Below are 40,512 nucleotides of genomic sequence, written 5' to 3'. Positions count from 1 at the left end.
CCTTCGTTTCGAGGAGGGTTTCCACATTCTGGAGGATGTGCGGGCCGCACTACCCCTCCGGGTCAACCCCCGGGCCGAGGCGGCGTTCCGGCCCGCCGCGCCCAGGACCGCCGATACCCCGCTCGCGCAACGGGCGGACGCCGTCTTCCGCGCCTATGCCGCCGACGTCACCGGCGATCCGCGCCGGATCCGCATCGCGTTCGTCGAGATCATCGGGGTCAGCCCGCGGCTCGAGGAACAGCGCCTCGCCCGCCGCGCCCAGTGGGTCGAGCTGATCTGCGCGGAGGCGCGGGCCGCCGCCGCACGGGGAGAGGCCGCGTCCCGCGACCACCGCCTCGCCGCGACCGGCTTCATCGGCAGCGTCAACGGCCTGCTCCACGACTGGAGCGCGGGCTGGGTGGAGGCCACCCTGGATGAGGTCGTGGAGGAACTGGTCCGGCAGCTCCTGGGCATCCTGCACCCGCCCGGATGGGCTCCGCCGCCAGGCTGACCGCCCGTCAGCCTGCCGGCTCGGCGGACCCTGCGGCATCGCCCAGGTCAGGGCCGCCTACGTCCCGCCCGGCGTGGTGGCACCCGCCCGGGCGGCACCCGCTCCTCCGCACACGCAGAGAGCCGCGTGACGGCGGCCCCGGGCACGCTCACCGGAGCGATGACGGGCCGCCCGGCGGACAGGGCCACGAGTCCGACGGCCGGGGCGGCTGCGGGCAGGGCACGGCCCAGCAGCCGCTGCCGCAGCAGCGGCCACCGCGGTCTCGTACCGCACGGACCGGCCGCGCCTCCGCCTACGACACAGCCGCCGGCAGGACGTCCCCGCTCGACCCGGACCGCCGACCGGTCGGGCGGGTGAGGTCCTGCGACGGGCCGGTCACCTCCGCGTGCGCGGCTCTACTCGTCCCAGGCCTGGATCAGCGTCTGATCGGTGATCTTGCCGTCCCGCAGGGTGAGCATCGATTCCGAGAGCACCCGCACCCCGTCCGGATACCGGCAGCTCTCGCTGTAGGCGGCCCGATCGCCCTGCACGACGCACGTCTCGAGCTTGTGCGTCATGTCGCGGCTGTAGACGTCGTCGAACATGGCGGCGATCTCGTCCCGGCCATGCAGGACCTTGGGGTGGCTGGGCTGGGTGTTGCGGTCGACGATGCGCAGTTCCGCGTCGTCCGCGTAGAGCGACACCAGCGTCGCCGACGTGTCCGCCTCGATGCCCCTGCGCAGGGTGTCCGTGCCGAAGCCGGACTGTGCCGCGGTTGTCATGATGACTGCCTCCTCCGAGGCCGCGGCCCGGACCTCCGGCAGACCGAGACGGCCTCTCCTACGAGCGTCCTCCCGTCCGGAGGACGGAGCAAGCCAGGACCCGTACGCGCCGGCCGCGCCTCACTCACCGGTCGCCAGGAACTGTGTCGCCGCCAGCTCCGCGTACAGCGGATCGGTGGTCACCAGCTCCCGGTGCGTGCCGACGGCGCGCACCCGCCCCGCGTCCATCACCACGATCCGGTCCGCCGTCGTCACCGTGGACAGCCGGTGTGCGACCACCAGAACCGTCGTCGTACGCGCCACGTCGGCGACGGTGTCCCGCAGCGCCGCCTCGTTCACCGCGTCGAGCTGCGAGGTGGCCTCGTCGAGCAGCAGCAGCCGGGGCCGGCGCAGCAGGGCGCGCGCGATGGCGACCCGCTGACGCTCGCCGCCCGACAGCTTGGTGCCGCGATGTCCGACGAGGGTGTCGAGGCCGTCCGGCAGTGTGGACACCAGACTGTCCAGCCGGGTCGTCTTCAGCACCCGCGTCACTGTGTCGTCGTCCGCCTCGGGACTGCCCAGCAGCAGGTTGTCCCGCAGTGAGCCGGACAGCACCGGCGCGTCCTGCTCGACGTAGCCGATCGCGGCCCGTAGCCGCGGCAGCTCCCAGTCGGCCAGATCCCGGCCGTCGAGGGTGATCACACCGGAGCCGGGGTCGTAGAACCGCTCGATGAGGGAGAAGACGGTGGTCTTGCCCGCACCGGACGGGCCGACGAACGCCGTCATGCCCTGCGCGGGCACGGTGAACGTGACCCCGTGATGGACGTACGGCAGATCGTCGGCGTACCGGAAGCGGACGTCCTCGAAGGTGAGCGAGGCCGGCGCCGTGCCCGGACCGGGCAACTCCGCGGGCCCGGTCACCGGTTCGGCGGGCAGTCGCAGCGCCTCCTGGATCCGGGCGAGGGCGGCGCTGCCCGTCTGGTACTGCGTGACGGCGCCGACGACCTCCTGGATCGGCGACATCAGATAGAACACGAACAGCAGGAACGCCACCAGCGTCCCGATGTCGATGGCGCCCGTCGCCACCCGCGCGCCGCCCACCGCGAGCACCGTGATGAACGCGATCTGCATCGCCAGTCCGGCCGTGTTCCCCGCCGCGGCCGACCACTTGGCGGCGCGCACACTCTGCCGCCACGACTCCCGCGCGGCCTCGTGCAGCGCGCGCTCCTCGCGGGGCTCGGCACCCGACGCCTTCACCGTGCGCAGCGCGCCCAGCACCCGCTCCAGCGAGGCACCCATCACCCCGACCGCGTCCTGCGCCCGCCGGGAGGCCCGGTTGATCCGCGGCACGATCACGCCGAGCACCGTGCCCGCGGCCGCGATGACGCCGAGCGTCACACCCAGCAGCACCGGGTCCACGAAGCCCATCAGCACCACGGTCGCGATCAGCGTGAGCCCGCCGGTGCCGAGACCGACCAGTGAATCGGTGGTCACTTCACGCAGCAGCGTGGTGTCGGAGGTGATGCGGGCCATCAGATCGCCCGGCTCACTGCGGTCCACGGCCGCGATGCGCAGCCGCAGCAGATACGACGACAGCGCGCGCCGCGCCCCGAGCACCACCGACTCCGCGGTGCGCCGCAGTACGTACGAACCCAGCCCGCCCAGCACCGCGTTGGCGACGACCAGGGCCGACATCAGCAGCAGCGGGCCGGTGATGGCCCGGTCGGCCGAGAGGTCGTCGATCAGCTCCCGGGCCACCAGCGGCAGCATCAGCCCCGTCGCGCCGGTCATCAACGAGAGCAGGGCACCGCCCAGCAGCGCCCACCGGTGCGGGCGTACATATCCCAGCAGCACCCGCAAGGCGGGCGGACCGGATTCCTCAGCTGCGATGCTCACATGGCCCCCTCGGTCACGGACGGAGGTTCAGGCTACGTCGAGCGCGCGGACCCGCCGCACGGCGGGCGGCGGCACCGATCATTCCCGCGTAGGGTCGGGGGGACGGACACCGGCCGACGAAGGAGTCAGCACCATGGCCCAGGAAGTACGCGGCGTGATCGCACCCGGCAAGGACGAGCCGGTGCGGATCGAGACGGTCGTCGTACCCGACCCGGGACCCGGCGAGGCGGTCGTGCGGGTCCAGGCCTGCGGGGTGTGCCACACCGATCTGCACTACAAGCAGGGCGGGATCAGCGACGACTTCCCGTTCCTGCTCGGCCACGAGGCCGCCGGCGTCGTGGAGTCGGTCGGCGACGGAGTCAGCGACGTCGCACCCGGCGACTTCGTGATCCTCAACTGGCGTGCGGTGTGCGGGAAGTGCCGCGCCTGTCTGCGGGGCCGCCCCTGGTACTGCTTCGACACCCACAACGCGAAGCAGAGGATGACCCTCGCCTCCACCGGTCAGGAGCTCTCCCCGGCCCTGGGCATCGGCGCCTTCGCCGAGAAGACCCTCGTTGCCGCCGGGCAGTGCACCAAGGTCGACCCCGCCGTCTCCGCGCAGGTCGCCGGGCTGCTCGGCTGTGGCGTGATGGCCGGTATCGGCGCGGCGATCAACACCGGCCAGGTCGGCCGGGGCGACTCGGTCGCCGTCATCGGCTGCGGCGGCGTCGGCGACGCCGCCGTCGCCGGGTCCCGGCTCGCCGGAGCGGCGAAGATCATCGCGGTCGACATCGACGAACGCAAGCTCGACACCGCCCGTTCCATGGGCGCCACCCACACCGTCAACTCCCGCGAGACCGACCCCGTCGAGGCGATCCGCGAACTCACCGGTGGCTTCGGCGCCGACGTCGTCATCGAGGCCGTCGGCCGCCCCGAGACCTATCAGCAGGCCTTCTACGCCCGTGACCTGGCCGGCACGGTCGTCCTGGTCGGCGTACCCACCCCGGAGATGAAACTGGAACTGCCGCTGCTCGACGTCTTCGGCCGCGGCGGCTCCCTCAAGTCCTCCTGGTACGGCGACTGCCTGCCCTCCCGCGACTTCCCGATGCTGATCGACCTGCATCTCCAAGGACGCCTGGACCTGGCCGCCTTCGTCACCGAGACCATCCAACTGGACGAGGTGGAGAAGGCGTTCGAGCGGATGCACCGCGGCGACGTGCTGCGTTCGGTGGTGGTGCTGTGATGGCCGCCCGCATCGAACGACTCGTCACCTCCGGACAGTTCAGCCTCGACGGCGGCACCTGGGACGTCGACAACAACGTGTGGATCGTCGGTGACGACCACGAGGCGATCGTCATCGACGCCGCCCACGACGCCGACGCCATCGCCGAAGCGGTGGGTGACCGCCGCCTGACGGCGATCGTGTGCACCCACGCCCACAACGACCACATCGACGCCGCCCCCGCCCTCGCCGAGCGCACCGGCGCCACCATCTGGCTGCACCCGGACGACCTGGGGCTGTGGAAGCAGACCCACCCCGACCGAGACCCCGACGCCTGGCTGGCCGACAGCCAGGTGATCGAGGCCGCCGGCGCCGACCTCACCGTGCTGCACACCCCGGGGCACGCGCCCGGCGCGGTCTGCCTCCACGACCCGGGCCTCGGAGCCGTGTTCACCGGCGACACCCTCTTCCAGGGCGGTCCCGGTGCCACCGGCCGCTCCTTCTCCCACTTCCCGACGATCATCGACTCGATCCGGGACCGGCTGCTCACCCTCCCGCCCGCGACCAAGGTCCTCACCGGCCACGGCGACCCGACCACCATCGGTGCGGAGGCCCCGCACCTGGAGGAATGGATCGTACGGGGGCACTGAGCGGCCCGCCCGGGTGACCGGCGCGAAAAGGCGACAGAGGATGTCCGGCTTACCCGGCACCCTCGAACCGGCAAGCAGTGCTGGTGACAGGAGGACGGACATGTCGGAGCAGTTGAAGGGCAAGGTCGCGCTGGTGGCCGGGGCGACCCGGGGAGCGGGACGGGGCATCGCCGTGGAGCTGGGCGCGGCGGGCGCCACCGTGTACGTCACGGGCCGCAGCACCCGCGCCCACCGCTCCGAGTACGACCGCCCCGAGACCATCGAGGACACCGCCGACCTGGTCACCGGGGCGGGCGGCAAGGGGATCGCGGTGCCCACCGACCATCTCGATCCGGCACAGGTCCGTGCGCTCGTCGACCGGATCGGGGACGAACAGGGCCGGCTGGACGTCCTCGTCAACGACATCTGGGGCGGCGAGACGCTCTTCGAATGGGACGCGCCCGTCTGGGAGCACGACCTGGACAAGGGCCTGCGCCTGCTCCGCCTCGCCGTCGACACCCATGCGATCACCAGCCATCACGCCCTGCCGCTGCTGCTGCGCAACCCGGGAGGGCTGGTCGTCGAGGTCACCGACGGCACCGCCGAGTACAACCACGACACCTACCGCGTCTCCTTCTTCTACGACCTCGCCAAGTCCTCCGTCCTGCGCATGGCCTTCGCCCTCGGCCACGAACTCGGGCCGCGCGGCGCCACGGCCGTGGCCCTCACCCCCGGCTGGCTGCGCTCGGAGATCATGCTCGAGCACTTCGGGGTGGGGGAGGACAACTGGCGGGACGCCCTCGAAAGCGTGCCCCACTTCGCCATCTCGGAGACCCCGCGCTATGTCGGCCGGGCCGTCACCGCCCTCGCGGCCGACCCGGACGTGGCCCGCTTCAACGGCACCTCCCTCTCCAGCGGCGGCCTCGCCCGGGAGTACGGCTTCTCCGACCTGGACGGCAGCCGCCCGGATGCCTGGCGCTATCTCGTCGAGGTCCAGGACGCGGGCAGGCCGGCCGACGTGACCGGCTACCGCTGATCCCCTCCGGCATCTGCCGCGGTGATCGCCCCGGCGGCTACCGTCACCCCATGACGACGGACACACGGCGTTTCGAGGGATACGGGGTTCTCATCACCGGGGCGGCACGCGGAATCGGCGCGGCCACCGCCCTGCGGTTCGCCGAGGAGGGGGCGCGGGTCCTGGTGGCCGACGCGGACCCGGACGCGGCGGAGGAGACGGCGTCGGCACTGCGGGAACGAAGGCTCGTGGCCGAGGCCTTCGCCTGCGACGTGACCGACCGCGCCATGGTCGAGGCGGCCGTGGCACACGCCGTGAGCACCTTCGGATCGCTCGACGTACTGGTCAACAACGCCGCCCACTGCACACCGGACGCACCCCGTTTCGAGGACGAGCCGGACGAGGAGTGGGCGACGGACCTCGACGTCACCCTCACCGGCGCCTACCGCTGCTGCCGCGCCGCGCTCCCGCACCTCGCCGCCTCCGGCCGGGGCGCCATCGTGAGCGTGGGTTCCGTCAACGGCCTCCAGGACTTCGGCAACCACGCCTACAGCGCGGCCAAGGCGGGTCTCATCTCCCTGACCCGCACCCTCACCGGGCACGCCGCGCCGCGCGGCGTCCGGGTCAACCTCGTCGCACCCGGAACCGTCCGCACCCGCGCCTGGGCCGGCAGGGACGACGACCTCGAGGCGCTCCGGCGTGTGTACCCGCTGGGCCGCGTCGGCGAACCCGAGGACATCGCGGCCGCCGTCACCTTCCTCGCCTCCCGCGACGCGTCCTGGATCACCGGGACCACCCTCGTGGTCGACGGCGGGATCACCGCGGTGAACCAGGGCTTCGACCGGGCGGTGCCCCGGCTGGGAGACCTCCGGTAGGACCGACTGGTGAGGCACCCCGATCCACCCGGTACGGGGGCCTCATCCTCACATCCCGCGTGCGACCGCCGACGCCAGCGCCCCGGCCACCCGCTCCACGTCCTCCTCGGACGTCCGCCAGTTGCTGAACGCCGCCCGCAGCCCCCACACCCCGTCGTACACCGTCGGCGTCACAAACGTCTCACCGGTCGCCGCCACCGCCCGGTCGAAGGCGGCGACCCGCTCCTCGCCCGGATCGTCGGACAGCGTGAAGCAGACGACGTTGAGACGGACCGGGGCCAGCAGTCTCAAGCCGGGGATCCGGGCGACGCGTTCACCGAGCAGCCGGGCCAGCGCCACGTTCCGCTCGACGATCTCGCGGTGCCCGTCCCGCCCGTACGCCATCAGCGAGAACCACGCCGGCAGAGCACGCAGCCGCCGCGAGGTCTCCGGAGTGAGGTGCAGGAAGTCGGGCTCACCGGCGGGCGGACCGAGGTACGCCGCGGCATTGTGGAACACGGCGACCTGGAGATCCCTGCGCCGGGTGAACTGCACGGCCGCGTCATAGGGCACGTTCAGCCACTTGTGCAGGTCGACGCAGACCGAGTCCGCCGCGTCGAGCCCGTCCACCAGATGCGCGTAGGCGGGGGAGAGGGCGGCGAAGCCGCCGAACGCCGCGTCCACGTGCAGCCAGAAGTCGTGCCGCTCCCGCAGCGACGCGACGGCCCGCAGATCGTCGAAGTCCACGGTGTTCACCGTCCCCGCGTTCGCCACCACGACCGCGGGCCGCCCGCCCAGCTCCGTCAGTGCCCCGTCCAGCGCCTCCACGTCGACGGCCTCCCGGTTCCCCGGCAGCACGGGCACCCGCCGCAGCCGCCCCCTGCCGAGCCCCAGGATCGACAGCGCCTTGCCGATGGTGGAGTGCGCACAGCCCGACAGGACGTCCACCGGACCCAGCGCGGCCACCCCGTCCCGCGCCACATCCACCCCCAGACGCTCGCCCAGCCACTCCCGGGCCACGGCCAGCCCCACCGTGTTGGACATCGTGGCGCCGGTCACGAACGCCCCGCCGAACTCCTCGCCCAGCCCGAACAGTTCCCGCAGCCAGCCCACCGTCTCCCGCTCCAGGGCCGCCGCCCAGGAACCGACGGCCGCGCAGCCGTTCTGGTCGTACGCGGAGGTGAGCCAGTCCCCGGCCACCGCGGCGGGTGTCGCACCGCCCGTGACGAAGCCGAGGTAGCGCGGTCCCGCCGAGCCGGAGAAGCCGGGCGACCACCGCTCGGTGAACCGGGCCAGTGCCTCCTCGCCACCGACGCCGTCGACCGGGAGCGGGTCCGGAGCCGGTGCCGGGCCGAGGCGTGCCACGGGCCGCTCGGACAGCCCCTCCGCCTCCCGCACGGCGGTATCACGCACACTCTGCAGAAGCTCGGGAAGCCGGGCCAGATCACCGGCGAGTACGCGGTCCATGGCACCGAGCCTAGGCCGCACCCGGGCCGCACCCACCCGGCCACCGCGCGGCACGTGGAACGGCCGTCGCGCTCCGCGGCCGAACGCCACCGCTCGGTCGCGGGGGCCGGTGCGAGACCATGGAGCTGCCCTCTCGCGTCGTGAGAGCCACCCGGGGGACCAGCCGCGGGTCGCGTCCTCAGGACTGAGGCGTGCTCGGCGCCTCTTCGCAGGTGATCTCGTTCCGCGGGGCGTAGCGCGTGCGGAACGGTTCCCGCCTCACTTCCCGGCCGTCGTCATGGAAGACCCGCTCGACGGTGACGTCGAAACCTTCGAGCGGGGTCTGCGGAACGCACTGCTCAGCGGTGCTCACCTTCTTCGCCGGCTGCCGCACATCGGTGCGCGGCCCCTTGACCGACGTGATCGCGTCGTACTTCTTCGTGCCGAGGAAGGTGACGGTCACCGAGGTGTCGGTCGATTCGGCCTGGATGTAGACGGCCTTGCCGGAGTCGTTGGTGAACCTCAGGTCGAGGCTGCCCCAGGCGACCGTGGCCTCGCGGCCCTCGGGATAGCGCTCGATGTAGAAGGAGTGGGCGCCGTACTCGACGGGCTTGACGCCTGCGAAGAACATCGCGTTGAAGACGGTCGTGGCCACGGCGGAGACACCGCCGCCGGGCGCCTTGGTGTACTGGTCGTCGTAGATCATGACACCGTCGACGAAACCGTTGGCCTCGGTGCGCTCGCCGACGGTCCGGTTGAAACTCCAGGTCTCGCCCGGCATGACGACCGAGCCGTTGATGAGTTCCACGGCCCGGCCGACGTTCGTCGTGCGGTAGGCGGCGGGTTCGAAGTCGACGGTGAAGGAGGACAACTTCTCGGTCAGCCCCAGGCGCGCCGCGTTCTCGCGGGTCACCTCCGGCTGCGTCTGCTGCGTGGTCACCTCGCCGGTGCGGGCGGCGCCCGACTTGGTGAGCAGCGGCAGGACGGCCTTGCCCAGGGCTTTGTCGGTGACCTCCACGCGGGGCCTGGCGTCGGCGGTGACCACGGCCTTGTCGCCGTCGAGCCCCAGCCGGGCGTTCCTGGGCGTGTCAGGCAGCCCGTTGAGGGCGCCGGCCACTTCGGGCGCGGCACGAAGGCTTTTGCTGTCGAGTTCGGGTGTGAGCCTGCCGGTGTCGTCCGGTCGCAGGGTCAGGTGCTCGCCCAGCACGGCCGGCGTGATCGTGAACCGCTTGCCGCCCGCGGTGAGGGTGACCGGCGCCGACATCGCCGGCCGAGCGAACGTACGCACCGCCCGCCGTACCTCTTCCGCCGAGACCTTCGGCCTGCTCTCGTGAGCGGGGAGCACGGTGAGCGAGTCGTCCGCGCCGCGCAGGAAGGGTGCGCGCAGGGAGCCGATCGCGGCGTCCACGTCCAACGTGTACCCGGTACGCGGGGCGATCTGCTCGACGCGGCCGCCGTCGAAGGAGACGGCGCCGTCGCGGACCTTCGTATTGAGGGTCTTCGTCAGCTTCCCGAGGGCGGCACGGGCCTTGTCCTCGTCGACCCGCACGACCGGTTCGATGTCACCGCCCGAGCGGAACAGCCCTCCGATCACGCCGATCGGATCGGCGCCGGTGGACGCGGCCCGGTCGAGGGTTTCCCGGAGGTCGAAGGAGAGCCCCGCCTGCCGGGGATCGACCGCACCCCTGCGGTCGCCGACCTTCACCGCCAGCTTCCGCGGGCCGTCCGCCACCAGGTGCCGCTCCAGCTTCCGCGTGGCCTCCTCGCGGGTCAGACCCCCGATGTCCACGCCGCGCACCGTGGTGCCCGTCTCGATCTCGCCGCCGGTGAGCAGCAGCCCGGCGAGGTACAGACCGCCGATGCCGACGGTCAGCGCACCGCCCGCCAGGGCGACGGGCGGGAGAGAAGCCATCCGGGGGATGAGGGGTATTCGAGGGCGCATCGGTCTCCTGGACGATCGGTGTGACATGCACCCGATGTTCGCGACGTTGTGTGGGGGAGCAGTCAGCCAAGCTACACGCCACCAGGAGTCAAAAGGTATATCTCAGGTCACACCGGACGTTGTGGATCACCAGTGGCGTGATCGACGAGCGGAACGACACCCGGTACCCCCGGACCTCCTCGGCGAACGGGCGACCACGTTGGGCCGGCCCGGCCTGACGCCGGTTGTTCGGGGGACGAGACGGGCGGCGAGGACGGCGTCGTCCTCGAAGACGCCGCGGCGCCGGTCGTCGAGGGGTACGGCTGGGCGGCACCGGATCTCAGCCTCGGGAAGTCGCCGTCCTCACCCAGCGGAAATTCCGCTCGTCGGCATGAGGGTCATCGAAGCGGCAGCGTGCGCGTCTCTCCCGGTGCCAGTGAGACGGTCCGGCCGGCGAGCACCACGAGGACCGGTGCTTCCTCCGAATCGGGCAGGCTGATCCGCAACTGCCCGCTCTGCATCTGTACCCCGATGCCCCAGTGCCCGCGATGGTGCAGCGAGAATCCGTACTCGGACAGCGCCGGGAGCGGCACCGGATCCAGCCACAGGGCGTCCTCGCGGGTCTCCAGCCCCGTCAGACCCCGCTGGACCAGGTCGAGGGTCCCCGCCATGGCGCCGAGGTGGATGCCCTCGCCGGTCGTGCCGCCCTGGACATCGGCGACGTCCGACTCGAGGGCCTCGTGGAAGTACTGCCACGCCTCGGCCCGCCGGACCCGGGCGAGCACCCAGGCGTGCACCAGTTCGCTGAGGGTGGAGCCGTGGCTGGTACGCCGCAGGTAGTAGTCGACGGTCCGGCGCCAGATCCCGTCGTCCATCGGGTATCCCAGGCGCCTGAACAACGACTGGAGCTCCGCAGGCGAGAACAGATAGCCCAGCATGAGCGCGTCGGCCTGCTTGGACGCCATGTACCGGTTGACGCTGTCGCCCTCGGCCTCCAGGATCCGGTCCAGGCGCCGGATGCTGTCGTACCGCGTACGGTAGGCGTCCCAGTCCAGCTCGGTCAGGTCGCCGTAGCCCTCGAACTGGCTGATGACCCCCTGGTGATACGGCACGTAGAGTCGCCGGGAGACCACCTCCCACCTGGGGATCTCGTCGCCGTCCAGGCCCACACGCCGGAACAGGTCCTCCCTGCGCCACGTGGGCAGCCGCCGCACCAGGTCCAGGGTGCGGGCGAGGACCCAGGCGGCGGTGACATTCGTGTACGTGTTGTCGTCCAGTCCTGGCCGGCCGGCGTCCGGGTAGGCGTCGTGGTACTCGTCGGGGCCCACCACGCCGCGGATCCGGTAGCGGCCCGAGCCGGGTTCGAGGACCGCGCGGTCCGCCCAGAAGCGGGCGATCTGCAGCAGCATCTCCGCGCCCTTGGTGTACAGGAACTCGGTGTCGCCGGTGGCCTGGCAGTACCGCCACACGTTGTACGCGATCGCCGAACCGACGTGGTGCTGGAGCCGCGAGTGGTCACGCAGCCATCGCCCCGAGCGCGGGTTCAGATGCCACTCCTGGGTTTCCTCACGGCCGTCACTGCCGCTCTGCCACGGATACATCGCCCCCGCCCGGCCGACGGCGGCGGCCGCCCGGCACGCCTGCGGCAGGCGTCGGTACCGGTAGGTCAGCAGTGCGCGGGAGACTTCCGGACAGTGCAGGTTCAGATAGGGCAGGACGAACAACTCGTCCCAGAAGACGTGGCCGCGGTAGGCCTCGCCGTGCAGCCCCCGGGCCGGCACGCCCACGTCCAGGTCGGTGGTGTGCGGTGACAGCGTCTGCAGTACATGGAACAGATGCAGGCGCATGACACGGCCGGCCACGCCCGGTACGTGCAGCTCCGCGCGCCGCCACAGCTCCTCCCATGCGGCGGTGTGGGAGCCCAGGAGGGTAGGGAAGTCCGGGGCCGCGGTCACCCGGTCGACGGCCGCCTCGAGCGGGTTGGCGATCGCGGTGTCACGTGAGGTGTGCAGCGCCACGGTCTTCTCGATGCCGATGGCCCGGCCGGGAACGACGGGGAGCACCAGGCGGTGCACGGCACGCTGCCGGGCAGGCCGCAGTTCCGTCGAGCCGGGTGGCTGCCCGGTGACGACGGTCCGGGCCGCCATGGCGATCGCGATGTCCGAGGTGCTGGTACGGCAGTGCAGCCACACCGTGCCGGGCTCCTCCGTCCCCGTGTGAACGCGCGTCAGGTGACGGCGCTCGAGGGACCGGTAACGGTGTACGTTGCCGTTGATCACGCCGCCGTCGAGGGCGGACTCGATCTCGACCTCGCCCGACCAGTCCTCGGCCGTGAACACGGTGCGCAGCGCGGCCAGATGGGGGTCCCCCATATGAACGATGCGGATCTGCTCGACACGCAGCACACCCGCGTCGTCCCGGTAGTGGAACGTACGGGTCAGCGTGGCGCGGCGCAGGTCGAGGAGGTGGCGGTGGTGGTGGAGGACGCGGGTGTCCGGGGAGAACCACGGTCCCCACGCCCCGCCGTCGGGGCGGCAGCGGAACCGCAGGGGCAGCCAGTTCGGGAGGTTGACCAGGTCCTCGTTCACCACCTGCCGTCCCACGACCCGCGACACCAGACGGTTGTAGCAGCCGGCCGCATAGGTTCCCGGGTAGTGCACCAGCCCCGCCCGGCTCTCCGGGACCGCACCGCGGGTGGCGAAGTAGCCGTTGCCGAGCGTGCACAGCGATTCGCGCAACCGCTCGGCGGCGGGGTCGTACCCCTCGAACTCCCATGTCCATTCCGACATCAGCGGCTCTTGCCCCTCTCCCCGCGCGCCGGGCACCGGCGTGCGGCCGGCCCGAGCGACGGTGTTCAGGCCCGCCGGGGAACGACGGCGACCGGGCACGCGGAGTGATGCAGTAGGGCGTGCGCGACACGGCCGATCTGCAGACCGAAGTGTCCGTGGCGGCGCAGAGCGCCGACGACGACCAGGTCGGCCTCGGCCGTCGCGTCCAGCAGGACCCGGTGGGCGGGACCTTCGACCGGCCTGCGGTGCACCTCGACGTCGGGGTGCTCCCGCATGACCCCGTCCAGCGCTTCGGTGAGGCCGGTCGCGGCGTGCTCATCGAGGGCGCCGGCGGCGCGGTCGGCGATGAGGGGGTGGTCCACGTGCTCGTGGGCCGGGCGGCGCCAGGCCCGCACGGCGTCGAGGGCCGAACCGCGCGTCTCGGCCTCGCGGAAGGCGAACCGCACGGCACCCAGGCTCGTGGCCGGGTCGCCCACCCCGACCACGAGCCGTCCGAAGAGGCCCTGTCGGTTCTGTTCGGAGCCACGGACCACGATGACCGGGCACACAGCACGGGACGCCACGGTGAGGCCGACCGATCCGAGCAGGAGCCCGGTCATTCCGCCACGGCCGCGCGAGCCCACGACCAGGGCGTACGCCTCACGCCCCGCGGCCAGCAGTGCGGAGCCGGCATCGTCGGGCACCACATCGCCCGTCACCTTCACCTCCGGATGGCGCAGCCGGGCACGTTCGATGCCGGACGCGACGATGTGCTCCGCCATGACCCTTTCAGCGGGGCGATCGGTGCCGAGGGAAGGGCGAGCCGCCTCGTAACGCTCCCATAGGGAGGCGTGGACCAGACGCACCGGAGCCCCGTGGCGTGCCGCTTCGTCCGTCGCCCAGTCCAGGGCCTGAAGGCTGGAATCCGATCCGTCGACGCCCACGACCAGCGGAAGTTCCATGGTCCCCTCATCTCTCTTCACAGTCACTGACAGACCATCTGTCCATACCGTCGCACTGCCCGGGACCCGCCGCGACACACGGGGTCCCTTCCCGGGCGGAGCCGGCCGTTCGTGTTCGGAGGCCACGCGTCGGCCCATGTCGCCGGGGTCGAACGCCGGTGAGTCGGGGCCACGCCGTGCATGACGCCCTTCTCCGCCATCCGGCCGGGGAGCGAACAGCCGGTCACATCGGCCATCCGACGGCCGGACCGGTGTCCGCCCGGGGCGCGCCCATGCCTTCGACGTCGTGTTCGGCGATGTCCAGTAGTTGCCGGGCCAGATCCTGCAGGGCCCTGCCCGCGGCCAGTTCGTCACCGATCTCCGGCACATCCGTGTCCGCGGGATTGCGGTGGGCGGTCCCGTGACCGGTGAGCACCGTGGTCCCGGTGTCGATCACCGTGCGGGCCTTCGTGGTTCCCTCCTCCTCGAAGAGGTAGAGGCGAGTCTTCCATTCCAGGGTGTGCGACATTGTTTTTCTCCTCAGCTAGGGACGGGTCCGGGCGCCCTCGTCAGCCGTGCCCGCGCCGCGGAGCTCCGCTACCGGGCGTCCGGCACGAGGACGATCATCGACACCCGGCGTACCCGGGACTCGATCCGGTCCGACGCACGGGTCAGCGGTTCGGGCCCTTGGACGCGTGCTCCCCCGCGCGGTGGCAGCGGGCCGGATGCGAGGTGGGTGCCGGGTACCCATCGTCGGGGCCTCCAGCGGATGGCTGGCTGCTTCTCTTCTCACCGTCGAACGGAGAAGGGCCCCCGGTCACTGGGCCGAAGGTCCCCGACCACCGGGGGGAGCAGCGCAGTCATCCCTCGTCCCTGGCCGGATGCCCGCCTTCGGGCTCCGCCCCGCACTGGTCCGGGATGCGCGGCGAAAGAGTTTGCGGTAACTCTCGAATGAGCGGCGGGCACCGTGCGATGTGCCCATGTTTCCGGATCGGCGAACCCGGTCACCGCCATGTCCAGCCTCTTACGAGACGGAGCCAGGCGCATGGAGCCAGTGATCACCGTTGGCCTCGACGGCCCACCCGAGAGCCCTGCCGCTGCCCGTCGGGCCGCGCACGAGGGCGGGAAGACCACTCGGCGACATCGGCCTGTCCACCGCGATACGGGCCGGGCTGCCGCCGGTGGTACCGGTCCCCGCCGAACCCCGCGCGGCAGCACGGCCGGCGAGACCGTGGGGGGACGGGCGGCGTCGTGGTCGTGAAGCCGCACGGCCCCGGTGATGACGATCTGCGCGACGCGTCCGTACCTCGGTCGGGTTCCGGTTCCTGCCCCGACGGCGTGACGTTTCCGCGCGCGGAGCTGCACGAGACGCACACCGCGATCGTGCTCCTCTTCGGCGACCACGCGTACAAAATCAAGAAACCGGTCGATCTGAAGTTTCTGGACTACACCACCCAGGCGGCACGCCGCGCCGCCTGCGAACAGGAGGTGGCCCTCAACCGCCGCTTCGCGGCGGACGTCTACCTGGGCCTGGGGGAGATCCGCCTGCCGCACACGGACGCGGCCGAACCGCTCGTCGTGATGCGCCGCATGCCGGCGGACCGCCGACTGTCACGGCTGCTGCGAGAGGGAGCCGCCGTGGACGAGGTCCTGCGGTCCGTGGCCAGGCAGCTCGCCGCTCGCCACGCGGACGCGCGCCGCAGCCCGGACGTGGACGTGGACGGAACCCGCGACGCGCTGTCATCGAGGTGGGAAGCGAGTTTCGCGCAGGTCCGCGCGCTGGCCGGCGAGATCCCCCTGCCCGACGGCATCGACGAGGTCGAGCGGCTGGTGCGCCGTTACCTCGCCGGCCGCGAGCAGCTGTTCGAAACCCGGATCCGCGAGGGACGGATCGTCGACGGCCACGGTGACCTGCTGGCCGAGGACGTCTTCTGTCTCGACGACGGCCCCCGCATCCTGGACTGCCTCGAGTTCGACGACCGCCTTCGCCACGTCGACGGCCTCGACGACGCCGCTTTCCTCGCCATGGACCTGGAACTGCTCGGCGCCCCGGAATCCGCCGCCCACTTCCTCGCCCGGTACAGCGAGTACTCCGGTGATCCCGCGCCTCCCTCCCTGTGGCACCACTACGTGGCCTATCGGGCGTTCGTCCGCGCCAAGGTCTCCCTGATCCAGTCCCGCCAGGGTGCGGCCGACGCGGAGGCGGCGTCCCGGCGGCTCGTCGCGGCGACACTGCGACACCTCCGCACCTCCGCCGTCGGTCTGACGCTGGTGGGCGGGCTGCCGGGCAGCGGGAAGTCCACGCTCGCCGGAGCGCTGGCCGACCGCCTGGGCGTGACCCTGCTCAGCAGTGATCGCCTCCGCAAGGAACTGGCAGGCATTCCGGCGGAGCAGCCCGCGGCGGCCCGCTACGGCGAAGGCCTGTACACGCCGGAGTGGAGCGCCCGGACGTACGCCGCCCTGCTCGACCGTGCGTCCGCGTTGTTGTCCTCCGGCGAATCCGTCGTCCTGGACGCCACCTGGTCCGACGCGGGACAACGCGAAGCGGCCGAGCGCACGGCCGAACGCACCGGCGCCGATCTGGTGGCCCTGCACTGCCGGGTCCCCGGCGAGGTGTCGCAGGCCCGCCTCGCCGCTCGAGCCCCGGAGGCATCGGTGTCCGATGCCGGCATCGCCGTCGCCACCGCCATGGCTGCCGAGGCATCACCGTGGCCCGAGGCCGTGACGGTCGACACCGGCGGCCCTCTGGAAGCCGCGGTCGTCCGGGCACTGTCAGCCCTGCGTCCGTGGGGCACCAGTCAGGCTCCGGTCTTCCGCCGCCCCTACATGCGGCCGGACTGACGGGCGCGGACCGGTGCGGGCTCCGTCGTGTTGCCGGGGAGTCCGGTGAGGGCGACGGTGGACAGGACGACGAGCGAGGGAGCGGCCATGCGCGGACTCGCCTACCACGGCCCCGCACGGGCATCGTGGGACACGGTCCCGGATCCCGTGATCGAGGAGGACACCGACGCGATCGTGCGCGTCGATGCGACCACCGTCTGCGGAAGTGATCTGCACATCCGGCGGGGCGACCTTCCCGAGGTGAAGCCGGGGACGGTGCTGGGCCACGAGGCCGTCGGCGAAGTGGTGGAGGTCGGCAGGGGGGTGCACATCCGGCGTCCCGGACACCAGGTGATCGTGTCGTCCGTGTCGGCCTGCGGAGACTGCCCACCCTGCCGCGACGCCATGTACGGACAGTGCCGGGGCGGCGGCGGATGGATCCTGGGCCGGGAGATCCACGGGACGCAGGCCGAGTTCGTCCGCGTCCCCTTCGCCGACTCCTCCACGCACCGCCGTCCTCCGTACCTGCCGCTCGACGAGGCGGTTCTGCTCGCCGAGCTTCTCCCCACGGCCTACGAGGTCGGCGTGCGCAACGGGCATGTGAGCCCGGGGGACACCGTTGTCGTGGTGGGCGCCGGGCCCGTGGGCCTGGCCGCCGTCCTCATCGCCCGTCTCTACCTGCCCCGGCGGATCATCGCGGTGGATCTGTCCACGTCACGGCTGGCATCCGCGACCCGCATGGGCGCCGATGCCGCGGAACTCCCCGGACGGATGGTCGCCGACGTGTCCGAGGGGCCCGGCGCCGACGTCGTCATCGAGGCCGCGGGCGATCCGGACAGCTTCGTCCTGGCGACCCGCGTGGTGCGCGCGGGAGGACACATCGCCAACATCGGCATGCACGGCAGACCCGCCGCCCTGCATCTCGAGACACTGTGGTGCAAGAACCTGATGATCAGCACCGGTCAGGTCGACACCTCGTCCACGCCGTGGCTGCTCGACCTGCTGGCCTACGGGCGCCTCACGGTGTCCCCGCTCGTCACCCACAGGTTCCGCCTGGAGCGCATGGAGGACGCCTACGAGGTCTTCGCGCAGGGACCGGACACCGGTGCCCTGAAAGTCGTACTGCACCGCGAGTTGCCGGAACCGGCCGCCCGGTAGCCGGTCCTCGGTCCACGCCGGCGCGACGATCCGCCCACGACCCGCCCTCATGCCACATCGGCGATGGTCCAGCCCTCGCGCGGCACGGGCCGGACGTCGGCCCGGTGGCACGGCGGCCGGCCGGTGGCTCCGCCGACGCTCGGGCTCCGGAGCTCTTGGACTCCCACGGCACACACGGGCTGAACCGGACTCCGTACAGGGCCGATCGGCCCTGTGCTCACCTCACCGCGCCTGGCTACCGTGGTCCCGCATCGGCTTCCGTCACTGTCCTTCCCCCGTGGGGCAGCGCCGGGAGCCGATCGCGTCCCGCCCCTCGCCCAAGTCGGTTCCCCCTGCCCGTACCCGCGGCGACACCTCCGAGTCCGGTACGGCGAGCTCCGGCCGCCGACGGACGTGGCGCCGGCCGGCCGGTCCACCGGGTCGGTGGTGAGGAGGATGTCTGCGGCCTCGGAGGACGCGGTGGAACCCCCGCGCCCCCATCGCCGTGCCGACGTCAGCGGCAGCGTCGCTCACGCCGTCGCCGACCACGACGGCATGGCCGCGTTCCTCGCGGACCCCGGGCCCCTTTGAACCGACGACCAGCGGACCAGCCACCATGGCTCCCGCGTCCGGAGCGCTCCCAACTCCCCCTCGGGCTCACCCCGGCGGCGGCCGGGTGCCATGGGAGCCGCGACCGCTGCCGACGGCGCACGCTCACGCGCTTCGGGACCAGCAGGACGCCGGCCTGCAGGACGCGGCACCGCCGGCTTCGCCAGGGCCTTCCGTGCCGCATGGCTCCTCCTGGTCGCCGAGCGCCGTCCCGAGCCGTCCGGGCCGCCGAGGACGCCGGACGAGGACGCCGGACGAGGACCTCCGCGCGCCGCCGCCACCGGTTCCTCCGCCGGTGCCGGAGCCGTCCGCGTGCTGCCCGGCGGAGTGCACCGCACCTCACCTCCTCGTCCTCACACCGTGAAAGGGGGTGACAGCCTTATCGGCGAGGTGACTTGACCCGGCCGGACACCGTAACGGAGTCCAACGGGTCTTCCCGCCACGGACATTGACGACCCGTCCGAACGGCAGGGGCGTCGGGACGTTCGGGCCTGAGCTCGGGCCTGCCGGCCCCTGCGGCGGACGCCGTGGAGGCGGGACATTGAAAGCGCAACGAGACAGAATCTCGGGCGCAACTTCCTCGGAGGGGATGAGCATCATGGCAGTCCACGACCACTCGCACCGCTCGCTCGGATTCCGCTTTCCGTCGCTGCACAGGACGGGGACGGCTCCGGCGGCGGCCGGCACGGCGGCGGCATCCGCGACCAGCCCGTATGTGTTCGCCGGGCTGCGGCTGCTGACCGGTTTCGTCTTCCTGTGGGCGTTCCTGGACAAGGCCTTCGGCTTTGGCTACGCCACCCAGTCCGGTAAGGGCTGGATCGACGGCGGGTCGCCCACCAAGGGCTTCCTGGGCTCGGTGACGGTCGGACCGATGGAATCCACCTTCCACGCCTGGGCCGGAGCAGCCTGGGCGGACTGGCTGTTCATGCTGGGCCTGCTGGGCATCGGTGTCGCGTTGATCGCCGGTATCGGCCTGCGTCTGGCCGCGGTGGCGGGCACGGTGATGATGGCGCTGATGTGGGTCGCGGAATGGCCGCCGGCGCAGCATCTGTCGGACGGGTCGGCGAGCATGTCGACCAACCCGTTCGCCGACTACCACCTGGTGTACGCCGTGGTCCTGATCGCCCTCGCGACCGCGGGTGCCGGCGCCACCTGGGGACTGGGCAAGGTCTGGGCCCGCCTGCCCTTCGTCGGCCGCAACCGCTGGCTCCTCTGACGCACCCGCCCCGGCCCGGGGTACCGCGGCGGCAACGCGGCGGTACCCCGGGCGCTCGCGCGTCGCCCCCGGGCGGGCCGCGAGCGGGACTCGAGGCCGATCGGCCCCCGGAATGGTCCGGACAGCCCGTGGTACCCCGCAGGGAACCGCTGGACGCTGGGAGAGCCGTGGAGGTGGGAGGAGACCCGCGATGACGGACGAGGCGATCAGCAGGCCCTCCGTACACGCTCTGCTCGCGGACGGCGCGACGGTGTGCATCCGCTCCGGGCGGCCCGGTGACGACAGACCGGCTCGAGGCGCCCTGCGAGGAGATGTCGGAGCACCCGCGCCTGAGGCTCTTCGCGGTGAGCCGGCGCCCCGGCGACAATCCGGTCCGGGCGCGAACCCGGAGGACGGGACGGCGGCACGATGTCCTCCCACGCCCCACCGCAGATTGTGGCACGGGCACTGGCCCACCCCGCCCGTCGGGCGGCCGGCTCGGCGGGCCGCCCGCACGGTTCCGGCTCTCGGCGCCCGCCCGCGAGATCACCGCGACGTTTCTGGCGGGACCGCTGCGGAAAGGCGGCCGGCTCGGTCCGCGCACCTGCGGCGACCTGCCTGGAGCAGGTCCTGCCGCGGCGGTCCCGCGCACGGATCCGCCTGCCGCCGCGCAGGCCCCGCGCCCCCCGACCCGCACCGGCACCGGCCCCGTGACGAGGAGCCGGACCCGCGACACACGTCCCCGCCAGGAGCGGAAGAGAGTGAGGAACAGCATGAAAGGTCATGTTTTCCACGGTCCCGGACAGGCCTCGTGGGAGGAGGTCCCGGACCCGGGCCTCAAGGAGCCCACCGACGCGATCGTACGGGTCACCGCGGTGACCATCTGCGGGACGGACCTGCACATCCTCAAGGGCGATGTGCCCGAGGTGCGGCCCGGCACCGTGCTCGGGCACGAGGCGGTCGGCGAGATCGTGGAGGTGGGCAGCGACGTGCGCACCGTGCGCCCGGGAGACCGGGTGCTGGTCTCCTGCATCAGTGCCTGCGGACGGTGCCGCTACTGCCGGGAAGGCGTGTACGGCCAGTGCCGTGGGGGCGGAGGATGGATTCTCGGCCACCTGATCGACGGCACCCAGGCCGAATACGTCCGGGTCCCGTACGCCGATCTGTCCGTGCACCCGCTGCCCAGCGCGGTGACCAGTGAGGACGCCGTACTGCTGGCCGACATCTTCCCCACCGCCTACGAAGTGGGCGTGCTCAACGGCAAGGTCCGTCCCGGCGACACCGTCGCCGTCGTAGGCGCCGGCCCCATCGGGCTCGCCGCCGTCGCCACCGCCCGGCTCTTCTCGCCCGAGCGGATCGTCGCCGTCGACCTGGCCACCGCCCGGCTCGAAGCCGCCCGCGGTTTCGGCGCCGACGCCGTGGCCGACGCAGGGGAGGCCCCCGAACAGCTGATCGCCGACCTCACCGACGGGCTCGGCGCGGACGTCGTCATCGAGGCCGTCGGTGTGCCGGAGACCTTCGAGCTGTGCACGCGCATGGTGCGACCCGGAGGGCATGTGGCCAACGTCGGCGTCCACGGCAAGCCCGCCACGCTGCACCTCGAAGACCTGTGGATCAAGAACGTGACCATCACCACGGGCCTGGTCGACACGCACTCCACCCCCACGCTCCTGCGGATGGCGTCCGCCGGCCGGCTTCCGACGACCGAGATGGTCACCCACACCTTCCCCCTGGACCGGATGGAGGAGGCCTACGAGGTCTTCGCCAACGCCGCCGAGACCGGCGCCCTCAAGGTCGTACTCGGCGGAGAACCGCACGACGCCGTCGCCGTACGGACGACGTGAGGCCGACCCGAGTACGTGGGAGGACATCATGTACGGCTCTCCGAGCACGGTGAGCGACGTCATGACCCGCACTGTCGTGGCCCTGGCCGGCGGGGCGACGTTCAAGGACATCGCGAAGACGATGGAGCAGTGGGGCGTCAGCGCCATGCCGGTGCTGGACAGCGGGGGCAGGGTGATCGGAGTCGTCTCCGAGGCCGATCTGCTGCACAAGGAGGAGTTCCGCGACAGCGCCCCGCACCGGCCCGTGTCCCGACGCCGGCCGTCCGAGCCGGACAAGGCGGGCGCGGTCACCGCGCAGGAGCTGATGACCGCGCCCGCCGTGACCGTCCCGCCCGACGCGACGCTCGCCCGGGCCGCCCGTGTCATGGCCCGGCGGCGGGTCAAGCGACTGCCGGTGGTCGACGACGACAGCATGCTGAAGGGCATCGTCAGCCGTACCGATCTGCTGAAGGTCTTCCTCCGCGACGACGAGGAGATCGCCCGGGAGATCCGCGCCGAGGTGGTGGCCGGCCGGTTCCCGGCGTCGATGGAGTCGGTGCGGGTGCGGGTGCGCGACGGAGTGGTCACCCTCTCCGGCCACGTCCCCGACACCTCCCTCGCACCGCTCGCCGTGCGCCTGGTGCGGGGCGTCGAAGGCGTCGTGGACGTGGACTGCGCGCTGACGGGACCGGAACGCCGGCCGGCCCTCGACCCGGATTTCCCGGACGAGGGGGAACACCGCCGGCCCCGGCAGGGATGACCGGCTCACCGCGCCCGGGCTGCCCCAGCTCGCTCACACCGTCCCCCGCGGCCGTGCGGGACGTACGGGTCGAACAGCCGGACCCGGGCGGCTCGGGAGCGACCGGCCCACCGGCCGGCCGGCCCGTACGGAGTTCGTGCGGTCGCTCCGCGTGTCCTCGGCGCCACAGCGACCGCACGGGCGGGGCACCGCCGCGACCGGGACGGACGAGTGCCGCGGGCACGCCCACACCCGGCCGGACCGGCGGCCACGGGGCGGACGGACGGAGCGGGATTCCGCCGTCGGCCAGTGAGCCCGACCGGTGGGGGCCCAATGGCCCCGGACCGGGGACCGGCGGGCTCTGCACCAGGGTGGGCCCAGGCCGCCACTCTGGGATCGGAAGAACCCGACCGCAGGAGGTGGACCCCATGTCCCACACCGTCACCGTGGGCTTCGACGGCTCGCTCGAGAGCCGTGCCGCCGCCGACTGGGCGGCCCGCGAGGCGAAGCTGCGGGAACTGCCGTTGCGCTTGGTGAACGTCTGGGAACCCGTCCCGGAACCGATGGCGGAATCCCCGCTCCTGACCGGTGGAAAGCACAGGCACCGGATCGAGCGGATTCCGCGTGAGGCGGCCGCCCGGCTTCGCTCGCGCCACCCGGGTGTGGAGGTGGTCGTGGAGCAGATTCCCGGAGGCGCCGTGGACGTGCTGCCCGAGGTGGCGAAGGACGCCGGCCTGCTGGTTCTCGGCTCCCGTGGACTCAGCGGGTTCAGGGGATACCTCGTCGGGTCCGTGGGCATGGCGGTGATCGCCCGCACCGCGACCCCCGTCGTTCTGGTGCGCTCCGGCGAGCGGGCCGCCGACGAGTACGAGGAGGACTCCTCCGGCACCCCCTCCGCGGCCGCCGGGTACCGGCCCGTGGTGCTCGGCCTGGACACGGACAAGCCGCACGATGCGGTGATCGGATTCGCCTTCGAGGAAGCCGACCGGCGGCATGCGGCGCTGAAGGTGGTGCACAGCTGGAGCCTTCCGCCGTACTACGTCTACGCCGTGCCCTCGTATCCGGAGCTCGCCGCCGATCTGCGCGCGGAGCAGGCCACCGCCCTGACCGAGGTTCTGCGCCCCTGGCGGGAGAAGCACCCGGATGTGGAGGTGATCGAGGAGTCCCGCTACGGCAGCCCCGCCGACCGGGTCGTCAACGCCGCCCGCGACGCCTCACTGGTCGTGGTCGGCCGCCGGATCCGCCACAACCCGATCGGTGCGCACATCGGACCCGTCACGCACGCGGTGCTGCACCACGCCACCGCGCCCGTCGCCATCGTCGCCCACCACTGACCGCACCACTGACCGCACCACCCAGGGAGTGAAGAACATGAACAGGCCGTTCGAACGAGACCCCTCCTGGCCCTTGGTCGTGGGCGTGGACGGATCCGAACCGAGCCTGCGGGCCGTCGACTGGGCGGCCGACGAGGCCGTGCTGCGCGGCGTGCCCCTGCGGGTGGTGTACGCCTCCTTGTGGGAGCGGTACGAGGGTGCCGCCCTCGCCCAGGACATCGGCGGACCCACCGCGCTGCCGTCGGCCCGGCACGTCGTCGATGCTGCCGCCCGGCGGGCCCATGAGCGCCACCCCGGCCTGCGGGTGTCCGAGGAAGTGGTGCCGGAGGAACCGGAGTACGCCCTCGTGCGCGAAGGGAGGAAGGCCTCCGCGCTGGTGGTGGGCACCCGAGGCCGCAGCGGTATCGCCGAGATGCTGCTCGGCTCGGTCAGCCTGGCCGTCGCCGCGCAGGCCGACTGCCCGGTGATCGTGCTGCGCGGCAGCCACGACAACCAGGCGATGCCACCGGTGCGCGGCCGGGTCGTCGTGGGCGTGGGCGCGGGCGCGGCGACGGAGTCGGCGGCGGTGCGGTTCGCCGCCGAGGAGGCGCGGCGACGTGAGGTGCCCCTCGAGGCCGTACGGGCCTGGCGGTGCCCCGCGCACGAGACCACCGACCACCCTCTCCTGGCCGGTGAGCCCGCTCACCTGCACGAGGAGCGGGCGGCCGAGGAACTCGAGGCGGCACTGCGGAACGTCCCGGACGACGTGGAGGTCCGACGGCGCACTGCCGAGGGCCACGCCCGCCGGGTGCTCGTGGACGCCTCGCACGCGGCCGACCTGCTGGTCGTCGGGGCACGGCGCCGGGAGGGGCACCTCGGTCTCCAGCTCGGCCGGGTCGCCCACGCGGCGCTCCACCACTCCGCCTGCCCGGTCGTCGTGGTGCCCCACGGGGAGAGCCACGCCTGACCGCAGCCGTCGCAGGCCGGCTCCGCCCAGCACGCCGGCTCCGCCGAGAAGGGAACGGACATGAAGCACAGAAAGGTCGGCTCCGTGATGACCACCGAGGTTGTCCGCGCCGAGTACGGCACGCCGTTCAAGGAGGTCGCGCGGCTGCTCGCGGAGCACCGGATCAGCGGACTTCCGGTGGTCGACGAGGACGACAAGGTCATCGGTGTCGTCTCCGAAACGGACCTGATGGCACGCCAGGCGGCCGCCCCCGCCCTGGGCGGACCCCGCCGTCGCCGCACCTTCTTCCGAGGGTTCACGCGGCGCGCCCGCCGGCATGCGGCGAAGGTGCGCGGCCGCGCGGCCGGCTGGTTGATGAGCCACCCGCCCGTCACCGCACACGCGGACGACACCCTCGTCGAGGCCGCCCGCACCATGTCCCGGCACCGGGTGGACCGGCTGCCGGTGCTCGACGAGGAGGACCGGCTGGTCGGCATCGTCACCCGCCGCGACGTGCTCCAGGTCTTCCTGAGGCCGGACGCGGAGATCCGCGACGAGGTGATCGAGGACGTCCTGGGGCGCACCCTGTGGCTGGCGCCCCGGGGCATCGACGTAGCCGTGGCCGAGGGCGTCGTCACGCTGACCGGTCACATGGAGCGCAGGAGCGAGACGGAGATCGCCCGGTCGATGACCGCCCGGATCGCCGGTGTGGTCGGCGTGGTCGACCGTCTCACGTACCGGCTGGACGACGCGCGCCCGCAGCACCGGGAGCACGCGATGCACGGCGTGGCCGACGACTGGCTGCGCCGGCTGTGAGAGGAGGTGCCGCCATGACCGCCACTGTGTTGGTCACCTACGGAACCACGAACGGCTCGACGGCCCGCGTTGCCGAGACCATCGCCGGCGTCCTGCGCGCGAACGGGGTGACGGCCGAGACCCGACCCGCCCAGTCCGTCACCGGTCTGGCGCAGTACGACGCGGTGGTGGCCGGCGGCGGACTGTACGCCGGACACTGGCAGAAGGACGCCCGGCGGTTCCTCCGCCGCCATCGTGACGCCCTGGCCGAACGTCCTCTGTGGCTGTTCAGCAGTGGACCGCTCGACGCCTCGGCCGCGGAGCGGGACATCCCGCCCGTGCCCGGCGTGCGGAAGGCCATGGCCGCACTCGGCGCCAGGGAGCACGTCACCTTCGGAGGATGCCTGGAGGAAGGCGCGAAGGGATGGGTCGCACGCATGATCCTGCGCAAGGGGCAGGGCGGGGACTTCCGTGACTTCACCGCGATCGAGAACTGGGCGGCCCATGTCGCCGATGAACTCACGCACATGACCCAGGCCTGATCCCTCCCGGCCGTCCGGACGCTGTCTCCCGGGCGGCCGGGATGTGAACTCGCCCACGTTCCATGGCAGATGGAGGTGATCAGCAACACTGTCGGAAATGCCCGGTATACGTGTGATTACTCACGGCATCTTCACCTCAGGCGCCGTATGCTTCACGGCATGTCCACCACTGTTGAACCCTCCTCCGAGCGATCGGCTGCCGAGGTCAACGAGGAGATCCGGGCCCTGTGGCTCCGGTCGGGCGGGACACTGAGCGTCGAACAGCGCGCGGAGTACCAGCGCCTGGTCCAGGAGTGGGCCTCGGCTTTTCCGCAGTCCGCCAGGGCCGCCTGAGCGCTTTGTAGGCGGCTCCCGACTCGCCACCCCGTCGTCCCGGGCACCCGTGAGCGCTTGGGTGCTTTTCTCGCACTGTCCTCGGTCCTCTGCTACGGAGTTGGGTCGCCGGCGCCGTCACCACCTCCGACTGCTCTGGGGCGCCCTGTCCGGAGCGGGCAGCGCCACCGCGATGCGTTTCCTCGACCGTGGCCTCAGTCACGGCGCGATGAGCGTGGTCGTGCCCGTGAGCGCCGCCACAGGCGTCGCGCCGTCCGTGCTGTGCGGCGTCCTGCCGGCGGCAGGCGGCCGGACTGCCGGCCGCCGCCGTGGCGACCGCTGCTCATCGCGGGCCGACCGGCCCGCACCCACGGGCCGCTCAGCCCCAGGTCGCCGAGTAGTGACGCCGGTACGCCTTGCGGTCCTGCTCCGCCCGTATCCAACGCGAGGCCACCAGGGCGACCAGACTGCCCCCGATCACCAGTAGGCCCGGCCCGACGTTCTGCGGGTCGGCCAGCCGCGACAGCAGCGTCGACGGGTCCGGGACGATGCCCCGCACCGGGGTCGACGACCCCGGGGACGCGGCGTCCGGAACCGCCCCGGCATCCGACGGTGCCGGGGAGGGCGCCGCCGCACCGCCGTCGGCCTCGGGCGCCACGACGAGCCGTACGTCCAGCTGCGCCAGCGCCTTCGTCAGCGGCTGGAAGTACGTCGTACCGCCCGCGCGGCAGTCACCGCTGCCGCCCGAGGTGACGCCGAGCGCGATGCCCTCGGAGAACATCGGGCCACCGCTGTCACCGGATTCGGCGCACACGTTGGACTCGATGAGACCGCTGACCGTGCCCTCGGGATAGTTCACCGTCGCGTTGAGCGCGGTCACCTCACCGTCGCGCAGTCCGCTGGTGCTGCCGCTGCGGAAGATCCGCTGCCCGACCGTCGGATCCGCCACCCCCGTGATCCGGACGCCCTTGCCGTCGCCGACCGCCACCACACCGGCGCCCTCGCCGGCCCGGCCGCCGGCGTACTCGATCAGCGAGTAGTCGTCCCCGGGAAAGCTCCCGCCGACCGTGGTGCCGACCTCCTGCCTGCCCTGGTTGTCGGCGAACCACACCGACCCGTCGGGCCCGCAGTGCCCGGCCGTGAGGATGAAGTCCCGTTCGCCGTCGGTGACGTTGAAGCCCGCCGAGCAGCGGCCGGCCGTCGACAGAATGGGCTGAGCCCCGTTGAGACGGGTGGTGAAGGTGCCCTCGGTCCGCTCCATGCGCACGAAGCCGCCGATGCCGTCGGCCACTTCGGTCAGCTCGGACCAGTCGTCCGCGGACACCGTGGTGTCGCCGCGGACCACCACCTCGTTGGACCGGTAGTCCATGGACCAGGCCGTGCCCGGTACGCGCGGCGCCGAACCCAGCGTCTCGGCAGCGGACTTGAGGTCGTCCATGCTGTGCTGCACCATCTTCGCCGCGGCGCCCGCCCCGCGCACGTCGGCCGCCGCCTCCTCGTCGGTGACCGCGACCACCGTTCTCCCGTCGGCACCGATCCAGCTGCCCGCCGTACGGGACGTGCCCAGCCGCGACACCAGGCCGGCGCCCGGGCCCGCCGACGTCCGACCGGCGGTGGAGAACGGGACCGCGTCGGACGCCTGGGGTTCACCGGCGACGGCCCGGGTGACCATCGTGGCCCCCAGGAGGAGTCCGCCGACGGCCGCCAGCCGTGTCACTCGCCGGACGACCCGTCGTCGTGCGTGCCTCATGCATGGCTCCCGAACCTCTGTGGCACGGTGCGAACACCGCGGGGCCTCCCCTGAGTCGAGTGCCCTCCGTCCATACGGCTCCGGGAGCCAGGGTGTTCAGTGCGGACCCGATCCCCGGTGTGGGAGCCGCGAGCCGCACCCGCGGATCGTCGTGGATGTCCGCTCCCGCCACAGCCGCCTATCGTGTGCCCATGACCAGGATCCCGCACGAGACGTCCGGTGAGCCGAATCCCCTGCACGCCCTCACCCTCGACCGTCTGCGGCGCCGCACCAGCATGAAGTGGCGCACCTACCCCGGGGACGTGCTGCCCCTGTGGGTGGCCGAGATGGACGTACCGCTGGCCGAACCGGTCGTGCGCGCCGTCACCGAAGCCATGGAACTCGGCGACACCGGCTATCCCGCCGGCAGCACCTACGCCGAGGCGCTGTCCGCGTTCGCGGAGAAGCGGTGGGACTGGGACGGGCTCGCCGTGGAGCGCACGGCGATCGTGCCCGACGTCATGCTGGGCGTGGTCGAGATGCTCAGACTGGTCACCGGGTACGGTGATCCGGTCGTGGTGAACCCGCCCGTGTATCCGCCCTTCTTCGACTTCGTCCGGCACCTGGACCGTGAGGTGGCCGAGGCCCCGCTGGGCGTCGACGCGCGAATCGACCTCGGTGCCCTTCAGGACACCTTCCGCCGGGTGACGGCAGGCGGGCGGCGGGCCGCCTACCTGCTGTGCAGCCCGCACAACCCGACCGGCACCGTGCACACCGCCGACGAGCTGACCGCCGTCGCCGCTCTCGCCGAGCGGTACGGCGTGCGCGTCGTCGCCGACGAGATCCACGCGCCACTGGTCGTGGGCGACACGCGTTTCGTGCCGTACCTGAGCGTGCCGGGCGGCGAGCGCGGCCTGTCACTGATGTCGGCGTCCAAGGCGTGGAACCTGGCCGGCCTCAAGGCGGCCCTCGCCGTCGCCGGGCCCGGCGCGGCCGAGGACCTGGCGCGGATGCCCGAGGAGGTCGGCCACGGCCCGAGCCACGTCGGCATCCTCGCCCACACCGCGGCCCTGCGCGACGGCGGCCCGTGGCTGGACGCCCTGCTCGACGGACTGGACGCCAACCGCCGGCTGCTGGCCGGACTCCTGGCCGAGCGGTTGCCGGCGATCCGGTTCCGCCCGGGGGACGCCACCTACCTGGCCTGGCTCGACTGCCGCGCCCTCGGGCTCGGCGACGACCCGGCCCGGTCCTTCCTCGAGCACGGGCGTGTGGCCCTCAGCGCGGGCCTCCCCTTCGGCACGGGCGGTGGCGGCCACGCCCGGCTGAACCTCGCCGCCTCGCCCGAGGTGCTCGGGGAGGCGGTGCGGCGGATGGCGGCGGCCGTGGAGCGGGCCGGCGGCGCGCATGGCTGACGAGTGCTTCGGCGATCCACGGCTCGCGGCGCTCTACGACCCGCTCGACCCGGATCGTGATGATCTCGACGCGTATCTCCGCATGGCGGAGGAGTTCGGTGCGCGGCGGGTACTGGACATCGGATGCGGGACGGGAGTGTTCGCGCTGCTCCTGGCAGACCGCGGGATCGAGGTGGCCGGCGTCGAACCCGCCGCGGCGTCCCTCGACGTGGCCCGGAACAAGCCGGGCGCCGCCCGGGTCCGCTGGATCGGGGGCGACGCCACGGCCCTGCCTCCGCTCGCCGTGGATCTGGCGACCATGACGGCGAACGTCGCCCAGGCGATCGCCGGTCCGGACGCCTGGCACGGCACCCTGAAGGGCGTCCACGCGGCGCTGCGGCCCGGGGGCCGGCTGGTGTTCGAGACCCGCGATCCGGCCCGGCGGGCATGGGAGGGGTGGACCCGGGAGGAGTCGTACCGCAGGACGGACGTACCCGGCGTCGGCGCGGTCGGGAACTGGCACCAGGTGACCGGCGTGGACGGCCCGCTGGTGACGTTCCGTACGACCTATGTGTTCGCCGCGGACGGAGCGGTGCTGACGTCGGAATCGACACTGCGTTTCCGCGGGAGGGAGGAGATCGAGGCGGACCTCATCGGGCAGGGCTACACGGTGGAGCAGGTGCGGGACGCTCCCGACCGCCCGGGCCGGGAGCTCGTCTTCGTGGCCCGCCGCCCGGACGCCTAGACTTCCCCTCATGGACGACGCGTCGCGGAACCGGCTCGGCGCCGGGAAGTACCTGTTGGTCACCAGCTACCGAAAGAACGGGACACCGGTCGCCACGCCGGTGTGGGTGGTGCCGGACGGTGACGCGCTCGGGGTGTGGACCGCCGCCGAGTCCTGGAAGGTGAAGCGGATCCGCGCCCGCGGTGAGGTCCTCGTCGGCCCGTGCGACGTGCGTGGCAAACCGACCGGTGACCAGGTTCCCGCCACCGCGGAGATCTGCGACCCGGCCACCACGGCACGCTACCGGCGGCTCATCGCCCGGAAGTACGGCCTCATGGGCCGGCTGACCTTGCTGGGCAGCCGCCTCCGCAGGGGACTGAACGGCACGGTGGGTATCCGCGTCACCCTCTGAGCCGAGGGACCGGCCGCACCCGGGGCCCCGTCAGGTCCACGCCCGGAACGGCTCGTCGACCATCTGGAAGACCGGCTCGCCCCGCACCGGGTCCTGGGCCGTCGACAGCCGGACCCGGTCACCGCTGTGAATGCCGAGGGGCGGGCCCATGACCCGGCCGCGCACCACGAATCCCTCGGCTATCTCGATCAGGGACACATTGCGGGCGGCGGGGGTGTTGCGATGCAGCACCGTGGAGTGGCGGACCGTGCCGACGCCCTCACTGCGCTCCGTGCGCAGTTCGCTGCCCTGGCAGACCGGGCACAGCAGCCGGTGGTACATGGCGGTGCCGCACCAGGTGCAGCGCTGGTAGACCATGGCCTCCGCGCGGTCGGCGCCCCGGGGTTCGAGGACGCCCGTCGCGGAGCCGGCTGACTGCTGAGCGACGCTTCCTGAGTGGTGATACACGCTGGTCAACTCCCTGCGCTCGGCCGGAATCCGGTGTGCGCGGTCGCCCCGGGCACGCAGCTGCCCGGTGTGCCGTGACACCGTGCACAGCCACAGAGTATGGCACTGAGTGCCACGCGTAAAGGCACTCCGTACCCTCAATCGTGGGGGAGCTGCCCCTCCACGTCAGCCGCGTCCCAGCGCGAACTCCAGTTCCTGCACCACCCGCCACAGCGGTGCCCCGCGCCGCGCGACGACCACCACCACGTCCTCGGCGCCCCTGGTCACGGTGGGCACCGGCTCGGCGCCGAACGCCGCCCGCACATGTCCCAGCGCGTGGTCCACCGCGGCCTCCGCGTCCCCCTCGCCGTTCGAACGCAGCCAGGAACGCAGCGCGTTGTTGTGCGCCGCGACCACGGCCGCCGCGATCACGTCGGCCCGCAGGAGGCCGTCCCGCAGGCCGGTGAACCGGGTCCGAAGATACCCGGCCAGGGCCCGCTCGTAGTGCCGGACCACGGACAGCTCGTACGTCCTCAGCCCCGGCACCTGCTGGGTGAGGCGGTAGCGCTGCACGGAGAATGCCGGGTTCTCGGCGTACATCACCAGCACCAGCCGGGCCGCGTCACAGACCCTGCGCACCGGTTCGTCGTCGGCGCCCGCCGCCAGGAACGCCGTCATGTCGGCCAGGCACCGCTCGTGATCGGGGAAGACCACGTCCTCCTTGGACGGGAAGTAGCGGAAGAAGGACCGCCGCCCCACCCCGGCGAGCGCCACGATGTCGTCCACCGTGGTCTGTTCGTAGCCCCGCTCCAGGAACAGCCGGAAGGCCGCCGCCACCAGGGCGTCCCGCATCGCCGGTTTCCCGGCCTTCTCACCGCGGCCGGGAGCCGCACCGCTGGAGCTCATGAACGGAACGTAGCACCGGGAGAGCTGGGATGGCACTCGGTGCACGCCGGCACGGAACTCAGTACCGCCATCAGGCTCCCGCGCAGGTCGTCCCTATGATCGAGTCACCGTCGCCCCGAGGAGCCCGTATGCCGCCCGCCCGTCCCCGCCTCCTCTGTGTCACCGACCTGGCCTACCCGGCCCGCGGGCGCCGCTACTGCGACGAGGACATCTTCCTGACCTCGCGGCTGCGCGAGCATGCCGACGTCGCCCTGTGCCATCCGCGGGACGCCGTCGCCCTCATGGACGGCTTCGACGCCGTGCTGGTCCGCAACAGCGGCCCGGTGCTGGGGTACCAGGACGCGTACCACGCCTTCCGCGAGCACGCTCTCGCGACCGGTCTTCCGGTCTACAACCCGCTCACCGGCCGGGGCGACATGGCGGGCAAGCAGTACCTGCTCGACCTGACCGCGGCCGGCCGGCCGGTGATCCCCACCGCCGACCGGCCCGAGGACCTGCACCGGCTGCCCCACGCGGACCGGTACGTGGTCAAGCCCAGGATCGGCGCCGACTCCATAGGACTGCGAGTCGTCGCCCCGGACGAGGTGTGCGGCCTCGTCGACGGTGAGGTCCTGGTGCAGCCGTACATCGACTTCGCCTACGAGGTCTCCTTCACTTACGTCGACCACTCCTTCCAGTACGCCCTCCACACCCCCGACCCGGAGCGGCGCTGGCAGCTGGAGCGCTACGAACCCACCCCGGACGACCTGGACTTCGCCCGGCGCTTCATCGAGTGGAACACCCTCGACCACGGTATCCAGCGCGTCGACGCCTGCCGCGCGCCGGGCGGCGAACTGCTGTTGGTCGAACTGGAGGACCTCAACCCGTACCTGTCCCTCGACGCCCTCGACGACGCGGGCCGGGAGACGTTCGTGTCCGCGATGGTGACGTCTCTGCGCGCATTCCTCCGCGACACCCCCGGGACGGGCGGCTGAACCGACGGGGCCTTCGCCGCGTATCCCTTCCCGTAGGCGGCTCAACTCCCGCGCAGCGGACGGAAGGAGAGCAACGTGACGACACCGTCCGGGCCCGGGCGGCCGCACGAAGGGCCACCCCTCGAACCCATCCGCGTCCTGCGCCCGCGCCGCACCGACGCGCTCGCGGAGCTGTTCCGGGAGTTCGAGGAGGGGGACCAGGGCGGCTACGAGCCGGTGCCGCCGCCCCGGCCGCCGGACGGCTCACAGGACAGGACGCAGGAGCTCCCGCCCGTCCCCGCCGACCGGCCGCCGGGGGCCCGGCGCCTCTCCGTGACGCACCGTACCGCGCCGGTGCTCGTCGTGGCCGCCGCCGCGCTGCTCGGCTTCGGCGGCGCGTTCCTGCTCACCGATCCGGACACCGGCGACCGCGCGGCGCCATCCGCGCCCGGACCGTCCACCACCGCACCTCCGGCGCCACCCCCTGCCGCCGACCGGGGCTTTCTCGGTGAGGGCGACTCGGGTCCCGAGGTGAGCGAACTCCAGCGGCGTCTGCTGCGCGTCCCGGACGTCTACCGGGAGGGCAGCACCGACGGCCGTTACGACGCCACCCTCGCGGCCGCCGTCGCCCGCTTCCAGCTCTGGTACGGCATCCAGGGCGACGAGACCGGCGTATACGGCGATGACACCCGTCTCGTCCTGGAGTCCCGCACCGGTGGTGACGCGGGAAACTGACCCCGGGTGGCGGATGCCGCCCCTCCGGCCCGGCGCCCCGCTCCAGGGGAGGCGGTTCCGGCGGCGGGGGAGTCCCGGCTTCCTCGCCGCGCCCTTCGCCGAGCGCGGCGACACCGCCCCACCGACGGCGCCGCGCTGCCCGCCCCGGCGGTGGGGCGGCGGCTACCGCTCCTGCGGCACGCGGACGTCCAGCACGCACACGTCATCGCGGCGTTCGTCCTCCACCATCGCCTCCAGCAGCGCTCTCAGGGACCCGGATTCATCGCCCGGACGGGCCTCGACAGCCTCGGCGAGCCGGCTGAGGCCCACGTCGATGATCTCCGGGGGGCGCTCCACCAGCCCGTCCGTGTACAGCAGCACCCGGTCGCCCGGTCCGAGCCGGCACTCGGCCTCCTCGAAGTGCGGTGCGGGGGTCGCGCCGAGGAGCATGCCGGGGGGCCGGCTCAGATAGGTGGCCTGACCGTCGCGCAGCAGCAGGGGCGGGGTGTGCCCCGCCTGGGCCCAGAACAGCCGCCGGTCCCGGGGCTGGTAGCGGGCCAGGACCATGGTGGCGGTGCCGTGGGTGTCCCGGGAGTGCAGCAGCAGCGTGTTGAGCCGGGAGAGCGCACCGGTCAGCGAGGAGCCGGTGACGACCATGCCCTTCGCGGTGAAGCGCAGCTGCGCCATGGTGGCCACGGCGTCCACCCCGTGCCCGGCGACATCGCCGACGACGAACAGGGCGTCACCGTTGGGCAGTTCGATGGCACTGAACCAGTCGCCGCCTACGTGGATCCCCGCCTGGGCGGGGAGGTAGGCCACCTCGACGCGCAGCCCGGCGAGGTTCACCGCCCGCTCCGGCAGGGGGAGCAGGGCGTTCTGCAGCCGGGCGACCAGGGTCCGCTCGGACTGCAGCACGTCGTTCTGGGTGAGGATCGCCCGCTCGCTCTCCACCAGGGCGAGCTCGGCCCGCCGCCGCGCGGTCAGGTCCTGCATGATGCCGTGCACCTCGACGGGCATGCCCCGTGGGTCGGCCACCACCTCGACGACGAGACGCAGATGCCGGACGCCGCGCGTGCCGCGGACCCGGAACGGGACGTCGAACGACCGCCCCTCGCGGACCAGGGCACCGACGGCACGGTGCAGCGCGGACCGGTCCTCGGAGATGGCGAGCCCGGAGAGGTCGGCGAGCGGGACCGGACCGTCCGCCGGGTCCCGGTCGAGGATCGCGAAGACCTGCGTGGACCAGGACGCCTCGCCCGTGGTCAGGTTCCAGTTCGTCCAGCCGAGGTCGCCCAGCCGCTGGAGTTCGGCGAGCCGCTGTTCCTGCCGGTCGGAGGAGGCGTGCCGGACCCAGGTGAGGACCAGCGCGTCCTCCAGCCGCGTCACCCGTACGGAGTAGGCGGCCCGTTCCGCGACGCCGTCCACCGTCTCCTCATGGGCGAACGGCTCGCTCTCGTACGTGCCCCCGGTGGCCAGGGTGTCCAGGCAGCCCTGCCACACCGGTGCGTCCGTCAGGCCCGGCCAGACGTCGAGCAGCCGCCGCCCGGCCGGGTTGCCGCCGGCGACGCCCAGGAGGTCGGCCGCCTGCGCCGTCGCGGCGTCGACCCGGAAGTCCTCGGTGCCGCCGGAGGGGCCGTGCAGCGGGGTCAGCAGCATCGCCGTGACCGGCAGGGCCGCAAACAGCGCCTGGACGGCGTCGGAGGCCCGCTGTGGCGGGGAGGCGGACGCGCCGGCGACGTCGTCGGGGGCCGAAGGGGCCGCGGGCAGGCCGGTCTCGGGGAGGCCGGCCGTCGCGTTGTCCGTGTCGTACCCGGGCCGCGTCGGGGAGGCGTCGTCGCCCGGCCGGGCCGGCGCCAGTTCGCCCAGGGTGATCCAGCACTCCTCGAGCAGGGTGCGGTGGGCCGCCTCGGCCCGCTGGAGCAGGGCCTCCCCCGCGGCGTCCGCGGAGCAGCCGGTCAGCGCGATCACGACACCCTTGGCCCGCTCCACGACGGACGACGTCGCGGCGCGCCCGCGCAGCCGGTCCAGTTCGGCGCGCTGCTGGGCAACGACCCTGGCCAGTTTCACCAGGTCCGGTGCGGAACCGGCCTCCACCGGGACAACGGGCTCGCTCTTCACGCGAGGAGCATCGCACACCGCCCCCGGTTCGTTGACCGGCTTGTTCCCTTCGAATCGGACCACCGGCCGGGGTACCGGCCGCCCGGGGCCCGGCGCGGTCAGCGGCCGCTGCCGGCCAGGGCCTGGGTGACCGCGCGGACGCTGCGGGCGATGTGCTGCAGCTGCATGATCTCGGCCGCGTAGAGCTTGATGGTGTGCTCGATGACTCCTTCGTGGAGTCCCGCCCGGGGCAGATCGCACCGGGCGGTCTGCAGGGCGGTGCGGGCCACCCGGATCTCGTGCTCGACCTGGATCTGGGCATGCCGGCCGAGCAGAACGGGGTGCCGGATGAATGCCGGGTAGCTCGCGTAGCGCGCAGGCACCAGCTCGCGCAGCCACTTGGCCGCCGAGCGTTCCCAGTCGTAGCTGCCGGGGGTCTTGACCTGGCAGGGCCAGTCGGGACTGAGACGCGTGGACGTCAGGGGCATGATCATCGCTTCCGGGTGTGCGGTGTCGCCGCCGTGGACGACGAGGTGGGGCGGCCCCGGCCCAGGGGATGACCGGGGCCGCCACGAGTGGCCGGGCAGGGGATGCCCGGCCGAACACGCTGGCCGCCGGAGTGGGTAGGAGCCGGCGGCTTCGGGTGTTCGCGCAGGTGCCCGGTCGGGAACGGTGTCATCCGCGGCGAGTGGTGCGTGCGGCGCATGGGCGGACCGTCGGCTTTCCGGGCGGTGCGGGTGGGGACGGGGGTGCTGGAGCGCGGTCCGGAGCCCACCGGGGCGCGATCCGTGAGCAGTATTTATATATGCCATCTGGTTTTCAAGACGTATGAAAACATTCATGCCTGCTCGAAGCGGACCGTCCCGCCCGCGCGGCGTGCGGGCCGGGTCAGTCCCGGAGGAAGAAGTGGTGCTCGTCGGCGACGTGCTCGTACTCGTCGAGCCGCGCCTGAGTCCGCTCCGGGTCCGCGTCCGTCATGGCCTGGAGCAGCGCCGCGCACATCACGCCCGGAGCGGCGTAGGAGTCGAACACCAGCCGCGAACCGGTCCCGCTGGCGAAGGTGACATCGGCCTCGTCGACGACCGGACCCAGCGCCAGATCGGTGATCAGCGCGACCTTCAGCCCGGCGCTGCGCGCCACCCGTACCGCGGTCAGGGTCTCCTGGGCATGCCGCGGCATGGAGAACGCCAGCACCCAGGTGCCGCCCGCCTCCCGCGACTGCAGCAGCGCGTCGTAGGCGACGCTGCCGCCGCGCGTCACCAGCCGGACGTCCGGGTGGATACGCCGGGCGGCGTAGGCGAAGTACTCGGCCAGGGAGACGGAGATGCGCAGACCGAGCACGGTGAGCGGCGTGGACGCGGACAGCCGGCGGCCCACCTCGATGACCCGGTCGGCGTCGGCGAGGTCCCGCCGCAGGTTCTCCAGGTTTTCGAGCTCCGCGTCGACCGCCGCCTGGAGCTCGTTCCCCCGGGCCTCCTCGGCGGGGCCGCCGGCCCGGGCGCCGAGAGTGATCGACTGGAGCTTCTCCCGCAGAGCGGGATAGCCGCTGAAGCCGACCGCCGAGGCGAATCGGGTCACCGAGGGCTGGCTCACCCCGACCCGGTCCGCGAGATCCGTGATCGACAGGAACGCCGCCTCGGTGATGTGCTCGATCAGGTACTGGGCGATACGCCGCTGGCCGGGGGAGAGCCGGGGCCGGTCGAACAGCGTGCGCAGCTGGGCCGTCGGGGACATCTCCGTGTCCGGACCCGCCTTCCCGGAGGTGATCGCGGATGCCTGTGCGCGTGCCTGCTGCGGCGATGGCACCGGTGCGCCTCCTTCGTCTCCCACGAGGGTTCAACATAGCCCACGCCCCGGGGCCCCCGGCTGCCTGCCGGAGCACACCGGCCCGTCTCCCGGGGGATATCCACGCCCTCCCAGGGAACCCGCCGACACAGCGAAACAGGCGAACCCAGGAAACACGAGGAGCCACCGGACATGACCGTCCCCGAGGAGAACCGGCCGAAGACCCGGGACACCGACGACACCATCGAGCAGCGGGAGGGGAACGAGGCGCGGGCGCAGGGCGGCACCGGCCGCACGATGCGCGAGGCGCTGGAGGAGGCCGAGATCCGGCCCGACGACTACGACGAGCGCTAGGAGTGCCGTGCGGATCACGCCGTGGGAACGGCCTCCTGACGGGGCGCCGCGCCCGGCCCGCGGTCTGATCCGCACGGCACTGCCCGCAGCACCCACCCGTCCCCGACGTGACCCGAGTTTCGGCAGGAGAAACCATGAGCGCCCTGAGCGCGCTGGAAGAGGCAATGGAAAAGCGATGGGAGGCGCTGTGGGCGCGGATGTTCGGCCGGGACCCGGTCGAACTCGTCGACGCCCTGCGGCGCGAGTGCGACAGCAACGCCGTGGTGTGCGGGGCGGGCCGGGTGCTGGTGCCCAACGCCTACGACGTGCAACTGGCGGGCCCGGTGCACGAGGAACTGACGCGCCGGGGCAGCCGCGTGGGGCAGGTGCTCACCGACCGGCTGGCCCGGCACGCCGCGCGTCACGGCTACGAGTGGGCGGGCCCGCTCGCGGTGCACGTCCGCCGGTCCACCGAGGTGCCGGGCGGCCGCTACCGCGTAGCGAGCAGCGTGATGCCGCACGTGAGCGCGGACGGCTTCCAGCGGGCGGCGGCGCCGGGCCGGGAATGACGGCCCGTCACCGCCGGTACACCGTGATCGAGTGACCGACGTCGTCGACCGCGCGGCTGCTCCCGATGAGCTCGGCCAGCCGGCCCGTCGCCTTGGCTGCCGCGGAGTCCGACACCACCAGCAGCCCGCGCACCTCCTCGGACGGCACCCGGCGCGGATCGTCCGCGTCGATGCCGTAGTACGAGGGCACCCCACCGCCCTTGTACACCAGCCAGATCCGCTCCCCCCGGTACCGCTCGCGCAGCCGGTCGGCGAGCCGGCCGAGATCCTGTCCCCAGTCCACGTTGGAGTCGTGCAGCCGCAGCCGGGTCTTCGACGGGCCGCCGAACGCCTCGTTGGAGTACGGCAGATAGTGGGGAAAGGTGCGCAGAGAGCTCATCGCGACCAACGCCACCAGCAGGGCCGTCACCACCGGCACCCACCGCCGGCGGACCACGAGTACACAGCCCGCCGCCACGGCCAGGAACATCGGCAGGAACACGGCGTACCGGGTACCGAGGTCCCGTGATCCGTACATGGCGGCGGCCAGCAGGACCGCGGGGACCGGCAGCAGATACGGCGCCACGGGCCGCAGCCGCCGCACCGCCACCACCGCGACGGCGCCGGCCGCCCACAGTACGAGCATGCCCAGGGGGGTCTTCACCAGCAGTGCGGCGGGCAAGTAGTACCAGAGCGAGCCGGAGTACACCCGACCGAACAGAAAACCCTCCCACGGCCAGGTCTCGAGGTTGAACTGGACGCGCATGCCGTCCCGGTACGGTTCGGGGAACGGCAGCAGATCCACCAACAGCCCCCGCATGCCCCGCAGCACGGGCATCTGCTGCGGGCTCCACCGCAACCGGGGATCGACGACCAGATACGCGGCCCAGACGACGGCGACCGCGAACAGCGTGAACGCCGCGGCGCCCCGGGCCGCCCGCAGCAGCCTGCGCCGCCGGTCGCCCGCGGTCGCGCACCACACCGACACGGCGGCCGTCACCACCAGCAACGGCAACGCGGGCAGCACGCTCATTTTGGTGGCCAGGGCCGCCCCGAACGCCGCGCCGGCCAGCGGCAGATGGAGCCGCGGATGCCGGCGCGCCCGCCACAGCAGCCACACCGAGGTGAGCATGAACCCGGCGGCCGGCACGTCGAGGGTGGCCAGTGAGCCGTGCGCGATCACGTCGGGGGAGAGGCAGTACAGGGCGAGCGCCGCCGATCCGCCCGCCGTACCGGCCGCTTCACTGGCGAAGGCGAACACGACCAGCCCGAAGAGCAGCGTCAGGACGATCACCGGCAGGCGCGCCCAGAACATGACCCGCCACGGGTCGTTGCCCGACTCGTACAGCAGCCGCCGACCCAACTCGCTCTGGTCGCCGCTGAATCCCGGTGCGAGGTGCGGATCGGCGACCGCCACCCCGGCGGCGATCAGCAGCTTCCCGAGCGGCGGATGCTCGGGGTTGAACCGCAGACTGCGCTCCTCCAGGTACACGGCGGCCGTACCCGCGTACACGGGCTCGTCGATCGTCGGCGTCTGCCGCACGGCGGCGGTCACCATCGCCACGGCCATCTGTCCGAGAAGCAGTACCACCACGACGAGCACCGGCCACCGCCGGCCGCCCGAGCCCTCCGGGGCGGAGGGCGGCCCACCGGAGCCGGTGCCCGGTTTCCGCGCGCCCGCCGCCACAAGACCCCTCATGGGGACCCACTCTCGCACCCGCGCACGTCCGCCGGGCGTCACCGCGCCCGGTCCCCTGGTACCGGTGCCCGCGCGACGAGTTCGTCGGACGGGCCACCGGCCGGGCGGCGCACCGTCCGCACGTCCAGGAGCTCCGGCCCGAGCGACTCGTCACACGAGGCCGAAGGCTCGTTCCGGGCCGGCATCACCCGCTCGAAGCGCGCGAAACCGTCTGCCGGCGGCCTCGCGCGAGAGCGTCCGGCATCGCCCTGCCCTGTCCTTCGCCCCGGGTGTGCGGGCGTACGCGGAGATCCTCCAGACGCCTCCCAGAGGCACCGGTCCGGGGGAGAGGCGCGGGAGCCACACGGCGAACCCCCGCGAACCCGCCCGTGCCGTGGCCCTCGGCGATGACCGCGGAAGGGGCGGGACGCTCACCGAACAGAACCGCGCTCAGCCGCTCCCCGGTGAGCGGAACCACTCGGCGGCGCGTTCGTGCCCGGCGGGTCCGCGGAACACGGAACGGATCTCGACGGCATCGTCCACGGCGGCTGCTCCGGTCATGAAGGAGAGCCCGTCTCAGCCGGCCGCACCGGGGGGGGGGGGGGGGGGGGGGGGGGGGGGGGGGGGGGGGGGGAGGGGGGGGGGGGAGAGGCGGGGGGGGGGGGCGGGGGGGGGGGGGAGGGG

The 40,512-nt window shown here is 72.7% G+C and carries 37 protein-coding genes; 23 read left to right on the top strand and 14 right to left on the bottom strand.

Features of this window, described 5'->3' with window-relative positions:
* Positions 1-490: TetR/AcrR family transcriptional regulator (locus tag ACZ5C2_RS10210; RefSeq protein ID WP_468788644.1), on the top strand; the 490-nt coding region annotated here is incomplete at its 5' end.
* A gap of 395 nt (positions 491-885) precedes the next feature.
* On the opposite strand, the gene ACZ5C2_RS10205 is transcribed toward ACZ5C2_RS10210, so the two are convergent.
* Both ACZ5C2_RS10205 and ACZ5C2_RS10200 read right to left on the bottom strand, forming a co-directional pair.
* On the bottom strand, positions 886-1,251 hold the full coding sequence (locus ACZ5C2_RS10205) for a nuclear transport factor 2 family protein (protein ID WP_468788642.1): 366 nt from the start codon (positions 1,249-1,251) through the stop codon (positions 886-888).
* A gap of 120 nt (positions 1,252-1,371) precedes the next feature.
* On the bottom strand, positions 1,372-3,126 hold the full coding sequence (locus ACZ5C2_RS10200) for an ABC transporter ATP-binding protein (protein WP_468788640.1): 1,755 nt from the start codon (positions 3,124-3,126) through the stop codon (positions 1,372-1,374).
* A 133-nt stretch (positions 3,127-3,259) separates the two neighbouring features.
* Here ACZ5C2_RS10200 and ACZ5C2_RS10195 point away from each other — a divergent pair, with 133 nt between their 5' ends.
* The 4 genes from ACZ5C2_RS10195 (at position 3,260) to ACZ5C2_RS10180 (ending at position 6,846) form a co-directional block, all read left to right on the top strand.
* The gene (locus tag ACZ5C2_RS10195; RefSeq protein WP_468788638.1) at positions 3,260-4,348 is read left to right on the top strand and encodes an S-(hydroxymethyl)mycothiol dehydrogenase; all 1,089 of its coding nucleotides are present in this window, start codon (positions 3,260-3,262) and stop codon (positions 4,346-4,348) included.
* On the top strand, positions 4,348-4,977 hold the full coding sequence (locus tag ACZ5C2_RS10190; protein WP_468788636.1) for an MBL fold metallo-hydrolase: 630 nt from the start codon (positions 4,348-4,350) through the stop codon (positions 4,975-4,977). Before ACZ5C2_RS10195 ends, ACZ5C2_RS10190 begins: the two co-directional genes overlap by 1 nt.
* 100 nt (positions 4,978-5,077) lie before the next feature.
* Positions 5,078-5,992 (top strand): SDR family oxidoreductase, encoded by a 915-nt coding sequence (locus ACZ5C2_RS10185; RefSeq protein ID WP_468788634.1) that lies wholly within the window; start codon positions 5,078-5,080, stop codon positions 5,990-5,992.
* Positions 5,993-6,042: 50 nt separating this feature from the next.
* Positions 6,043-6,846, top strand: coding sequence for an SDR family NAD(P)-dependent oxidoreductase (locus ACZ5C2_RS10180; protein WP_468788632.1), 804 nt, complete (start codon positions 6,043-6,045; stop codon positions 6,844-6,846).
* Between the two features lie 48 nt (positions 6,847-6,894).
* Here ACZ5C2_RS10180 and ACZ5C2_RS10175 read toward each other — a convergent pair whose 3' ends face one another.
* From ACZ5C2_RS10175 to ACZ5C2_RS10155, 5 genes are all read right to left on the bottom strand, one after another.
* Positions 6,895-8,292, bottom strand: a complete 1,398-nt coding sequence (locus tag ACZ5C2_RS10175) for a pyridoxal phosphate-dependent decarboxylase family protein (protein ID WP_468788630.1) — start codon at positions 8,290-8,292, stop codon at positions 6,895-6,897.
* Positions 8,293-8,470: 178 nt separating this feature from the next.
* Positions 8,471-10,183: a VanW family protein gene (locus ACZ5C2_RS10170; protein ID WP_468788628.1), complete on the bottom strand. Its 1,713-nt coding sequence runs from the start codon at positions 10,181-10,183 to the stop codon at positions 8,471-8,473.
* A gap of 407 nt (positions 10,184-10,590) precedes the next feature.
* The gene (locus tag ACZ5C2_RS10165; RefSeq protein ID WP_468788626.1) at positions 10,591-12,981 is read right to left on the bottom strand and encodes a glycoside hydrolase family 65 protein; all 2,391 of its coding nucleotides are present in this window, start codon (positions 12,979-12,981) and stop codon (positions 10,591-10,593) included.
* A 65-nt stretch (positions 12,982-13,046) separates the two neighbouring features.
* Positions 13,047-13,922 (bottom strand): universal stress protein, encoded by an 876-nt coding sequence (locus tag ACZ5C2_RS10160; protein ID WP_468788624.1) that lies wholly within the window; start codon positions 13,920-13,922, stop codon positions 13,047-13,049.
* Positions 13,923-14,145: 223 nt separating this feature from the next.
* On the bottom strand, positions 14,146-14,430 hold the full coding sequence (locus ACZ5C2_RS10155; RefSeq protein ID WP_468788622.1) for a DUF1876 domain-containing protein: 285 nt from the start codon (positions 14,428-14,430) through the stop codon (positions 14,146-14,148).
* Positions 14,431-15,260: 830 nt separating this feature from the next.
* Between ACZ5C2_RS10155 and ACZ5C2_RS10150 the strand changes: the two genes are divergently transcribed.
* From ACZ5C2_RS10150 to ACZ5C2_RS10100, 11 genes are all read left to right on the top strand, one after another.
* The gene (locus tag ACZ5C2_RS10150) at positions 15,261-16,742 is read left to right on the top strand and encodes a bifunctional aminoglycoside phosphotransferase/ATP-binding protein (protein ID WP_468789132.1); all 1,482 of its coding nucleotides are present in this window, start codon (positions 15,261-15,263) and stop codon (positions 16,740-16,742) included.
* An 87-nt stretch (positions 16,743-16,829) separates the two neighbouring features.
* Positions 16,830-17,879 carry an alcohol dehydrogenase catalytic domain-containing protein gene (locus tag ACZ5C2_RS10145; protein WP_468788620.1) on the top strand — a complete coding sequence of 350 codons (1,050 nt, stop codon included), beginning with the start codon at positions 16,830-16,832 and terminating at the stop codon, positions 17,877-17,879.
* 435 nt (positions 17,880-18,314) lie between these two features.
* Entirely contained in the window at positions 18,315-18,449 is a 135-nt protein-coding gene (locus ACZ5C2_RS10140; RefSeq protein WP_468788618.1) for a hypothetical protein, read from the top strand.
* A 616-nt stretch (positions 18,450-19,065) separates the two neighbouring features.
* Positions 19,066-19,683 carry a hypothetical protein gene (locus tag ACZ5C2_RS10135; RefSeq protein WP_468788616.1) on the top strand — a complete coding sequence of 206 codons (618 nt, stop codon included), beginning with the start codon at positions 19,066-19,068 and terminating at the stop codon, positions 19,681-19,683.
* 752 nt (positions 19,684-20,435) lie between these two features.
* Positions 20,436-21,506 carry a zinc-dependent alcohol dehydrogenase family protein gene (locus ACZ5C2_RS10130; RefSeq protein ID WP_468788614.1) on the top strand — a complete coding sequence of 357 codons (1,071 nt, stop codon included), beginning with the start codon at positions 20,436-20,438 and terminating at the stop codon, positions 21,504-21,506.
* A gap of 28 nt (positions 21,507-21,534) precedes the next feature.
* Positions 21,535-22,245, top strand: a complete 711-nt coding sequence (locus ACZ5C2_RS10125; protein ID WP_468788612.1) for a CBS domain-containing protein — start codon at positions 21,535-21,537, stop codon at positions 22,243-22,245.
* A gap of 407 nt (positions 22,246-22,652) precedes the next feature.
* Positions 22,653-23,558, top strand: coding sequence for a universal stress protein (locus ACZ5C2_RS10120; protein ID WP_468788610.1), 906 nt, complete (start codon positions 22,653-22,655; stop codon positions 23,556-23,558).
* A gap of 37 nt (positions 23,559-23,595) precedes the next feature.
* Positions 23,596-24,504: a universal stress protein gene (locus ACZ5C2_RS10115; RefSeq protein WP_468788608.1), complete on the top strand. Its 909-nt coding sequence runs from the start codon at positions 23,596-23,598 to the stop codon at positions 24,502-24,504.
* 60 nt (positions 24,505-24,564) lie between these two features.
* Positions 24,565-25,299 carry a CBS domain-containing protein gene (locus tag ACZ5C2_RS10110; RefSeq protein ID WP_468788606.1) on the top strand — a complete coding sequence of 245 codons (735 nt, stop codon included), beginning with the start codon at positions 24,565-24,567 and terminating at the stop codon, positions 25,297-25,299.
* 14 nt (positions 25,300-25,313) lie between these two features.
* Positions 25,314-25,820 carry a flavodoxin domain-containing protein gene (locus tag ACZ5C2_RS10105; protein ID WP_468788604.1) on the top strand — a complete coding sequence of 169 codons (507 nt, stop codon included), beginning with the start codon at positions 25,314-25,316 and terminating at the stop codon, positions 25,818-25,820.
* A 147-nt stretch (positions 25,821-25,967) separates the two neighbouring features.
* Complete coding sequence (locus ACZ5C2_RS10100) at positions 25,968-26,153, top strand: hypothetical protein (RefSeq protein WP_468788602.1); 186 nt, start codon at positions 25,968-25,970, stop codon at positions 26,151-26,153.
* A gap of 358 nt (positions 26,154-26,511) precedes the next feature.
* On the opposite strand, the gene ACZ5C2_RS10095 is transcribed toward ACZ5C2_RS10100, so the two are convergent.
* Positions 26,512-27,882, bottom strand: coding sequence for a S1 family peptidase (locus tag ACZ5C2_RS10095; RefSeq protein WP_468788600.1), 1,371 nt, complete (start codon positions 27,880-27,882; stop codon positions 26,512-26,514).
* Positions 27,883-28,073: 191 nt separating this feature from the next.
* Between ACZ5C2_RS10095 and ACZ5C2_RS10090 the strand changes: the two genes are divergently transcribed.
* From ACZ5C2_RS10090 to ACZ5C2_RS10080, 3 genes are read left to right on the top strand one after another with little or no spacing between them, the layout of a single operon-like run.
* Entirely contained in the window at positions 28,074-29,273 is a 1,200-nt protein-coding gene (locus tag ACZ5C2_RS10090) for a MalY/PatB family protein (protein ID WP_468788598.1), read from the top strand.
* Complete coding sequence (locus tag ACZ5C2_RS10085) at positions 29,266-29,997, top strand: class I SAM-dependent methyltransferase (protein WP_468788596.1); 732 nt, start codon at positions 29,266-29,268, stop codon at positions 29,995-29,997. The genes ACZ5C2_RS10090 and ACZ5C2_RS10085 overlap by 8 nt, the downstream gene beginning before the upstream one ends.
* A 10-nt stretch (positions 29,998-30,007) precedes the next feature.
* Positions 30,008-30,388 carry a PPOX class F420-dependent oxidoreductase gene (locus tag ACZ5C2_RS10080; protein WP_468788594.1) on the top strand — a complete coding sequence of 127 codons (381 nt, stop codon included), beginning with the start codon at positions 30,008-30,010 and terminating at the stop codon, positions 30,386-30,388.
* Positions 30,389-30,418: 30 nt separating this feature from the next.
* On the opposite strand, the gene ACZ5C2_RS10075 is transcribed toward ACZ5C2_RS10080, so the two are convergent.
* Both ACZ5C2_RS10075 and ACZ5C2_RS10070 read right to left on the bottom strand, forming a co-directional pair.
* Positions 30,419-30,835 carry a Zn-ribbon domain-containing OB-fold protein gene (locus tag ACZ5C2_RS10075; protein ID WP_468788592.1) on the bottom strand — a complete coding sequence of 139 codons (417 nt, stop codon included), beginning with the start codon at positions 30,833-30,835 and terminating at the stop codon, positions 30,419-30,421.
* Between the two features lie 165 nt (positions 30,836-31,000).
* Positions 31,001-31,720, bottom strand: a complete 720-nt coding sequence (locus ACZ5C2_RS10070; protein ID WP_468788590.1) for a TetR family transcriptional regulator — start codon at positions 31,718-31,720, stop codon at positions 31,001-31,003.
* 128 nt (positions 31,721-31,848) lie between these two features.
* Here ACZ5C2_RS10070 and ACZ5C2_RS10065 point away from each other — a divergent pair, with 128 nt between their 5' ends.
* Both ACZ5C2_RS10065 and ACZ5C2_RS10060 read left to right on the top strand, forming a co-directional pair.
* Entirely contained in the window at positions 31,849-32,694 is an 846-nt protein-coding gene (locus ACZ5C2_RS10065; RefSeq protein WP_468788588.1) for an ATP-grasp domain-containing protein, read from the top strand.
* Positions 32,695-32,769: 75 nt separating this feature from the next.
* A complete protein-coding gene (locus tag ACZ5C2_RS10060; RefSeq protein ID WP_468788586.1) occupies positions 32,770-33,408 on the top strand; it encodes a peptidoglycan-binding domain-containing protein in 639 nt (212 codons plus the stop codon).
* 162 nt (positions 33,409-33,570) lie between these two features.
* Here the strand turns inward: ACZ5C2_RS10060 and ACZ5C2_RS10055 are convergent, their stop codons facing one another.
* From ACZ5C2_RS10055 to ACZ5C2_RS10045, 3 genes are all read right to left on the bottom strand, one after another.
* Complete coding sequence (locus ACZ5C2_RS10055) at positions 33,571-35,505, bottom strand: SpoIIE family protein phosphatase (RefSeq protein WP_468788584.1); 1,935 nt, start codon at positions 35,503-35,505, stop codon at positions 33,571-33,573.
* 98 nt (positions 35,506-35,603) lie between these two features.
* Positions 35,604-35,978, bottom strand: coding sequence for a hypothetical protein (locus ACZ5C2_RS10050; protein WP_468788582.1), 375 nt, complete (start codon positions 35,976-35,978; stop codon positions 35,604-35,606).
* A gap of 394 nt (positions 35,979-36,372) precedes the next feature.
* Positions 36,373-37,290, bottom strand: a complete 918-nt coding sequence (locus ACZ5C2_RS10045) for a MurR/RpiR family transcriptional regulator (protein ID WP_468788580.1) — start codon at positions 37,288-37,290, stop codon at positions 36,373-36,375.
* 171 nt (positions 37,291-37,461) lie between these two features.
* Between ACZ5C2_RS10045 and ACZ5C2_RS10040 the strand changes: the two genes are divergently transcribed.
* Entirely contained in the window at positions 37,462-37,623 is a 162-nt protein-coding gene (locus ACZ5C2_RS10040) for a hypothetical protein (protein WP_468788578.1), read from the top strand.
* Between the two features lie 134 nt (positions 37,624-37,757).
* A complete protein-coding gene (locus ACZ5C2_RS10035; protein ID WP_468788576.1) occupies positions 37,758-38,171 on the top strand; it encodes a DUF3662 domain-containing protein in 414 nt (137 codons plus the stop codon).
* Positions 38,172-38,178: 7 nt separating this feature from the next.
* Here the strand turns inward: ACZ5C2_RS10035 and ACZ5C2_RS10030 are convergent, their stop codons facing one another.
* Positions 38,179-39,720, bottom strand: a complete 1,542-nt coding sequence (locus ACZ5C2_RS10030) for a phospholipid carrier-dependent glycosyltransferase (protein WP_468789130.1) — start codon at positions 39,718-39,720, stop codon at positions 38,179-38,181.
* Positions 39,721-40,512 lie beyond the last annotated feature (792 nt).

The sequence above is a fragment of the Streptomyces sp. NPDC031365 genome, from assembly GCF_055569765.1.
This window is presented reverse-complemented; position numbering and strand designations above follow the sequence as displayed.

What these genes read in the sequence shown, in the direction of transcription:
- ACZ5C2_RS10145 (WP_468788620.1), top strand. Translation starts at nt 16,830, where the DNA reads ATGCGCGGACTCGCCTACCACGGCCCCGCACGGGCATCGTGGGACACG.
- ACZ5C2_RS10155 (WP_468788622.1), bottom strand. Translation starts at nt 14,430, where the DNA reads ATGTCGCACACCCTGGAATGGAAGACTCGCCTCTACCTCTTCGAGGAG.
- ACZ5C2_RS10065 (WP_468788588.1), top strand. Translation starts at nt 31,849, where the DNA reads ATGCCGCCCGCCCGTCCCCGCCTCCTCTGTGTCACCGACCTGGCCTAC.
- ACZ5C2_RS10185 (WP_468788634.1), top strand. Translation starts at nt 5,078, where the DNA reads ATGTCGGAGCAGTTGAAGGGCAAGGTCGCGCTGGTGGCCGGGGCGACC.
- ACZ5C2_RS10095 (WP_468788600.1), bottom strand. Translation starts at nt 27,882, where the DNA reads ATGAGGCACGCACGACGACGGGTCGTCCGGCGAGTGACACGGCTGGCG.
- ACZ5C2_RS10080 (WP_468788594.1), top strand. Translation starts at nt 30,008, where the DNA reads ATGGACGACGCGTCGCGGAACCGGCTCGGCGCCGGGAAGTACCTGTTG.
- ACZ5C2_RS10130 (WP_468788614.1), top strand. Translation starts at nt 20,436, where the DNA reads ATGAAAGGTCATGTTTTCCACGGTCCCGGACAGGCCTCGTGGGAGGAG.
- ACZ5C2_RS10120 (WP_468788610.1), top strand. Translation starts at nt 22,653, where the DNA reads ATGTCCCACACCGTCACCGTGGGCTTCGACGGCTCGCTCGAGAGCCGT.
- ACZ5C2_RS10030 (WP_468789130.1), bottom strand. Translation starts at nt 39,720, where the DNA reads ATGGCCGTGGCGATGGTGACCGCCGCCGTGCGGCAGACGCCGACGATC.
- ACZ5C2_RS10105 (WP_468788604.1), top strand. Translation starts at nt 25,314, where the DNA reads ATGACCGCCACTGTGTTGGTCACCTACGGAACCACGAACGGCTCGACG.
- ACZ5C2_RS10110 (WP_468788606.1), top strand. Translation starts at nt 24,565, where the DNA reads ATGAAGCACAGAAAGGTCGGCTCCGTGATGACCACCGAGGTTGTCCGC.
- ACZ5C2_RS10125 (WP_468788612.1), top strand. Translation starts at nt 21,535, where the DNA reads ATGTACGGCTCTCCGAGCACGGTGAGCGACGTCATGACCCGCACTGTC.
- ACZ5C2_RS10070 (WP_468788590.1), bottom strand. Translation starts at nt 31,720, where the DNA reads ATGAGCTCCAGCGGTGCGGCTCCCGGCCGCGGTGAGAAGGCCGGGAAA.
- ACZ5C2_RS10170 (WP_468788628.1), bottom strand. Translation starts at nt 10,183, where the DNA reads ATGGCTTCTCTCCCGCCCGTCGCCCTGGCGGGCGGTGCGCTGACCGTC.
- ACZ5C2_RS10135 (WP_468788616.1), top strand. Translation starts at nt 19,066, where the DNA reads ATGGCAGTCCACGACCACTCGCACCGCTCGCTCGGATTCCGCTTTCCG.
- ACZ5C2_RS10100 (WP_468788602.1), top strand. Translation starts at nt 25,968, where the DNA reads ATGCTTCACGGCATGTCCACCACTGTTGAACCCTCCTCCGAGCGATCG.
- ACZ5C2_RS10050 (WP_468788582.1), bottom strand. Translation starts at nt 35,978, where the DNA reads ATGATCATGCCCCTGACGTCCACGCGTCTCAGTCCCGACTGGCCCTGC.
- ACZ5C2_RS10165 (WP_468788626.1), bottom strand. Translation starts at nt 12,981, where the DNA reads ATGTCGGAATGGACATGGGAGTTCGAGGGGTACGACCCCGCCGCCGAG.
- ACZ5C2_RS10180 (WP_468788632.1), top strand. Translation starts at nt 6,043, where the DNA reads ATGACGACGGACACACGGCGTTTCGAGGGATACGGGGTTCTCATCACC.
- ACZ5C2_RS10160 (WP_468788624.1), bottom strand. Translation starts at nt 13,922, where the DNA reads ATGGAACTTCCGCTGGTCGTGGGCGTCGACGGATCGGATTCCAGCCTT.
- ACZ5C2_RS10085 (WP_468788596.1), top strand. Translation starts at nt 29,266, where the DNA reads ATGGCTGACGAGTGCTTCGGCGATCCACGGCTCGCGGCGCTCTACGAC.
- ACZ5C2_RS10090 (WP_468788598.1), top strand. Translation starts at nt 28,074, where the DNA reads ATGACCAGGATCCCGCACGAGACGTCCGGTGAGCCGAATCCCCTGCAC.
- ACZ5C2_RS10140 (WP_468788618.1), top strand. Translation starts at nt 18,315, where the DNA reads ATGTCTGCGGCCTCGGAGGACGCGGTGGAACCCCCGCGCCCCCATCGC.
- ACZ5C2_RS10195 (WP_468788638.1), top strand. Translation starts at nt 3,260, where the DNA reads ATGGCCCAGGAAGTACGCGGCGTGATCGCACCCGGCAAGGACGAGCCG.
- ACZ5C2_RS10115 (WP_468788608.1), top strand. Translation starts at nt 23,596, where the DNA reads ATGAACAGGCCGTTCGAACGAGACCCCTCCTGGCCCTTGGTCGTGGGC.
- ACZ5C2_RS10035 (WP_468788576.1), top strand. Translation starts at nt 37,758, where the DNA reads ATGAGCGCCCTGAGCGCGCTGGAAGAGGCAATGGAAAAGCGATGGGAG.
- ACZ5C2_RS10040 (WP_468788578.1), top strand. Translation starts at nt 37,462, where the DNA reads ATGACCGTCCCCGAGGAGAACCGGCCGAAGACCCGGGACACCGACGAC.
- ACZ5C2_RS10175 (WP_468788630.1), bottom strand. Translation starts at nt 8,292, where the DNA reads ATGGACCGCGTACTCGCCGGTGATCTGGCCCGGCTTCCCGAGCTTCTG.
- ACZ5C2_RS10205 (WP_468788642.1), bottom strand. Translation starts at nt 1,251, where the DNA reads ATGACAACCGCGGCACAGTCCGGCTTCGGCACGGACACCCTGCGCAGG.
- ACZ5C2_RS10190 (WP_468788636.1), top strand. Translation starts at nt 4,348, where the DNA reads ATGGCCGCCCGCATCGAACGACTCGTCACCTCCGGACAGTTCAGCCTC.